This is a genomic window from Kitasatospora sp. NPDC057542, assembly GCF_042801945.1.
GTDB lineage: Bacteria > Actinomycetota > Actinomycetes > Streptomycetales > Streptomycetaceae > Kitasatospora.
The window spans coordinates 1-54277 of record NZ_JBHVFE010000007.1 but is presented as its reverse complement, the minus strand read 5'-3'; the positions used below and the strand labels follow the sequence as shown (position 1 = coordinate 54277).

The window sequence follows — 54277 nt, the reverse complement described above, 5'->3', positions numbered from 1 at the left end:
CCTCCAGCCGGCGCCCGATCCGCACCTGGTCGCGCAGGGTCAGCTCGGGCAGGCGGGCGGCCAGCTCACCGATTCCGGGCCCCTCGGTGGGTGCGGTGGCGGACTGGACTGCGGGAGAACTCACTGCGGGCATCCCTCTAGGTTCGCAAGGAGGCACGGCGGAGCGCACCTCGGTTTTCGAGCCCCTCCAGTGTCACAGCCGTCGGCGGCGAATCGCGAACGACGGGCAACGGTTCGCGGCCGTCCCGGGCTCCGGGAGGTTGAGGAGGTGCTCATGGGAGCCCACAAGACCGCCCGGGACGAGGAGTTCCGGACGTTCGTCGGCAGCGCGTGGTCACGGCTGCTCAGGACGGCGTACCTGCTCGCGGGTGACCGGCACGGCGCCGAGGACCTGGTCCAGCAGGCGCTGGAGCGGGCGTACGCGGCCTGGAGCAGGGTGCGTACGGCGGACGATCCGTACGCCTACGTGCGCCGGATCGTGATCAACGAGCACGCCAGACGGTTCCGGCGGCGGGTGGTCGAGTACCCGGTCACCGCGTTCCCGGACCGGCCCGCGCCGCACGGCGCCGACCCGGACGACCGGGCCGTGCTGCTCGCCGCGCTCGCCACCCTGCCGCCGCGCCAGCGCCAGGCCGTGGTGCTGCGGTACTGGGAGGACCTCAGCGAGACCCAGACCGCGGCGGCGATGGGCTGCTCGGTCGGCACGGTGAAGAGCCAGGCGGCCAGAGGGCTGGCCAAACTCCGCGGGGTCTCCTCACTCATCGGACTGACGAGCATCGAAGGGGCGAGATGAACAACGAGTTCCTGCTTGGGGGCACGGCGACCGGCGACGAGTCGGCGGCCGTGCGGGCCCTGGGAGAACTGGCCGGGAGCGTCGACACCGGAGCGGTCCCGTACGACCGGCTGGTCGCCGGAGGCCGGCGGCGGCTGCGTCGCCGGAGGCTGCTGACCGCCGGGGTGGCGGCGGTGCTGGTCGCCGGAGTCGCCGGCGGTACGGCGGTGCTCGGCGAGCGCGGCCGGGCGGCTGTCTCGACCGTGGTGGTGGCGGCCTCGACCCCGGCCTCCGCGCCGGCCGCCACCCCGAGCGCACCCGTCGCCCGGGACCCGTTCACTCCCACCCGGGTCAAGGTCGCCGAAGGTACGGCGAACGGCCACACCTGGCAGGCCTGGGCCGCGCTGTGGCCGGTCGCCCCCACCAAGGAGGACGCCCTCAAGCAGGCCCGACTGATCCGGGCGGAGCGGTACGCCGCCAACCCGGAGGTGAAGCCGGTCGTCCCGAAGGACGCCGAGAGCAACTGGGACCCGCGCATCGACGAGGTGAACTACTACTTCACCGTGGACGGCAAGCGGCAGGTCGACGACTCCCTGCACGCGGTCTCCGCCCCGGGCGGGTTCCCGGGCGCCGTCGGCGGCGCCTCGCTCGGCCTCCACCACGACTCGGGCGTCCCCGCGGTGGTGATCGAGGGGGTCCAGGCCGAGGTCGCGAAGGTCGTGGTCACCTGGAAGACCGGCGGCACCACCGAGGCGGTGCCGGTCGCGGTCGGGGACTCCCCGTTCCGCTACTACGCCCTCGTGGCGAAGCCGGGCACCGACGCCGCGACCGTCACCTACTACAAGGCGGACGGTTCGGTGGAGCGCACCACCGACTCCTGGCTCCGGACCTCCTGAGCCGGCGGCGGCCGGCGCGGCCGCTTCGGCCGTCGTGGGCGGTCGTCACGGGTGGAGCGCGGCCTGGTCGGCGTCCGGGAGCCAGTCGCGGGCCGGGTCGTACTCCAGCCACCGGTTGCGGGCCGCCTCGGTGGTGAACGCCCGCAGCAGATCGTCGAGTCGGGGGTGATGGTCGGTGGCCGGGCCGGTGCGCCAGAGGAGCGACCAGGCGTAGAGCGGGGTCGGGTCCGCCAGCGGGACGGTGCGGACGCCCGGGCGCCCGGGGAGCGGGCCGTCGGCGGGGACGAGGGAGAAGCAGGCCGGGTCGGTGCGGACCTGCTCCACGAAGTGCTCCAGGCCCAGGTTGGTCGAGCCGACCCGGTGGGAGATCCCGAACCGGGCGGCGAAGCGGGTGAGGAAGTCCAGCCGGTCCACCGCGGCCGGGTAGCGCAGCACACTGCCCCGCAGTTCGTCCGGGCGCAGGGCGTCCCGGCCGGCCAGCGGATGGTCGGTGCTCAGCAGCGCGTCCACGGGCTCCAGCCGGACCAGCCGGTGCGTCAACTCGCCCTCGTTGCCGGGGAGCCGGTGCACCCGGCCGAATCCGGCGTCCGCCTCCCCGCGCAGCACGGCCGCCGCGACGGACGGCAGGTCCCGGCCCGGCACCGGCTCCACCTGGAGTCCCGGCGCCGCGTCCACCGCCTGCGCGAGCGTACGCATCGGGGCGTACAGGTGCCCCCACACGTCGATCCGCAGCGGACGGGCGGCGCACCCCACGGCGGCGACCGCCCGCTCCCCCTGCGCCAGCACCCGCCGGGCCGGCTCCAGGAACCGCCGCCCGGCCTCGGTCAGCCCCACCCCGCGCGCGTCCCGGTCCAGCAGCCGGACCCCCAGCGCCGCCTCCAGCCGCGCCACCCGCTTCGACAGCCCCTGCTGGCTGATCCCCAACCGCCCGGCCGCCCGCCCGAAGTGCAACTCCTCGGCCGCGACGACGAAGGCCCGCACCTGCGCCAGATCCAGATCCACCCCGGCACCCTAGGGGCCTGGCTTCGGCCTCCCGTCGGCGGGGCGCTTCGGGCACGCAGGCCGCCGCGTCGCCCGCAGCCGCCTCCGGCGCATCGCTTCTCGCCGCACAACCGGTGGTTGTCGTCGCGCTCCTCCGGTTGTTGGACCGGGTGGTGCGGCGCGGGGTGAGGTGAGCGGGTGTCCGACGGAGGAGTGGGGATGAAGGCGCTGGTGGCGACGGGGCGGGCAGCGGAGCCGGTGCGATTCGCAGAGGTGGAGCAGCCGCGGCCGGGGCCGGGGGAGGCGCTGGTGAAGGTGGAGGCGTTCTCGGTGAACCGGGGCGAGACCTTCCAGCTGGAGGCGCCCCGGGCCGGGTGGCGGCCGGGGAAGGACGTGGCCGGGCTGGTGGTGCAGGCCGCCGCCGACGGGTCGGGGCCCGCCGTGTGCCGCCGGGTGGTGGGGCATCCGCCGGCCGGAGGGTGGGCCGAGTACGTGTGCGTCCCGACGTCCTCCCTCGCCGAGCTGCCCGACGGCCTGGACGCCGTGCGGGCGGCCGCGCTGCCGCTGGCCGGCCTCACCGCGCTGCGGCTGCTGCGGGCGGCGGGGCCGCTGGCCGGACGGCGGGTGCTGCTGACCGGGGCCTCCGGGGGCGTCGGGCACTACGTGACCGAGCTGGCCGCCGCGGCCGGGGCCGAGCTGACCGCCGTCACCGCCTCCCCGGAGCGCGGGCGGCGGCTGGTCGAGCTGGGAGCGGCCGAGGTGGTCCACGAGCCGGGCGCGGCACGCGGGCCGTACGACCTGGTGCTGGAGTCCACCGGCGGCGCCGCGCTGCCGCTCGCGCTGGCCCGGCTGGCCCGGCGCGGCACCCTGATCTGGTTCGGCCAGGCCTCCCGGACGCCCGTCACGCTCGACTTCTTCGACTTCTTCAAGGGCCCGGAGTCGGCGGTCGTCCGGCACTTCCACTACGCGGACTCGGACGTCTCCGACGGCGCCGACCTGGCCACCCTGGTGCGGCTGACCGGGGAGGGGCGGCTGAGCCCGGAGCTCGGCCGGGTCGCGCCCTGGGCGGAGACCGCCGCCGTGCTCACCGACCTGCGCGAGCGCCGGATCCGCGGCAAGGCCGTCCTGACCCTCGCCTGACCCCGCTCCGACCGATTCGAAGGGAACTCCCGCCATGCCCGACCTCTCCTTCCTCGACACCCCCGGCCTGCTGCCCGCCTTCGTCGAGGAGAACCGCCCGCGCGCCCACGGCGCCGGCCTGGACCCGTACGAGTACGCCCGGGTGACCGCCCCGCTGACCTCGCTGCGCGACTGGCCGGCCGCCTGCCGGGCCGCCGGCCGCCGGTACGCCGAGGCGGCGGAGCGGGCCGCCGCCGGGGGCCTCACCGTCACCGCCGGTGAGGGGTACCGGAGCGCCGCCCGCTGGTACCACTTCGCCGGGCTGCTCCCGCACCCCGACCGGGCCGCCGCGGCCGAGGCCGCCGCCGAGGCCGACGAGGCGATGCGGCGGGCGCTGGCGCTGCTCGACCCGGGGGCGCAGCGGGTCGAGGGCGAGGGCTTCGCGGGCTGGCTGCGCCGCCCGGCGGCCGGCGGGGGAGCGGCCCCGGTGGTCGTGGTGGTGCCGGGGATGGACTCGGCCAAGGAGGAGTTCCACGCGGTGGCCGAGGCCCTGCTCGCCCGGGGCGTCGCGGTGCTCGCCGTCGACGGGCCCGGGCAGGGGGTGCTGGCCGCCGGCAGCGTGCCGGAGCCGGAGTACCACCGGGTGGTCGGCCGCGCCCTCGACGCGCTGGCCGGCCGCGCGGGGCTGGACCTCGCCCGGACCGCCGTGATCGGCCTCAGCCTGGGCGGCTACTACGCGGCCGAGGCCGCCGCCCGCGAGCCGCGGCTGTGCGCGGCCGCCGTGGTCAGCGGCCCCTACCGGCTGGACTGGGACGGCCTGGTCCCGTTCGTCACCGCGACCCTGGCCCAGCGCTGCGGCGGGGACGAGGCGGCCCGCGCCTTCGCCGACCGGGTGGACCTGACCGCCCTCGCGCCGGCGATCACCGTCCCGCTGCTCGTGGTCGAGGGCGGCGAGGACCGCATCCCGGGCGTCACCACCGCCGCCGCCCTGGCCGGGCACGCCCCGGACGCCCGACTGCTGCTCGTCCCGCACGGCAACCACCTGCTCGGCACCGCCCTGCCGGACTGGCTCCCCGCCACCGCCGACTGGCTCACCGCGCGGCTGACCGGTGCACCGCGCGGCGGCCGAGCGAGGTGACCGCGAACAGCAGGCCGCCGACGAGGAAGAACGGCTCGTAGCCGAAGGTCGCGAACCGCGCCATCGCATCCAGCTCGGCACCCGACCGGCTGCCGGTGGCCAGCGCGATCCAGTCCGGCACGGACGGCGCGGCGTGCAGCACCAGCAGCGCGGTGGTGCCCCACAGCGCGAAGCCCAGCAGCCGGGGCGGCACCCGCGCGCCCCACCGCCGCAGCGGCGCCAGCGCCACCGCCGCGGCCACCGCGCACAGCGGGATCGCGATCACGTCGATCACCAGCAGCGGGGTGCTGCTCCACACCGACCGGCCGTCCGGCAGGCCCAGCCGCCCGTCCGCCAGCCAGTACACGTGCACCAGCGCGAAGGCCACCGCCCACCCTGCCGCCGCCCGTCCCGCCGCCGGCGCCACCCGGTTCCAGCCCGTGTCCCGTGTCGTCTCCATGCCGCCCACGGTCCCGTGTCACCCCACCCCGCCGGATCGTCCGGCGGGCGGTACCCCCTCCCCCTCCAGGGGGAACCCGGGCTGCCGGAGGGTCAGTACGGCAGCAGCCCGGCCGGCGTGTGGGCGTCGAACCGGCGACGCACCACCAGCAGGTTGCGTTGGTGGATCCCGGAGGGGCTCACCGTCATCGTGATGGTGTCTCCGGAGATCTCGACCTTGAAGCCGTCGGGCAGGCTCCTGCGGGCTGACGGGCCAAGGTTTCAGATGACCGACACGGCGGCCCCTTCGACGAGCCGGTCGACAAGGATCATCGTTACATCGTCCGCCAAGTGGCCTTCGGTGTGGCGGATCAATGCCTGGTGCAGTTGTTCAAGGAACTCCTGAGGGGTGGTGTCGAAGCTGATCGACTCCATGGTCTCCGGCAGAGGGAAGAAGCTGTTGCCAGGGTCGCGGGCTTCGATCACGCCGTCGGTGTAGAGAAGGAGACGGTCGCCCGGTGCGAACGGATAGCCCTCTGGCGTCTCGGGAGGGCCGGTGACCAGGTCCTCCAGGCCCAGGGGTGGACGAGGCGAGGTGGGCATCAAAGCCCGAGTTCGGCCCTCGTGGAGTACCAGCGGGGGCGGATGGCCGTGGTTGACCAGTTGCACTACGGGTTCGTCGTTCGGCACCTGGGCGATGAGTGCGGTGGTGAATCCCTCCATCAGGGTTTCCTCGGGGAAGGCGCCCGGCACGGCGGCCTCCCGGCGCAGCGCGGCCGCGCAGTGGTTCATGACCCCCACGAGGTCGTCCTCATAGTGCACGACCACCCGGAACGCACCCAGCGCCACCGCGACCGCGCGCATGGCATTGAGCCCCTTGCCGCGGACGTCCCCCACGATCATCCGGACGCCGTACCGCGTCTGCACGGCCTCGTACAGATCACCGCCGACCTGCGCCCCGGTCCCGGCCGCGAGGCACAGGCTGGCCGCCCGCACCGGGCCCAGGCGCTCGGGGACCGGTCGCAGAATGACCTCCTGCGCGCACACGGCGATCCGGCGGATTCGGTCGAACTCGCTTTTCCTGTAGGCACGCACGACGCTACTTGTGATGAAACCGGCTACGGAGACCAGAGCCAGAGCGAGGAAGTTGGTATAGACCTGCAGGGTTCCCCACGCGTGGTTACAGGTGGCCGTGGTCACGCTGACCGCCACTGTGAGAGCCACCGCCAGGGCGGTGCGCTTGGGGTCCATCGTCACCGCCGCCAGCGCCGGCACCGCAGTGAGAAAGGGGCCGGTATAGATGAAGTGGACGGGGGTGAGCTCGATGATCAGCACGGCCAGCGCGATGACGAACGGCACGCACTGCGCCAGTGCGAGCAGGCTCCTGCTTTGACCGCCCGCTCCTGGTCGAGAGGGTGAGCGGAAGAACGACGCCATACATTCAGCCTGCCTCGCGGACGCCCTGGTGGCCTCCTAGGCGAGTGGATCCGAAGCTCTGCCCCGCCGAAGGGGCAAGGATGTCCAAGATCAGTTCGTGAAGAACCGCGACCTCTGCCGCGGCCGTGTCCACGTGACCACGACCTCCGGGGCCGTGAAGCGCATCTCCGTGTGCGGGAAGACCCGGGACGAGGTGCGCGACAGGATGGGGGAACCCCAGGCCCGGAACAGCCAGGGGATTCCGTCGCCCGACACCAACGCCAAGCTCGGCTGAGCCGTTGTACCGGTTGGCGTACGGGACATGAAAAAGGCCCCGGAGAGCGAACTCTCCGGGGCCTTTTCGCCTTTCAGGCGATTGTGGCCAGGGCCGGGGTCGAACCGGCGACCTTCCGCTTTTCAGGCCAAACCAGGGTCGCGGTATGCCCCGGTCCAGGTGATTTCGCCGTCCGTGGAAGGCTGCCTTCGGCCTTCGTCGTCCGTGCCGGTTGGCGTCAGCGTTGGCGTCATCCGGTACGGACCAGCCGGTTGGTCTTCACCAGTCGAGAGCGCGGAGCCGCTGGTTCGTCCGGTGCAGGTCGAAGCGGGTCGGGTCGAAGTCGGCCGCCGTTTCGAGGCCGAGCCAGCGCAGCAGATCCTCGCGCTCGGGATGGGAGGGGCCGCTGAGGGCCTGCTTGAGGTCGTCGTATCCGGGCGCGCCGCCGCAGTCCTCGGGCGGGCAGGCTCCTGCCCCGTCGACGCACAACGGGTAGCGGCGGCCCGCCTCGGCAGCCACTTGGCGCTCGACGAGGATGCGGTGCTCCCACGAATCACCGAAGTCGTAGGTGTAGTCGAAAAACTCTCCCTCCTTGACCACGGCGTCCAGGGCGGCGGCGGTCTCGTCGACGAAGTCGAGTTCGGAGGAGGGATGGCCATAGTTGACGCCTTTCACGTCGAACGCGTGCAAGTGGCAGTTCTGCCAGCCCATGGCGGCCTGGATGACCAGGTGCAGCCGGTCGAGGCGGAATCCGGCGGGGACCTGAACGCGGCGCCGGACGGCGGGCTGTTCCACATCGGCGAGTTCGATGCGGAGCTGGTAGACGGGATCGCCGGGGCGTGCTTCCCCGCGCAGCCAGGCCATGGCTTGACGGCCCCGCGAGGTGAGGACGAAGGCGTCGCCGACGCGCTGGACCGAGCCAAGGCCGACGAGCGTCGCGAGCACGCGGTCCACATCGCGGTCGTTGCTCCGGCGCAGCTGCCGGAGGCGGTCCTCGGGAAGATCGTCGAGGACGTAGAACCCGGAGACCTTGTCCCACACCGCGGCCTGGAGCTCCTGCTCGGGAACCAGGTCGTCGGCGGCATACAGGCTCATCAGCAGCACCCGAAGCCCGGCCGGATACCCCTCGGCGAAGATCGAGCCGAGCCACCCGGAGGGGAGCACCGCTTCGCTGATGCGCGGCAGGGCCTCGAACAGTGCGTCGAGGATGCGCTCGGGGTCCTCCAGTACGCGCGCGTTCTTCTTGACCGGCACCAGACGGCCGCTGACGACCCGCAGCAGCCGGGCCGCCTTGGCCCATTCCACCAGCAGGTTCAGGTGGCGGAGCTCCTGGCTCGACTTGGTCCTGAAGGTCCTGTCACCGATGGCCGGGTCGATGGTGTCGCCGGTCTCCAGGAGCGCGACCAGGGCCCGCGCGTCCGCGAGGGTGACCTTGCCCGTCTGGGTGAGCTTGCGCCCCGCGCCGATCCAGCCGACGAGATCTCGGATCTGCTCGGTGGTGCGTGGCTGCTCGGGTTCCATCATCGGTTCCTGTCTGCCTCGGGCTTGGCGGATTTCATCATCGAGGATCGGCAGACCCGCTAGGGTCGCGGCGATGAGTGAGTACCAGTACTACGAGTTCCTGGCGATCGACCGCCCGCTGAGCCGCGAGGAACAGGAAGATCTGCGATCGCTGTCGACCCGGGCCCGGATCACCGCGACCGGCTTCACCAACGAATACCAGTGGGGCGACTTTCGGGGCGACCCCAGGCGGATGGTGGAGCGGTACTACGACGCTCACCTCTACCTGACCAACTGGGGCACCCATCAGGTGGTCCTGCGCGTACCCAAGGGACAGCTCACACCGCGAGCGGTGGAGCCGTACTGCTTCGACGAGTGTTTCGAGGCATGGACGACCGAGACCCACCTCATCCTCGACCTGCGCAGTGAGGACGAGAGCGGAGACTGGGACGAGGGTGCCGAGGACTCGCTCGGCGCCATCGCCGGGGTGCGGGCCGAGCTGGCTTCCGGGGATCACCGCGCCCTGTACCTCGCATGGCTGTCCGGCATCGGCGCTTGGGCGCTGCAGGACGACGATGAGGAGGCTTACCAGGACGAGGTCGAGCCCCCGGTCCCGGCCGGGCTCGACCGGCTCACCGCACCGCAGCGAGCGCTCGCGGACTTCCTGCGCGTCGACGCCGACCTGCTGGCGGTCGCAGCCCAGGCCAGCCCGCCCGCCCCCGCACCTCGGAAGAGGCCCGGGAAGAAGGAGCTGGCGCCGCTAATCGCGGCGCTTCCCGAGACGGAGAAGAACGACCTCCTGCTGCGCCTGGCGCTGGGCGATGAGCCTCAACTGGGAGCCGAACTCCTGCGCCGCCTGCGCGGCGAGCCGCCCGTCGCGACGGTGCCGGGGCAGCGCTCGGCCGCAGAACTGCTGGACGCAGCGCACGCGCGAGCCACCGGGCGTCGGCAGCGCGGTGAGCGGGTTCGAGCCGAGGCGCGGGCGAAGAAGCTGACCGCCCTGGCCGCCGAGGAGGAAGCGATCTGGCACGAGGTCGAGAACCACGTCGCCCGTAAGCAGGCCGCCCGCTACGACACCGCCGTGGCCCTCCTGGTCGAGCTCCGTGACGCCTGTGACCACGTCGGACGCGGCCTTGAGTTCCGGCAGCGGTTGGCCGAGCTCCGCGACCGGTACCAGCACCTGCCCGGCCTGCTGCGCCGACTCGACGACCGGGCCCTGCGCGGTTGATGCCAGTCACTCCGCGAGGGACATTGTCCACAGGAGCGCGTCTTCGGATGCCCTCGTCCACTTCGGGTCGCGTCAGCGTTGGCGCAATACGACGGTGGAAGGGTTCCTGGCTTCAAACCTCTGGTCCCGTTCCCGCTGGCGACTCGTTACGCTCGGTGCGGTGACAGCAGCACGAAGCCTCGCGATTTGGCTGGCCGACCGTACTCCTTCGCAGCTGACCGAACTGCTGGAGCAGCGCGAACTTCCCTACGCGGCCAGGGTGGCGAGCCTGACCGGTCTGGCCGACCACCTGCTGACGGACGCCTCGACGGCCCTGGGGCTGAGCGAGATCAGCCTCGGGGACCTTCAACTGCTGGTCGCTGTGGCGACCTTGGCCGAACGGTTGCACGGTCCGCTACCGGCCGTCCCGCCGACTCATCACCTGTTCATGGGTTACGGCGGTCGTTCACCGCGACTCGACGCGCTTGCGGTCGACCCCGCTGACCGGTCCGTGACCTGGGATCAGCTCTTCGGATTCCTGCAACTCGACGGTGCGGGTCGGTCCGCGGCCGAGGCCGCGCTGTCCCGGCTGACCGAGCGGGCCCTGGTGCTGCCCTCGTCCGGAAGCAGGGTCACCGTTCCGATCCTGGTCCACCGCCAGGCGGGCGAAGGCGGCGGTTACGGCCGGCCCGCCGAACAACTGCTCACCGAGGCCTTCAACGCTCCGGAGATCCACCGCATCGCGCAGGGACTGGGGCTCGCGAAGGCGCGGACTCGAGACGAGGCGCAGCGGCAGATCGTGGACGTGCTCAGGGACGCGAAGCGCGTGCACGCCATGGCCGCCGAAGCGCCGCCCGCGGCCCTGGATCTGCTGGACAAAATGGTTCCGGGCCCGCCACTGCTGCGCACGCACTGCTTCGTCTCCCGGTACGGCGGCGGCTTCTACCCGGGCTCCGGAGGCAAGTTCACCTTCCGGGAAGGCGGCTCGGGAGATCCCGGCACGGACTGGCTGGCCGCCCGCGGCCTGGTCCTTCCGGTGGATGAGGACCTGGCGGAACTGCCGCGCGAGGTGGCCGACGCGTTGCGCGACCACGACCGCGCGCCGAGCTACCAGCCCGCCCCGCCCCCGGTCGAGGAAACGGTGGAGATCCCGGGTGGTGCAGTCGAGAGCCAGGCGCAGGCGGCGTTGGCCGAGGCGGCCTCCCGGGTCGAGCTGATGCTCCGCCAGATGGTCGTGCAGCCGCTCGCTGTGCGCAAGGCGGGCGGGATCGCAGTCCGGGACACCCGCCGGCTGGCGAAGACGGCCGGCATGCCGGAGGAACAAGCCCGGTTGTGGCTCGACCTGGCGAACAACGCGGACCTGATCACCCCTTGCGCCGAGGAACCGGAGGCCCCGGCGAGAGGGCGGGGCCGCGCGCGGGGGCCGGAATATCAGCCACCTGCCCGGATGCTGCCCACTGAGCGGTACGACGAGTGGCTGGCGGCTCCACCCGCTCAGCGGCTGCTGCCGCTCGTCGCCACCTGGGCGGTGGTGCCCGAGGTGTTCAGCTATTGGCCGGACGAGAACGACACCCCGGTCGCGCTGGTCACGCCGGAGGACAGAGAGGCTGTCGATCTGCGCTACGCCGTGCTGGAGGCTCTGGCCACCCTTCCGACCGGGCGCGGAGTCGCCACCGGCAAGTCCGCTCGCGCGCGGGCGACCGCTCTCGCCGGTCTCATCGCCACGGCGGCCTGGTTCCGCCCGACTGCCCTCGCCCAGGGTTCGTGGGAGGCTGAGCGGGTCGAGGCGACCCTGGCGGAGGCGGAGCTGCTCGGGGTCGTCGCCCACGGAGCGCTGACTCCGCTCGGGCACGCCGTGCTCGGGCTCCTGAGGGCAGGTGCACACCGCCACTTCCCAGCCGTTCCGGGCGCCGGGCCGGCGCTGCGCGACCATCCTGCTCTGGACGACGCGGTTCGGCAGTTGTCCGCGGCCCTGGACGCGCTGCTGCCCGCGCCGCAGACCACCGCCCGGTTCCAGGCGGACCTTACGGCCGTGGTCGCCGGAGCTGCCGCATCGGAGCTGACGGATCTGATGGCCGCCTGTGCGGACCGGGAGTCGCAGGGCCATGCCGTGGTGTGGCGGATCACCCCTGTGGCGGTCCGCCGGGCGCTGGACTCCGGATTGGACGCCGCCGACCTGCTGGCTCGGCTGGCCGATGTCTCCGAGGGCGGGCGGCCGCTTCCGCAGCCCCTGGAGTACCTGATCAGGGACACCGCGCGGACGCACGGCCGGATGCGAGTGGTGCGCTCCGCCTGCTGCATCCGCTCCGACGACGAGGCACTGGTGTCGGAGCTCGCCGCGGCCCGTGCGCTGTCCAGGCTCGGTTTGCGACGGATCGCGCCGACCGTGCTGATCAGCACGGCCGAGCCCGAGGCAACCCTTGCCGCGCTTCGGGCTGCCGGCTACGCCCCGGTGCTGGAGGCGGAGACCGGGACGACGGTCATCGAGAAGGCCCGCCAGGAACGCGGTCCCAAGCGCATGCCGTCACTGTCCGGAGCGCGATCGCGCCACGGTAAGGGACCGGGCACTGCCCGGTCGCTGGCGGGCGCGTTGCTGGTCGGCCGGTGACCAGGAGGATCGCCCCAACCGCTCGGGCAGGGCGATGTGCGCCGCATCGTGGCGGTGAAGTCGCCTCGGAGCTCCCGGCCCCGGGGTGGGAGCTCGGCACACTGGGCGTGTTGAATCGGCAGCGAGAGCAGCGTGTCAGTGGCCCTCGGTCCAGAATTGTTGGAGCCGGGCGATCGCTCCTGCCCTGTCCATTTTCGCGATCTCGTCCTCCGCGAGACCCACGCGGTTGATCAGCATGTGGACCAGGTCCGCAGGAAATGCCTCACGGGGCGGCTCCGGTGCGCCACGGTCGGGCAAAGTGCCGTCCAGGACGCAGGGCCAGAACTCGTCCTCTGTCACGTCCAACTGGTCGCGGAGGATGTGTGCCCACATGCTCGCGCCGTACACCGTCCGGTCCACTGGGTGGGACACCCGGGTTCGGAGGATTCGCCCGTCGTAGACGCCGAGCTCGTACGTCACATGGTGGGTACCCGTTCGGCCGCGCGCGTCACGTACGCGGTCCCAGCCTTCAACCTTGCAGAACTGCTCGTGCCGTTCGCGGGTCGGCTGAGGCCAGGTCACTTCGCGACTCCGAGCAGCCAGTCGCGGAGCTGCGCGTCGTCGCTGAGGCCGATCAGCTGAACCAGGCCCCAGTTGTCGCGGTGGTTCGGAGCGCTCAGGAGTCGGTCCTGCCAGTCCTCCGCGTACTCGCGGAGCGCGTCGACCATCTCGTCGATGGCCTCGTCAAACGTCCCGCCATCTGCGGCGACCGGGAGGCCGGGGAAGAACACCGACCAGCCGCCACCCTCGGCGACCACCTCGGCCTTGGACGGGCACAGCAGCGTGAGGGCGTGGCGCAGCCGCCCCGCGTCGACCACAGCCGCACGGCCGGTGTCTCGGCGAACGGTCGCGACCCTGCCCTGCCCGGCTGCGTCCAGTAGGTCCTTCAGGTGTGCTCGGGCTTCGGTGTAGCTCTCGTAGTGGACTGCTGTCATTGGGAGCCTCCTCGTCCGAGAATCAGGGTCGCGCCCGCTGCGAAGTACGTCAAGTACGTCACGTACCTGCCCTCGACCAGGAAGATGGTGACCGTCCGCTGTCCCGTTGGCGTCAAACGACACGAAAATGCCCCCGAAGCGAGCTGCTTCGGGGGCATCGTGCCTGGTCAGGCTATGTGGCCAGGGCCGGGGTCGAACCGGCGACCTTCCGCTTTTCAGGCGGACGCTCGTACCAACTGAGCTACCTGGCCGTACTGCACCGTCTCTTGCGAGACGAGCGATCCCGACGGGACTTGAACCCGCGACCTCCACCTTGACAGGGTGGCGAGCTAACCAACTGCTCCACGGGACCTAGAAGTGGCGAACCACTCAGGTCTTGCGCACTGCACTTTACTACGGTACTGCGTGCCCCCAACGGGATTCGAACCCGTGCTACCGCCTTGAAAGGGCGGCGTCCTGGGCCACTAGACGATGAGGGCTTGTGGCCTGTCCCGCTGTTCCCAGCGCTCGGGGACGTCGAGAAGCATATGGGATGCAGGGCGGATCGCCAAAACGGGATTCGGCCGGGTGGGGGTACGGGTGGTGGGGCCGGTTGCGGGGGGTCAGGACCAGCCGAGCTCGTCCAGCTCGTGGTCGTCGAAGCCGAAGTGGTGGGCGACCTCGTGGATGACCGTGGTGCGGACCTCCTCGACCACCTGTTCGTGGGTCTCGCAGTGGCGCAGGGTGGGGCCGCGGTAGATCAGGATGCGGTCGGGCAGGACGCCGGCGTACCACTCGCCGCGCTCCGTGAGCGGGGTGCCCTCGTACAGGCCGAGGAGTTCCGGGTCGCTCGGGTCGGGCTCGTCCTCGACGAAGATCGCGACGTTGTCCATCATGGCCGCGAGCTGCGGGGGGATCTGGTCGAGGGCGTCGCTGACCAGCGTCTCGAACTCTTCCCGGGTCATCTCCACCGGATCATTGTCCGGTGTCGGATGACGGTGTGCCAGGTGGCGGAGGCCGGTGTTTGATGGGGCTATGACCACCTCGGAGGACACCGTGGACGACGCTGCGGGCGGCACCGCGGCGGACGGCCCGGCCCGGAACCGGCCGCCGGTGCTGCGCGGGCAGGGGCGGGCGGTGGCGGTGGTCGCGGCGGGCGGGGCGATCGGGGCCACTGCGCGGTACGCGGCCGGGCTCGGCTGGCAGACCGGGCCGACGGCCTTCCCGTGGACGACGCTGCTGGTCAACGTGGTCGGCTGCGCGGTGATCGGGGTGTTCCTGGTGGTGATCACCGAGGGGCGCCAGGCGCATCCGCTGGTGCGGCCGTTCTTCGGTACCGGCGTGCTGGGCGGGTTCACCACCTTCTCGACGTACGCGGTGGACATCCGACGCCTGCTGGAGGGCGGCCGGCCCGGGCCCGCGCTGGCGTACCTCGGGCTGACGCTGGTGGGCGCGCTGTTCGCGGTGTGGGCGGCGGCCGGGCTGACCCGGCGTCTGATCCACCGGGCCGTCCGCCGCGGGGCCGGACGGGGCGCCGGCGGGGGTACGCGGTGAACCGGCTGAGCGGGCCGGCGCTGCGGCTGACCGTGCTGATCGGGGAGAGCGACCGGTGGCACCACCGCCCGCTGTACAGCGAGATCGTGCACCGCGCCCGGGAGGCCGGGCTGGCCGGGGCGAGCGTGTTCCGGGGGATCGAGGGGTTCGGTGCCTCGTCGTTGGTGCACACCACGCGGCTGCTGTCGCTGAGCGAGGACCTGCCGGTGGCGGTGGTGATCGTGGACGAGGAGGAGCGGGTGCGGGCGTTCCTGCCGCAGCTGGACGGGATGGTGGCGGAGGGGCTGGTGCTGCTGGACCGCTGCGAGGTCGTGACCTACGCGGGCCGGGGGCCGGGCCGGGATTCGGGCCGTCCGGGCCGGGGGGAGACGGCGGAGTGAACTGGCTGCTGGTGGTGGCCGGTGCGGTGGTCGGCGCGCCGCTGCGGTACCTGACCGACCGGGCGGTGCAGTCCCGGCACGACTCGGTGTTCCCGTGGGGGACGTTCGCCGTCAACGTGGTCGGCTGCCTGATCCTCGGGCTGGTGACCGGCGCGGTGGCGGCGGGTGCGGCCTCCTCGAAGGTCCAGCTGCTGCTGGGCACGGGGCTGTGCGGGGCGCTGACCACCTACTCGACCTTCTCGTACGAGACCCTGCGGCTGGCCGAGACCGGCGCCGGCCGGTACGCGCTGGCCAACGTGGCCGGCAGCGTGGTGGCGGGCCTGGCCGCGGTGTACGCGGGCGCGGAGCTGGCCTCGGCGCTCTGGGGCTGAGCGGGCGCCGGAGTGCCGGGCCCGCCGGGCGAGCTTGCGCGCTGCCCGTGTCCCGCCGGGCCGGGCGCGCGTTGGGCACCGAAAGCGGTCGCGCGCGAGTGGGCGGCCCGGGTGGGGCGGTAGAGAGGGACCTTCAGTGGCTTCGGTACGGGCGGCACGGGCGGTGCGGGCGGTGCGGGTGCGGATGGCCGCGGTGCGTACGGCTCCGGGGCGGGAGGCGGCGGTCCCGCGCTCGCGCGCGGTACGGGCGGCGGCGCTGCTGACGGTGGCCGGGCTCGGACTGACCGGGTGCATGTCGGTCGGTCCGGCGGCGGAGGAGAAGCACGGTGTGGCGCCGGTCGGGCAGGCCGGTCCGGCGGCCCGGCCGGGAGCGACCGGCGGGCCCTCGGCCTCGCCGGGCGCCGGGCACCCGGGCGGGGCCTCGGGGCACCCCGAGCGGTCGGGGGGCCTCCAGGGCGAGGGCGGGGCGAACGGGGCCACCGCCACGGTGCCCGGCGATGCGGCCGCGGGGGCGAACGGCGCGGTGGCCGGGGTGGTCCCGGTGCCGGGGGCGGGCGCTCCCGACGGCGGGCCGGGCGGCGGTTCGGCGGACGGTGCGAACACCAGCCCCGTGCCGCACCCGGGTGGCGGGCCGGGCGGGTCCGGCGGCGCGGCGGGCTCCGGCGGCGCCGGTGGGGCGGGCGGCACCGGGGAGGGCCGCTCCGGCGGCGGTTCGGCCGGGACGCCCTCGGTCACCCCGAGCAGCCGCCCGTCGAGCACCCCCGCGCCCGAGCGCAGCTCGCCCGCCGCGACCGTCCCACCGGCCCCGGACCCATCCTCCGGCAGCTCCGGTTCCTCGGCCCCGAGCCCCCGCGCGGCCGGGCATTAGCGGATTGAGCAGGGGGTTTGCCTCCGATCCCGAGGCTCGTCTATGGTGGTAGATCGTTCGTTTGATCCATTTGACTGGCGCCCTAATCCCATCTGGCGCCCTTGGCGCGTTCCGGCGATCCGTGGCTGACCGCATAGAGGCGGTTGTGAAACAGAACCCCGGACTTTGGCGCGTGCCACTTCCGGAAGGTTCTGCATGTCTCTCGTTGACGACGCCCGCTTCGCCATGCCCGCGAACGAGGCCGCCGCCGATGTCACCGACACCACCGACACCATCGACACCGCCGCGGACGAGGTGATCGCCGAGGCCGTGGAGGCCACCGAGGAGGCGGCCGCCGGGTCCACCATCACCTTCGGTGACCTGGGCCTGCACGACGACGTGGTGCGCGCCCTCGCCAAGCGCGGCGTCACCACCCCGTTCCCGATCCAGGCCGCGACCATCCCGGACGCGCTGGCCGGCAAGGACGTGCTGGGCCGTGGCCGCACCGGCTCCGGCAAGACCCTCAGCTTCGGCCTGCCGCTGCTCACCCGCCTCGCCGACGGCGAGCGCACCAAGCCCAAGCACCCGCGCGGTCTGATCCTCGTCCCGACCCGCGAGCTGGCCATGCAGGTCGCCGACGCCCTGGAGCCGTTCGGCTCGGTGCTCGGCCTGCGCCTCAAGGTCGTCTGCGGTGGCACCTCGATGTCGAACCAGATCTACGCGCTGGAGCGTGGCGTCGACATCCTGGTCGCCACTCCCGGCCGTCTGCGCGACCTGCTCAACCGCGGCTCCGCCAAGCTGGACGACGTCAAGACCGTCGTGCTCGACGAGGCCGACCAGATGGCCGACATGGGCTTCCTGCCCGAGGTCACCGAGATCCTCGACCAGGTGCCGGCCGGCGGCCAGCGCCTGCTGTTCTCCGCCACCCTGGAGAACGAGATCGACACCCTGGTCAAGCGCTACCTGAAGAACCCGGTCACCCACGAGGTCGACCCGTCGGCCGGCGCGGTCACCACCATGACCCACCACATCCTCGTGGTGAAGCCCAAGGACAAGGCGCCGATCACCAACGCGATCGCCGCCCGCAAGGGCCGCACGATCATCTTCGTCCGCACCCAGATGGGCGCCGACCGCGTCGCCGAGCAGCTGATCGAGGCCGGCGTGAAGGCCGACGCGCTGCACGGCGGCATGACCCAGGGCGCCCGCACCCGTGTCCTCGGCGACTTCAAGGACGGCTACACCAACGTCGTCGTCGCCACCGACGTCGCCGCCCGCGGCATCCACGTCGACGGCATCGACCTGGTCCTCAACGTGGACCCGGCCGGCGACCACAAGGACTACCTGCACCGCTCCGGCCGCACCGCGCGGGCCGGCCGCTCCGGCGCCGTTGTCACCCTGGTGCTGCCGCACCAGCGCCGCGGCGTCTTCCGCCTGATGGAGGACGCGGGCGTGGACGCCTCGCGCCACATCCTCGACCACGCCTTCGACGCGGAGGTCGCCAAGATCACCGGCGCCCGTTCGCTGACCGAGGTCCAGGCCGAGAGCGCCGCCAACATCGCCGGTGCCGCCGAGCGCGAGATCGCCGACATGACCCGCCAGCTGGAGCGCGCGCAGCGCCGCGCCACCGAGCTGCGCGAGGAGGCCGACCGCCTGGCCGCCCGGGCGGCGCGCGAGCGGGCCGAGCTGGGCATCGAGGACGAGGCGCCGGCCGCCGAGGCCGAGTCCGGCGAGTCGGCCGCGACCGAGGCCGCTCCGGCCGCCGAGGCCGTCGCCGCGCCGCAGACCGAGGAGCGCGCCCCGTCGTACCGCGAGGCGCGCAGCGAGCGTCCGGCCTTCGGCCGCGACCGCGACCGCGACCGGGACCGTGACCGTGACGACCGTCGTTCGGGCGGCTTCGGCCGTGACCGCGACCGTGACCGGGACCGTGACCGCGACGACCGCCGTTCGGGTGGCTTCGGCGGCGGCCGTGACCGGGACCGTGACGACCGTCGCTCCGGTGGCTTCGACCGTGACCGCGGTGGTTTCAACCGTGACCGTGGCGGCTTCGGCGGCGGCCGTGACCGTGACGAGCGTCGCTCCGGTGGCTTCGACCGTGACCGCGGTGGTTTCAACCGTGACCGCGACGACCGTGGCGGCCGCTCCTTCGGTGACCGTCCGGCCCGCTCCTTCGGTGACCGCCCGTCCTTCGGCCGGGACCGTGACGAGCGCGGCGGCAGCAGCCGTCCGTTCTCGCGCCGCGACGACCACCGCTCCGGCGGCCGTCCGCAGTCCGACCGCGGCGGCTTCAACCGTGACCGTGGCGGCTTCGGCGGCGGCCGCGACCGTGACGACCGCCGCTCCGGTGGCTTCGACCGCGACGACCGCAAGCCGCGCTGGAAGAACTGACGCCGTACGGGCGGTAGTCGACCGCCGACCCGGCTGAACGTACGAAGGGCCCGCTCCGTCCCCGGAGCGGGCCCTTCGCGTTCCCCCGACACCCCCCGACACCTGACGGTGCCCCCCTGAGGTGTTGTTCTGGAAGTGAGAATAACCTGTGGCGCGCGGGCGCGGTAGTCCCGTAGCGTCGCGGCCATGAGCAGCAGACTGCACGACGTGGCACGGGTGAACGAGGAGATCGCCGAGCGGGGGAGCTACCGGACGACCGGGGGCGAACTCGTGCGGGTGGGGGAGGAGTTGACGGCGGCGAAGGCCGGCACGGTGTCGTATGCGCCGGAGCGGCTGGACGCGCTGCTGGCCGCGGGGGACCGCGGGCCGGGGCCGGCGGCCGGGCGGATCGAGGTGACGGCCGAGGGGAGCATCCAGGCCGCCCGCCGGCTGGTCGAGGCCGGGGCGGGGCCGGTCGGGGTGCTGAACTTCGCCTCCGCGCGCAACCCCGGCGGCGGCTACCTGCGCGGCGCCCGCGCCCAGGAGGAGGACCTGTGCCGCAGCGCGCTGCTGTACAGCTGCCTGCTGGAGGCGCCGGACTACTACGAGGCGCACCGGGCCTCCACCGACCTCCGGTACAGCCACCGGGTGATCGTCTCCCCGGCGGTGCCGGTGATCCGGGACGGGCGCGGCGAGCTGCTGGCGCAGCCGTACCCGGTCACCTTCCTGACCTCGCCCGCGCCCAACGCCGGTCAGCTGGAACGGCGTTCGCCCGGTACGGACGTCCGGGGCGTGCTCGCCGAGCGGGCCGTGCGGGTGCTCGCGGCGGCCGCCCGGCACGAGGTGCGCACGCTGGTGCTCGGCGCCTGGGGCTGCGGGGTGTTCCGCAACGACCCGGCGCAGGTCGCCGAGGCCTTCGAGGGGGCACTGGCCCGGTACGGGGCGGCCTTCGAGCGGGTGGTGTTCGCGGTCTGGGACCGTTCGCCCGTCTCGGCGAACCGGGCCGCCTTCGAGGCCCGGTTCGGTGCGGCGGTCCGCTAGTCGGCCGGCTTCTCCCGGTCCGCCGGCCGGCTGCCTCCCCGGGCCGGTAGCCGGCTACTCCTCCCGCCCGGCAGCCGGCTACTTCCTGCGGGCGGAGAGCGCCGTCGCGGCCGTGGAGGCCGCCGCGACCACGCCGGTCACGGCGAAGACGGACGGCCAGGCGCCGATCCGCTTCGCCAGCGGGTGCGAGCCGCCGAACGCGGCGACGTACAGGCCGGTCAGTGCCGCCGCGGTGCCCGTGCCCGAGCTCCGGCGCCACTGCACGGCCGCCCCGGCGCCGGCCACCGCCAGCACCGCGCCGCCCAGTTCGCGCCGGCCGCTCCATCGGGCGACGCCGTAACCGCCGACCAGACCGCTCGCCGCGGTCAGCGCGGCGGGCGCGGCGGCCGCGAGCACGTTCGGGACCTTCGCCATCGTCGACTCCACTCCTCGGGGCTGTGTCCGTTTCCGACCATAACCCGGCGAACGGACGGGGCCGCCGGGGCCTCTACCGGAACGCCTCGGCGGGCGTCTGCCCCGGCACCGTCGCGGCCAGCCGGCGGGCGGCCTCCGCCGGGTCGAGCACCCGCTCCAGCCGCAGGTCGCCCGGGACCTCCTGGATGAACCGCCCGGCCGACCAGCTCCGCTCGTACGGCAGCGGCTCCAGCACCAGGGTGCGCACGCCGTCCACCACCGGGACGTCGCTCGGCGTCCCCTCGTTCCAGATCCAGGAGCCGTCCGGAGCGACCAGGTTGAAGGCGCCGGTGGCGATCACCCGGCGGCCGTCCAGGAACGCCGTCCGGGCCAGTGCCACCACCTCCCGGTCCTGCGGGGTGCCGGGCAGGTGGCCGCCGCCGATCAGCACGTCGGCGAGCAGGGTGTGCAGCTGGAAGGTGTCGCTCAGGCCGCTCATCCGCAGCAGGTAGCCGGTGCCGGTGGGGCGGTCGAGCACCAGCAGCGGCTCGTCGTCCAGCATCAGCGCCAGGTGGACCAGGCCCTTGAAGTCGTGCTGCTCGCCCTGGTAGCGGTCGAACAGCTCCAGGATCACCTCGGTCACGCCCGACGCGCGGGCCTCGGCCCGGACCTCCGCGTGCGCGTACACCGCCCAGGCCGCCTGCTGCCACAGGTGCAGCGTCCACCAGGCGACCACGGCGAGGTGGGCGTGCCACTCGTCCAGGTGCGCCGGGTCGGCGATCCGCTCGTGCGCCTCGGCGGGATCGTCCTCCTCCGCGTCGGGCAGCGGGCCGCCGCCGGTGGAGACCCAGCGCCGCACCAGCAGCTGCGCGCCGGTCAGCGCCCCGCGCAGCCCGGCCAGCACCGGGCCGGAGCAGGCGACCGGGTCGGCGCCGTGCTCCACGCAGGCGCCCACCACCATGGCCAGGTGCGCGCGGGGGAACGGCGGGGCGTCCGCCAGCAGCGCGGCCAGCCGGGGACCGGCCGCCACCCGCTCCGCCGGATCGGCCGCGCCGAACAGCCCGCCGACCAGCCCGAGGGCGGGCCCGAACTGCTCGTCGTCCCCGGACGCGACCACGGCCTCCAGGGCGGCCACGGCTTCGGAGAACGTGGGCTGTTGACGGTGCGACGGTATCTGCTCGGTGGACATTCGCCGCAGCATAGGGGGCGGAGCCGGTCCGGTGGAAACGCCTCCGTTTCCCGGCCGGGGGCGGCCCGGTGGAGGCGGCGTCGGCGGCGGTGCCCGGGGACGGGCCCTGTCGGTGCCCGGTGGCAGACTTCGACCGTGACCAACTCCGCGATCACCGACGGCAGCTACCTCGTCCGCAACGTCGGCAGCGGCCTGCTGCTGCAGGTCGCCGACGCCTCCCGGCGCAGCGGCGCCCGGATCGTCCTCGGCACGGACGACGGCAGCGATGCCCAGCTCTGGCGCTTCACCGCCGTCCACCCGGGCGGCGCGCTGTTCCACATCGAGAACGCCGGCAGCGGCAAGCGCCTGGACGTCACCGGCGCCTCGACGGACGACGGCGTGCGGATCCAGCAGTGGTCGGCCAACGCCTTCGGCGCCCAGGAGTGGCTGCTGGAGGCCCACGTCGACGCCCCGGGCACCTACACGGTCACCAGCTTCATCAGCGGCAAGCCCCTGACGGCGGGCGACACCCCGGAGGCCGACGTCCACCAGCGCGAGGACGTCGACGCCCCGACCCAGTGGTGGCGCTTCGAGCGCCGGGAGGGCTGAAGGGCCGTCAGCCCGCGAGGTTGGCGCGGACGGCGTCGACTTCGGCCTCCGTCGCGCCGTGGTGGTGGAGGTAGCCGGGGATCGTGCCGTGACGGTCGTGGATCCAGGCCAGGGAGGAGACGAGGAGTTCGGCGTCGACCGGACGGGAGAGGCGCTCGGTGCCGGTCTCGTCGACGTACGGGGTGGGGCCCTTGTCGAGGCCGAGGCCGATGTTGGAGAGCAGGAAGTCGGCGGTGATCTCGGCTTCGGAGGCGCCCAGCAGGGACTGGAGGACGGCGATGGTGAGCCCGGTGCGGTCCTTGCCGACGGCGCAGTGGACGACGGCGGCCAGCGACTGCGGTGCGGCGAGGCGGCGGACGACGGCGGCGAGCGAGGGGCCGGCCGTCGAGGCCATGAAGGGGTAGAGGGCGGCCTGGTCCTCGGGCCACGGCCGGTCGCCGTCCTCGGGGTGCGGGGGCAGGGTCGGCAGACCGAGGGTCTCGTGGTCGAGGTCGTACCGCTGGTCCGGCCAGACGTCCAGCTCGAACTCGCTGCGCAGGTCGATCACCGTCCGCAGGCCGAGGGACTTGAGCCGCCGGGCGCCCTCCTCGGTGAGGGTGTGGAAGGACCCGGAGCGGTACAGCACGCCCCGGCGGAGGGCGCCGATCCCGCCCGCGTCACGGAAGTTGCGCACACCGGGGATGTCGATGAAGGCATCGGTCATGGCCACCACCGTACGGGCGGGGGCGGGCGGGCGGAAGGAAAAATGCGACGCCGGCCGCCCGGCGGGACGACACCGTCCGGAACCCGCCCCCGCCGGGGCGACACCGTCCGGAACCCGCCCCCGCCGGGGCGGAACCGGCTGCTCAGCGCCCGCCCGAGACCTCCAGGAACGCCCCCGTGGTGTACGAGGCCGCCGGGGAGAGCAGGAAGAGGATCGCCTCGGCGACCTCCTCCGGCTGCCCGCCGCGGCCCATCGGCAGACCGGGCGCGACCCGGTCGACCCGGCCGGGCTCCCCGCCGAGCGCGTGGATGCCGGTGTGGATCAGCCCCGGCCGCACCGCGTTGACCCGGATGCCCTCGGCGGCGACCTCCAGGGCGAGGCCGCGGGTCATCGAGTCGACGGCGCCCTTGGCGGCCGCGTAGTCGACGTACTCGTTCGGCGAGCCGATCCGGGAGGCGGCCGAGCCGACGTTGACGATGGCGCCGCCGCGCCCGCCGTGCTGGGTGGACATCCGGCGGACGGCCTGGGCCGCGCACAGGAACGGGCCGGTGATGTTGGCGGCCCAGATCCGGTTCAGCCGGTCCTCGTCGATCTCCTCCAGCCGGCACTGCTTCTCCAGCGTGCCGGCGTTGTTCACCAGCCCGGTGAGCGGGCCGAGTTCGTCGTCCACGGTGCTGAACAGCCGTTCCACCTCGGCGGTGCGGGTGACGTCGGCGCGGACCGCGAGTGCGGTGCCGCCCTCGGCCCGGATCGCGTCCACGACGGAGGACGCCGCAGCTTCGTCCGTACGGTAGTTGACGCAGACCCGGTAGCCGCGGCGGGCGGCCAGCAGGGCGGTGGCGGCACCGATGCCGCGCCCGGCGCCGGTGACGATCAGGACCTCGTCGGTGGGAGTGGTCGACATGCCCGGTACGCTACCCGGCGCTCCGGCCGGGGACACCCGTGGCGGCCGCCCGCAGGGGGCCGTGCCTCATGGCCCGGTATCGGTGGCCGGGCCGGCCCCGGACCGGAATTCGCTCGCCCGGCGCGGCCCGCTCCGGCGAGGATGCCCGGACGAGGATGCGGTGCCCGCCCGTCCGTACGAGAGGAGTCCGCCGATGTCCACGGTTCCCGCCGTTCCCGCCGTAGCGTCCGTTTCTTCCGTTCCCGGCACGGTTCTGCTCTCGGGCATCGTCGGCTCCACCGCGTACGGCTTCGCCCACGCCGGCTCCGACCTCGACCGGCTGGGCCTGTTCGCCACCCCCACGGAGGAGTTGCACGGCCTGCACCGACCGGCCGAGTCCCACGTCGGCACCGCGCCCGACCTCACCCTGCACGAGGCCGCCAAGTGGTGCCGGCTGGCGCTGAGCTGCAACCCGACCGCCTCCGAACTGGTCTGGCTGCCGGAGGAGCTGTACGAGGTCCGCACCCCGCTCGGCGACGAACTGGTCGGCCTGCGGGTGGCCTTCCTCAGCGCGCCGGCCGTCCGGAAGGCGTACCTCGGCTATGCCGACCAGCAGTTCCGCAAGCTGCTGACCCGCGACACCACCGACCCGGCCACCCGTCGCCGGGCCGCCAAGCACGCCCGGCACCTGGTCCGGCTGGTCGAGCAGGCCGTCCGCCTGCACGAGACCGGCCGCAACCTGATCCGGCTGCCCGACCCCGAACGCATCCGCGAACTCGGCGAACGCATCGCCGACCGCCCCGCCCTCGCGGAGGGCCTGCTCGCCGACGCGGCCGACCGCCTCACCGGCCCCGGCATCCTGCCCGCCGCCCCCGACCCACGCCCCGTCGAGGCCTGGCTCCGCCGCGTCCGCGCCGCCCACTACACCCCGCCTCAAGGCCCGCTCCACACGCCCGGTGCGCCCGTGCAATCCACTGGCGGAGCCCTGGGCCCCACCGGGTAGGATCGCGGTGGTCCTTTCACCCGGCACGCCGGGCGTGCGAGGGCCGCGGGCCACTAGCTCAATTGGCAGAGCTGCGGACTTTTAATCCGTAGGTTCAGGGTTCGAGCCCCTGGTGGCCCACTCCTCCCGGAGGCGGTCTTACCCCCGCTGACCTGCGATTCAGCGCCCTGACCCGGTTCTGCCGGTCGGGGCGCTTTCGCTTTCCCTGGTGCGGGTGAGCCCGAAGTGATCCCGACGGTTTCGCCGACCGCCGCCTCACGGGCCCGGAGAACCAGCCGTGCCGCGGCCTCGGACGTCTCCCGGTCGATCTCCGGGAGGAGGCTGGTGCACGTGTCGGACGTGGGCGTGATCGTGGAGTGCCGCGGCGTCCCCAGGGGCGAGACCCTTCGGGTGAAGAAGCGGAGCAAGGCCGCCTGATCGGCGGTTTGCCGACTGCCGGGGAGTTTTCCAGACCATACGTTCAACTCCGGCGCTCACAGCGGCGGCGCTCGTGCACGGAGTTAGTCCACACCTGCCACGGACCTCGAAGCCAGGAGGAACAGTCATGCGCCTGACCCGCTGCGCTCTTGTCGCCGCAATGGTGGCGGCTTCCGCCTCGGCCTTCGGCCTGCCCCTCTTCTTCATGGACCGGATGTCCCACGGTTCCGATGCCACGCGGGTCCGCATGGTCAGCTCCTCCGGTACCTCGCAGAGCAGGGCCGAATCGTCCTGGCCACTGTCCACGAATCCGGGCCCGCAGGAATCAGTGCGCCCCTGTCACAGCTACGGCGGCCCCTACTGCGGCTGGGTGGAAATCTACTGGGGCGGCTGTGACAGGGAGTGGGGCCTGAGCTTCGGGATCAAGAACCCTGGCCGGATCTGCCCCCACGACCTCCGCGCGAGCTCCTCGGCCACGTCGGACTCCACCGAAAGCAGCGGTTCCTCCTGACCGGTTCCGCCGGGAGGACAACGTTCTCGCCCCCGGGAGGCCTGCCGTCCGCTATCGGCGCGGCTGGGTGGGCGGCGCGCCAGGCTCCTGATGTGACGTGACGTCAGATGCTGAAGATGTCGCCGGTTCCTGTTCCGACCGAGCAGCACGCTGCCGACGACGTCGGCGAAGCCAGGCGGTGGCCGGCACTCCCAGAACCATCAGCAAGCCACCGGCCGCGATCCCGATGCGCTTCGTGCTCAGACGGCCAGTGCTCCTGCCGACAGCCGCACCATCAGGCGGAAGAGGGAGGTCGGTGCCCCCGGAGGCGAGAGCCTCCGGCGCAGGCTGGCCGTTTTGATGGTGCTCCCCTTCCTGGGGCGACGGGGCGCCGGACTCCTGGGGCGACGGGGTGCCGGACGAGCCACCCTCGTCGGCAGCTTCACCATCGTGCGGACGAGCGTGGTCACCGCGGTCACCGTCGTTGTCGTAGTCGTCGATGCAGTGGGCGGCTGCGAAGCGGAAGGCTCGCTCGTGGCGGCCGAAGGCCTTCACCACGAAGACCGGGTGCTCCCTGAAAAAGCCACGAATCTGAAACTGATACAGGCCGCTGGTGTTGGTGGGATAGTTCACGTCCAAATACGTTGAGACGGTAAGGCCGGGCCATGGCGCTTCCGGTGGCGCGGACTGGTCTGGCGGGTCCCTCTGGAGAACGAGGGCCTCCGGCCCGCGCCGGCCGTTGGTCAGAATCGCCCTGAGGTTTTCGTCGATGAGCACGACACGGCGGGGACTGTGGCAGCGGCGCCAGGGATTGCGGCGATCGCGGTCCCGGTCCCGGTCCCCGTCCCCGTCCTCGTCCCCGTCCCGGAGCCACGGGGAGCCGGACGCGTGCCGCGTGGACGCCTGCGCGGCGACGCCCGCAGGCGGAGGCGCAAGGGCGATGGCCGCGCCTGCCAGCGACGCTGCAACCCAGGGTCGAAGATTCATCCAGTGACCTCCATGGGCGGTGGACGCAGGCAACCGCCTGCTGTGCGACACAGCCGAGTGCCAGAAGAAGTTAAGAGGAGTCGGCTCATCGCATCGTGAACATCTCCGGGGCGCCGCACCCTTGTCACTCAGCCGCAGGAGTTTCGTGCCCTGTCCGGCCAGGACGGCGTGGTTCGGACACCCGGCCGGAGCCGAGCTGTGTGAGCGGTGCGTGAGCGGGCCGGCGGGTCGGCGCACCGGCACCGGTGTTTCCACAGCTCGGCGTACTGCACGCTGACGTTCCGTCGAGCGCCGGACCGTTGTTGCCGCACGCCCGCGCGGATCCGCGCACCCGACGACCGCCGGCCTGAAGGACCGGCCGCCGCGGCCGCTCCGACTCCGCGACACCCTCCACGGGCCGCCCCGGCGGCCGGAATCCGGCGCCGGTGCAGGAACCGTGAAGTGGCATGGCTCACGTCGGAATCGGGCGTTTTCGACTGTTCTGTCGTGGTGTCGTCCGCCGATCGACAGCGTTGTCCGCGGCCCGGAGGTCCGTGATCGTGTCGGGCCTAAATATGATCGGAAGCCACGATCGTCGGTTAGTGGTGACGGTCGTATGTGCAACCTGGGAACGGTCCGGACCGTCTCTCTGTGTGCGGTGCGCCGGATCGTCAGGGGCGTCGCTTCCGTCGGTGAAAGGTACGCGCATGTCAGGTCGGAGGGGCGAGAGCCCGGCTCGGGGCGAAGGCGTGCCCGCGACGGAAGACGCCGCGGGCTCCGTGCCCTCCCCGCGTGCCGGCGGCCGGGCGGAGGCCCGTCGCGCCGCCCAGGGCAAGGGCGGACGCGGCGGTGGCGGCGGGAAAGCGGAGGCCGCGTCGGCGGGTGGTGGCCGGGCCGCCGCCCGCAAGAGCGCCAAGCCCAAGAAGAACGTGAAGAAGATCGTCGCCTGGTCGACGGCGGGCGTGCTGGTGGTCATCGCCGGCGTCGGCGGCGCGATCTACCTCAAGCTGAACGCCAACATCAAGTCCTTCGACGCCGACGCGATAGCCCGCAACCGCCCCCCGGAGGCGAAGGCCGACGCGGACGGCAACAAGCCGGTCAACATCCTGCTGATCGGTTCGGACAGCCGCGGCAAGAACAACGCCGACCTCGGCGGCGGCGAGGACGGCGGCGCCCGTTCGGACACCACGATCCTGTTGCACGTCTACGCCGATCACAAGCACGCCGTGGGGATCTCGATACCGCGCAACGCCAAGGTCGAGCTGCCGTCCTGCAAGTTGCCCAACGGCAAGTGGACCAAGGGCGGCAACACCGATCTGTTCAACGCCGCGTTCTCGATGGGCGGCAGCGACGACGGCAACCCGGCCTGCACCCAGAACACGGTGGAGAAGCTCACCGGCATCCGCGTCGACCACACCCTCGTGGTCGACTTCAACGGCTTCGCCTCGATGACCTCGGCCGTCAACGGCGTGGACATCTGCCTGCCGAAGCCGATCTACGAGGGTGACATCAACCCCAAGCTGAAGAAGAAGGGCGACCTCGTCCTTCCGCAGGGCAAGCAGACCGTGGAGGGCCAGAAGGCGCTCGACTACGTCCGGCTGCGGCACGGCATCGGCGACGGCTCGGACATCGGCCGGATGAAGCGCCAGCAGGCGTTCCTCGGTTCGCTCGCCAGCAAGATCAAGAAGGATGGGATGAACCCCACCACCCTTCTGCCGCTGGCCGACGCGGCGACCAAGTCCCTGGTCGTCGACCCCGGCCTGGACTCCGCCGACAAGCTGCTCTCCTTCGGCCTGTCGCTGAAGAACATCGACATGCACGACCTCAAGTTCGTGACGGTCCCGTGGCGTTACCGCACCCAGGACCAGGACCTCGACCTGGTCCAGGCGGACGCCGGCAAGCTCTGGGAGACCCTCAAGGCCGACCAGACCATCGACGGCCAGAACGCCACCGGCCAGCAGCCGGACGCCCCGGCCGACGGCACCAGCCCGGCTTCGCAGCAGCCCGCGCCGGCCACCACCCCGGCCGCCCCGGCCGGGGACACCGCCAACTCGGCGATCAGGGTGGCGGTCTACAACGGAACGACCGTCAACGGCCTGGCCGGCAAGGCGACCGAACAGCTGAAGGGCGCCAAGTTCACCGCCAGCACGGCGGGCCAGGCGGCCAGCACCAAGTACAAGGCCACCACGATCGAGTACGGCTCCGGGCAGAAGGCGAACGCCGAGAAGGTCGCCGCGCTGTTCCCGGGCGCCGGTCTGGAGACCAGCAGTGCCCGGGGCATCTCGGTGATCGTCGGCCAGGAGTACGCGGCCGCGATGGGGATGGCGCCCGGTGCCCCCGCAGGCGGCGGCGCGCCGTCCGCCGCCCCGGGCGTCCCGGCGCCCCCGCAGCCGCTGCCGACCACCATCACCAACGACGCCCGCTCCGCGGACGACGACATCTGCGCGAACACCAGCTACGGCAGCGGCGGCTGACCGCACCCGCCGGAACACGGGAGCACGGGGACGACCCCCGGGCCGGCGCCCTCCGGGGCGCGCGGGTCCGGGGGTCGTGCCATGGTGGGCCTGGGGCCCGGACGCCCCGGGGCCCGAACGCCTCCGGGCAGGGACCCAGCGGTCACCGCGAAAGGCGGACCCCCATGCCCGAGATCGCCCTCCAGCTCGACATCGCCGCACCCCGGGCCGTGGTGCTCGCCGCGCTCACCACGCACGACGGGCTGACCGCCTGGTGGACCACCGGCGTGGACCGCGACGGCGACGTCCTGCTGTTCGACTTCCCCGACGTCCCCGAGCCGTTCCGGCTGCGGGTGGAGCGGGCGGACCGGGACCGGGTGGTGTGGACCAACGCCGGCTCCTTCCCGCCGCACTGGGCCGGCACCTGGATCAGCTGGGAGCTGTCCGACCAGCCGGGCGCGTCCGACCAGCCCGCCACAGCCGACCGGTCCGGCGCGTCCGACCAGCCCGAGCGCACCCGGCTGCTGTTCCGCCACGGCGGCTGGCAGCCGGGCAGCGAGGAGGGCGTCCCGGCGGTGGCCGGCACCTGGGCCGAACTGCTGGTCCGGCTCAAGGACTACGCGCAGAGTGGCAAGGTGCAGCCGTACTTCGTCACCGCGCACCGCCACGACGCCCCGTGAAAACCCCGTGAACGCCCCGTGACGGTCCGGCCGCCGGTCGCCCGCAGGGCGCCGTCCGGTGGCGGGATCGCGGCGGCGGGCCGATGGTGGCGGTGTACCGCCGTCGTCCCGGCCGGGCCGGACCCCCACGCGGCCCGACCCGCCCGACGGCCCGACCGCTCCGACCACCACAGCCGGCCACCACCGCCTCCGGGAGGCCCAGCAATGCCCGTAGTCACCGATCCGTACATGCCCGGCACCCCGTGCTGGGTCGACCTGATGGCGAGCGACCAGCAGGCCGCGCTCGACTTCTACCGCGACCTGTTCGGCTGGCAGGGCAAGGTCGGCCCGGCCGAGTTCGGCGGCTACGCCGTGTGCCTGCTCAACGGCCGGCCGGTCGCCGGGATCATGGCGCAGATGGCGCCCGAGGGGCAGCCGACGCCGCCCGTCGCCTGGACCACCTACCTCGCCTCGGACGACGTCGACGCGGCCCGGGCATCCATCGCCGCGGCCGGCGGCACCCTCCTGTACGACCCGATGGACATCGGCACGATCGGCCGGATGCTGGTCGCCGCCGATCCGACCGGCGCGGTGTTCGGGGTCTGGCAGGCGATGGACTTCATCGGCGCGGGCGTGGTCAACGAGCCCGGCGCGCTGGTCTGGAACGAGCTCAACACTGCCGACACCGGCGCGGCCGGCCGCTTCTACCAGCCGGCCCTCGGGCTGCGCCCGGCCACCATCCAGGGCATGGACGGCTACTTCTCGCTCAATGTCGGCGACCGTACGGTGGGCGGCATGCAGGCGATCCCCGGCTACCTGGCGCCCGGCACGCCCTCGCACTGGATGACCTACTTCTCGGTGGACAGCACCGACTCCACGGTGGACGCCTTGGTCAAGGCCGGCGGCTCGGTGATCCAGCCGGCGTTCGACATGCAGTCCGGCCGGATGGCGGTGGTCCAGGACCCGCAGGGCGCGGCCTTCGCGGTCATCGAGGCGCCCGAGGCACAGATGCCCGACTCGCCGTAACGCCGTCCCGGCCCGGCAGTGCCGGGCAACCGGAAGCCGCCCTTCCCGCGACGCGCCGCCGGGAAATGGGCGGCTTCCCGCCCGTTCCCGGGTAAGACTGCACCCATGCTGGGGCTACCGGACGACATCCGTGCTTTCCTCTTCGACCTCGACGGGGTGCTCACCCAGACCGCGAAGGTGCACGCTGCGGCCTGGAAGGACACCTTCGACACCTTCCTGCGCGCCGAAGCCGTCCGAACCGGCGGGCAGTTCGTCCCCTTCGACGCCGTCACCGACTACGACACCTACGTGGACGGCCGCCCGCGCCTGGACGGCACCCGCGCGTTCCTGCTCAGCCGGGGCATCGAACTGCCCGAGGGCACCCCGGAGGATCCGCCCAACTCCCGTACCGTGCAGGGGATCAGCCGGGCCAAGAACGACACCGTGCTGCGGCTGATCCGGGAGCAGGGCGTCCAGCCGTACCAGGGCTCGGTCGACTACGTGCACCGGCTGCGCGCGGCCGGGCTGCCCAGCGCCGTGGTCTCCTCCAGCGCCAACTGCCGCGACGTGCTGCGGGCGGCCGGCATCGAGGAGCTGTTCGAGGTGATCGTGGACGGCAACGTGGCCAAGGCCGAGGGCCTGCCCGGCAAGCCCGCCCCCGACACCTATCTGTACGCCGCCCGCGCCCTCGGCGTCGAACCCGCCCACGCCGCGGTCTTCGAGGACGCGCTCGCCGGGGTCGCCTCCGGCCGGGCCGGCGGCTTCGGCGCGGTGGTCGGGGTGGACCGCGTCGGCCAGGCCGCCGAACTGCGCCGGGACGGCGCCACCGTGGTCGTCCGGGACCTCTCCGAGCTCCTGGGGGAGAAGGCATGAGTCCCGCGGACAACTTCGCGATCGACCCCTGGCAGATCACCGAACAGGGCCTGGACCTGACCTCGCTGGCCCGCGCCGAATCCGTCTTCGCGCTCTCCAACGGGCACATCGGCCTGCGCGCCAACCTGGACGAGGGGGAGCCGCACGGCCTGCCCGGCACCTACCTCAACGGCGTCTTCGAGCTGCGCCCGCTGCCGTACGGCGAGGGCGGCTACGGCTACCCGGAGTCGAGCCAGAGCGTCATCAACGTGACCAACGGCAAGATCATCCGGCTGCTGGTGGACGACGAGCCCTTCGACCTGCGCTACGGCGAACTCCTCAGCCACAAGCGTTGGTTGGACTTCCGCGAGGGCGTGCTGCACCGGGAGGCCGAGTGGACCTCTCCGGCCGGGCGGACGATCAGGGTGCGCTCCTCCCGGCTGGTCTCGCTCACCCAGCGCGCCGTCGCCGCCGTCGAGTACAGCATCGAGGCGGTGGACGGCCCGGTGCGGATCGTGGTCCAGTCCGAGCTGGTCGCCAACGAGCAGCTGCCCGGCGGCCCCGAGGGCGACCCGCGGGCCGCCGCCGTGCTGGAGGCGCCGCTGCACCCCGAGGCGCACCACGCCAGCGGCACCAAGGCCGTCCTGGTGCACCGCACCCGCTACAGCGGCATCCGGGTCGCGGCCGGGATGGACCACGTCATCGAGGGTCCGGAGAAGTCCGACACCGTCGCCGAGTCCGAGACCGACCAGTGCCGGATCAGCGTCACCACCGTGCTCAAGGCCGGACAGCGGCTGCGGCTGACCAAGTTCATGGCCTACGGGTGGTCCGGCACCCGCTCGCTGCCCGCCGTCCGGGACCAGGTGGAGGCCGCGCTGACCGCCGCCCGGTACACCGGCTGGGACGGGCTGGTCACCGAACAGGCCGACTTCCTCCGGGAGTTCTGGGAGACCAGCGACATCGAGATCGAGGGCGACGTCGAACTCCAGCAGGCCGTCCGGTTCGCGGTCTTCCACGTCCTGCAGGCCGGCGTCCGCAGCGAGGAGCGGGCCATCCCCGCCAAGGGGCTGACCGGGCCCGGCTACGACGGGCACAGCTTCTGGGACACCGAGACCTTCGTCCTGCCGGTGCTCACGTACTGCCTGCCCTCCGCCGTCAACCAGGCCCTGCGCTGGCGGCACACCACCCTGCCGCTGGCCCGCGAGCGGGCGGTCCAACTCGGCCTGTCCGGCGCCGTGTTCCCGTGGCGGACGATCCGCGGCGAGGAGTGCTCCGGGTACTGGCCGGCCGGCACCGCGGCCTTCCACATCAGCGCCGACATCGCCGCCGCCGTCGCCCGCTACGTCCGGGCCACCGGGGACGGGGAGTTCGAGCGCGACTACGGGCTCGAACTGCTCGTCGAGACCGCCCGGATGTGGCGCTCGCTCGGCCACCACGACGTGGCCGGGAAGTTCCGCATCGAGGGTGTCACCGGCCCCGACGAGTACAGCGCCGTCGCGGACAACAACGTCTTCACCAACCTGATGGCGCAGAGCAACCTGCTCGCCGCCGCCGAGGCCGCCGTCCGCCACCCGCACGAGGCCGCGCGGCTCGGCGTGGACACCGAGGAGACCGCCGCCTGGCGCGACGCGGCCGCCGCGATGTACATCCCGTACGACGAGGACCGCGGCATCCACCCGCAGGCCGACGGCTTCACCCACCACCAGGTCTGGGACTTCGAGCACACCCCGCCGGAGAAGTACCCGCTGCTGCTGCACTACCCGTACTTCGACCTGTACCGCAAGCAGGTGGTCAAGCAGGCCGACCTGGTGCTCGCCATGCAGGTCCGCGGCGACGCCTTCACCGACGAGCAGAAGGCCCGCAACTTCGCCTACTACGAGCGGCTGACCGTCCGGGACTCCTCGCTCTCCGCCTGCACCCAGGCGGTCATCGCCGCCGAGGTCGGCCAGCTCGACCTCGCCTACGACTACACGGCGGAGGCGGCGCTGATGGACCTGCACGACCTCGGCGGCAACACCCGCGACGGCCTGCACATGGCCTCGCTCGCCGGGGCCTGCATCGCCCTGGTGGCCGGCTTCGGCGGGCTGCGCGACCACACCGGGACGCTCTCGTTCCAGCCCCGGCTGCCGTCCGGGCTGATGCGGCTGAGCTTCTCGCTGCTGGTGCGCGGGCACCTGCTCGGCGTCGAGATCACCCACGAGCGGACGACGTACACGCTGCGCCGCGGCGAGGTTCTCGTCGTGCGGCACGACGGCGAGGCGGTCCGGGTCAAGTCCGGCTCCCCGGTCACCGTGCCGACCACCGCCCCGCCCGCCCAGGAGCGGGTCGCCCAGCCCCCGGGCCGCGAACCCGCCCGCCGCCAGCCCCAGGCCGGCCTCGCGGCGGGCAAGCTCGGCCAGCAGGACCACCTGGCGGCGGAGTAGGACCACGGCGGCGGGCGTGCGCACCGAACCCGGGGCGCACGCCACCCCGCCAGCCGTCCGGCCGCCCCGGCCCGGTCCCGCCCCGCGCCCCACCCTCACCCGTGCGGCCCACCCCGGCTGCGCCCGCCACCCCGCCGACGGAGGGTGCAGGTGTCCCGTGGCAACCGAAGGAGTGCAGCCGTGGCGAGCGTGGCCGAACAGATGGTGGAGGTGCTCCGGCAGGCCGGGGTGGAGCGGGTCTACGGCGTCGTCGGCGACAGCCTCAACCCCGTCGTCGACGCGATCCGCCGGGCCGACGGCATCAGCTGGGTGCACGTGCGCAACGAGGAGGCCGGCGCCTTCGCGGCCGCCGCCGAGGCCGAGATCTCCGGACGGCTCGCGGTCTGCGCGGGCTCCTGCGGCCCCGGCAACACCCACCTCATCCAGGGCCTCTACGACGCCCAGCGCAGCGGCCTTCCGGTGCTCGCGCTCGCCTCGCACATCCCGTCCGGGCAGATCGGCACCGGCTTCTTCCAGGAGACCCACCCCGAGCGGGTGTTCACCGACTGCAGCAACTGGTGCGAGATGCTCTCCACCCCTGCCCAGCTGCCCCGCCTGCTGCGGGTCGCGATCCAGCACGCGCTCGGCTCGCACGGCGTCTCGGTGCTCGCCTTCCCCGGGGACGTCGCCGCGCTCCCCGCCGCCGCACCCACCGGCACCAGCCACTTCCTCACCGAGCAGGCCGTCGCCGCGCCGCCCTGGTCCCAGGTGCAGGAGCTGGCCCGGCTGCTCAACGAGGCCCGCAAGGTCGTGCTGTTCTGCGGCGCCGGGGTGCGCGGGGCGCACACCGAGGTGCTGGCGGCCGCGCAGGCCCTGAACGCGCCGATCGGCCACTCCCTGCGCGGCAAGGAGTGGATCCAGTTCGACAACCCGTACGACGTGGGCATGAGCGGACTGCTCGGCTACGGCGCGTGCCACGAGGCGCTGCACTCCGCCGACCTGGTGCTGCTGCTCGGCACCGACTTCCCGTACGACTCCTTCCTGCCGCAGGCGCACACCGTCCAGGTCGACCACGACGCCACCCGGCTCGGCCGCCGCACCGCCCTCGACCTGGCCGTCCACGGCGACGTGGCCGCCACCCTGCGGGCCGTGCTGCCGCTGCTGGAGGCCAAGTCCGACCGGGCCTTCCTGGACGGGATGCTGCGCAAGCACTGCCGGGCGCTGGAGGACGTGATCGGTGCGTACACCCGGGACATCGAGAAGCACCTGCCGATCCACCCCGAGTACGTCGCCTCGGTGCTGGACGACGTGGCCGCCGAGGACGCGGTGTTCACCGTGGACACCGGCATGAACAACGTCTGGGCCGCCCGCTACCTCCAGCCCAACGGCCGTCGCCGGGTGATCGGCTCCTTCCTGCACGGCTCGATGGCCAACGCCCTCCCGCACGCGATCGGCGCCCAGGCCGCCTGCCCGGGGCGGCAGGTGGTCGCGATGGCGGGCGACGGCGGGATCGGCATGCTGCTCGGCGAGCTGCTCACGGTGGCCAAGCACCGGCTGCCGGTGAAGACGGTGGTCTTCAACAACGGCGCGCTCGGCATGATCAAGCTGGAGATGCTGGTCTCCGGCTACCCGGAGTCCGAGATCGACAACGGGGACGTGGACTACGCCGGGATCGCCCGGGCGATGGGCATCCAGGCCAAGCGGGTGACCGAGCCGTCCCGGGTCCGGGAGGTGCTGGCGGAGGCGCTGGAACGGCCGGGTCCGGCCCTGGTGGACGTGGTCACCGACCCCAACGCGCTGTCCATCCCGCCGCACATCACCGCCGCCCAGCTGAAGGGCTTCGCGCTGGCGGCGAGCAGGACGGTGCTCTCGGGCGGAGTCGGGCGCATGATCGACCTGGCGCGGAGCAACCTGCGGAACATTCCGCGGCCGTGAGCGCGGGTTCTCGGGCTGCTTGCCTCTGAGGCAAAATTCTTGCCTGTGCGGCACGCCGGGTGTCCACTGGACACATGACCAGCAGCTCCACCGGTGCCGCCGCCACGGGCGAACAGCTCGACGACCAGGAGGTCGCCGGCCTCGCCGCCCGCCTCCGTGAGCACCGGCTCAGCAGCCGTCTCACGCTGGAGGTGGCCGCCGGACGGGTCGGGCTCTCCCCAGCTTATCTGTCCCGGCTGGAGACCGGCCGCCGGCAGCCCTCGCTGCCCGTCCTGCTCGGCCTCGCCCGCGCGTACGGGACCTCGGTCTCCGGCCTGCTCGGCGAGACCCTGGCCGAACCGGACCCGGTCGTCCGCGGCGGCGCCATCGAGCCCGGTCGGGCCGGTGGCTGGGGCTACCGCCGGGCCGGCGCCCCCGGCCGCGCCATGCAGGCCCTGCGGGTCCACGTCCCGCCGGGCGTGCAGGACGCGGTGGTCCGGGTCCACCCGGGCGAGGAGTGGCTGTACGTCCTGAAGGGCGCGCTCCGGGTCACCCTCGGGGACCGCGTCCACCACCTCGCGGTGGGCGACTCCGCCCACTACGACTCGCTCACCCCGCACTGCATCGCCGCGGAGTCCGACGGCGACGTCGAACTGCTCTTCGTCCACACCCTGCTGCAGAGCCCCGGCGGCGAACTCTGCCTCGGCGGCGGCCCCGCCGCCGTTCACTGACCTGCCGTCAGAACACCCCGGAGGAGATCACCATGGCCGATCCCGCCACCACCGCCACCCCGGCCGCCGCGGCCGACACCGCCGCCGGTCCGAAGACCATCGACGCCGGCAAGTGGGCCAACAAGCGCGTCTACCACCGCCTGGTGCTCTACACCGTCGGCTGCCACGCCTTCGCCGGATTCATCATCCTCCTGTTCGAGCTCGGCAGCCGCAACAAGTAGTCCACACCCCCGACCGGCCGCCCGCCCCCGCCCCCGAGGGGGGCGGGCGGACCGCCCCCCGGACCGGCACCCCCTCCGCCGCAGTGCCGCCTCCGGCGACTGCGGCGCCCCGGAGGCCGCCCGTTCCCTGCCTGCCCGTCATGCCCCGCACGTCGGTTCGGGGGATGCCGGCGCGGCCGAAGCCCCGCCCACCCTCCCCCTCACGCCCTGCGCAGCAGTTCGCAGAGGGCCTGCACCGCCGCCGGGAAGGCGTGATCCGGCGGGGCGGCGTAGCCGATGACCAGGGCGGGTGGGGCGGTGTCGGCGGGGGACGGTGCGGCGCGGTGCCAGGTGAGGCCGTTGAGGGAGAGGCCGGCCCGCTGGGCACGGGCGAGGAGTTCGGTTTCGGGGGTGGAACCGGGCGGCAGCTGGAGGACGGCGTGCAGGCCGGCCGCGATGCCGGTGACCCGGATGTGCGGGGCGCGTTCGGCGAGCGCCGCGACCAGGTGGTCGCGGCGGCGCCGGTAGTGCAGCCGGCAGCGCCGCACGTGGCGGTCGTACGTGCCGGAGGTGATCAGCTCCGCCAGCGTCAGCTGGTCCAGCACCGGGGACATCGTGTCGGCCAGCGCCTTCAGCCGGGCGACCGGTTCGACCAGCGCGTCCGGCAGGGCCAGCCAGGCCAGTCGCAGGCCCGGTGCGAGGCTCTTGGCGGCCGTTCCGGCGTACACCACCCGTTCCGGGTCCAGCGCCTGCATCGCGCCGAGCGGCTGCCGGTCGTAGCGGAACTCGCCGTCGTAGTCGTCCTCGATGACGTACCGGTCGTGCTCCCGCGCCCACCGCACCGCTTCCGCCCGCCGGCCGGCGGACAGCGCGGCGCCGGTGGGGAACTGGTGGGCCGGGGTGAGCAGGACGGCGTCGGCCCGGTTGCCGAGCCGGTCGACCACAGCGCCGTCCGCGTCCAGCGGCACCGGGGCGGTGGCGAGCCCGGCGGCCCGGGCGACCGCGTGCTGCGGCGGCAGCCCGTACTCCTCGACGCCCAGCGTGCGGGCGCCGCGTTCCCGCAGGGCGGCGCAGAGCAGGCCGAGGCCCTGGGTGACGCCGGTGCAGACGAGCAGGTGGTCCGGGTCGGTGCGGACGCCGCGGACCCGGGCCAGGTAGTGGGTGAGCGCCTGCCGCAGTTCGATCCGGACGAGCGGGCTGCCGTAGTCGAGGGCCTCGTGCGGTGCGGTGGCGAGGGCGCGGCGGGCGGCGGTGAGCCAGGCGGTGCGGGGGAAGAGCGAGACGTCGGGCCGTCCGGACATCAGGTCGTACCGGGCCGTCTGCCGCCGCGGCGCCGTCCGGGCCGCCGGCCGCCGGCCCTGGACCGGCTCCGGCACTGCTCGCCGGGCGACGGTGGTGCCGGAGCCCTGCCGGGAGCTGAGCCAGCCCTCCGCGGTGAGCTGGCCGTACGCCTCGACCACGGTGTTGCGGGCGATCCCGAGGTCCTCGCCGAGTGCCCGGGAGGACGGCAGGCGGGTGCCGGGGGCGAGCCGCCCGTCCTGGACGGCTTCGCGCAGCGCGTCCTCCAGGGCGGCCCGCAGCCCGGCACCGGCGGCCCGCCGTTCGGTGAGGTCGAGGTGCAGGTCGCCGCCGAAGGAGGTCCAGGAGGTGCTCACGGCCCCATTCTCGCGTGGCCGGGTGTGGTGCCCCGTGAACCGCCCGTGACGACCGCCGCCTTCCCCGCCGGCCGGAGGCCGGCCCGCCCGGTGCAGCCACCACGTTTCCTCCACGTCCTGTTTCCCGCCGCTGCCCGGGCCGCCCGGGTGCCCGACGCGCTACGGTGCTGCGCATGGCGAACTTTGTACTGGTGGCGGGGGCCTGGCTCGGTGCCTGGGCGTGGGACGAGGTCGCGGCGGAGCTGCGCGCGGCCGGGCACGGGGCGTACCCGTTGACGCTCTCCGGGCTCGCGGAGAAGCGCGGCACGCCTGCCGGGCAGCAGGCGCACGTGGCCGACGTCGTCGCCGGCGTGGAGCGGCTGGACCTGCGCGACGTGGTGCTGGTCGGGCACAGCTACTCGGGCATCCCGGTGGGCCAGGCCGCCGAACGGATCGGCGACCGGCTGGCCGGGCTGGTCCTGGTGGACGCCAACGTGCCGGTGGCGGGGGAGTCCTTCGCCGACCAGATGCCGGAGCCGGCCGCGCTGCGGGCGGACCTCGCCGCGCACGGGGGCTGGTGGCCGCCGCTGCCGCCGGCCGAGTTCGCCGAGCAGGGGCTGACGGTCGATCAGATCACCCGGATCGCCGCGGGGGCGACTGCGCACCCGGGCCCCTCGCTGACCGAACCCGCTGTCCTGGAAGGCCCGTTGAGCGCGCTCCCGGCGGTGTACGTGAAGTGTCTGCTGGACTGGCCGGAGCCGCCGCCGGTGGCCGCCGAACTGGTCGCGGAGGGCCACTGGCGGCTGGTGGAGCTGGACACCGGGCACTGGCCGATGTTCTCCCGGCCGGCCGAGCTCGCGCGGGTCCTGGCCGAGGCGGCTCGGACGGGTCAGAGCGAGAGGTAGACCGCGCTGCCGGCGCCGGCCAGGAAGCAGTAGAGCGCGAACGGCGTCAGGCTGCGGGTCTCGAAGTACCTGGTGAGGAACCGCACCGAGACGTAGCCGGCCACGAAGGCGGCGAGGCTGCCGGCGAGGACCGGGCCGAGCACGCCGGAGTTCTCCGGCCTGAACAGCTCGGGCACCTTCAGGACCGAGGCGGCCAGGATGACCGGGGTGGCGAGCAGGAAGGAGAACCGGGCGGCGTCCTCGTGGTGCAGCCCGCGCAGGATGCCGGCGCTCATGGTGACGCCGGAGCGGCTGATGCCCGGGAACAGGGCGAGGATCTGCGCGGCGCCGATCCAGGCGCCCTGCCCGTAGCCCAGCCTGGTGAGCCGGTGGTCGGAGGCGACCGCCGGGTCCACGCCCGGTTCGTCGGCGGGGGCGGCGTGTCCGGCCCGGCGGCGGCCGGTGCCGCCGCGCTTGAGCCGCTCGGCGCCGAGCAGGACGAGTCCGTTGAGGGCGAGGAACACCGCGGCCGGGACGGGCTTGCCGAGCGCGTTGCGCAGGGCCTTCTCCAGCGCGAGGCCGGCCACGCCGACCGGGATGGTGGAGAGGACGAGCAGCCAGGCGAGCTTCTCGTTGCGGGTCTCCACCCGGCGGTGCCGGATCGAGCCGAGCAGCCCGTCGATGACCCGGACCCAGTCCCTGCGGAAGTAGACCACCAGCGCGAGCGCGGTGGCCAGGTGCAGGGCGACCAGGGCGGCGAGGTACGAGGAGCCCTCGGCGGTCATGTCGAGGTCGTGCTGGATCCTTCCGCCGACCAGGGCGGGCAGCAGGATGCTGTGGCCGAGGCTGGAGACCGGGAAGAGTTCCGTCACGCCCTGGAGCAGGCCGACGCCTATCGCTTCCGGGTAGGTCAGGGTCGACATCGCGCACCTTCGCTCGGGGGTCGGTGGCCGGCCGGGGCCGGGGCCCTCGCGAAGCTACTACGGGCATGTAGACGTTCGCCAACCCCGCCGTCAGAAGTTCACCGACCGTACGGCTGCGGGACACCGGGGCCGAGGTGCCCGATCAGCGCCGCTGCCACGGCGGCCAGGACGGTGGCGGACGGGACGGCCCGGTGCGCCGCGTCGCAGAGCAGCACGACGGCGGTCACCGCGGCCGGCATGCCCACCAGCGGCAGGGCGACGGTCAGCACGGCGAGCAGACGGCGGGGGCGGTGCGGGGGGTCCGGGCGTGTCACAGCGGCTCTCCTTCGGGCTCGACCCGCGCCACGATGCCGCCTCCCGCGGCGTCAGGTTCAAGTCCTTTTCCGCCGCCGGGGCGGTGCCGGTCAGTCCGATGCCTCCGGGGTGGTGCCGGTCAGTGCGCCGCCACCCGCCGCCAACCGGGACCGTCCGCGGCCACCGGCGCGGTCGCGAAGTCGTAGCGCAGCAGGTCCGGCCCGAGCGCGAGCAGCGAGACCGACGAGGAGCCCCAGATCCGCCCGTCGCCGAAGTCCCGCCGCTGGATCAGCGCGGCGTCCGCGTCCGGCGCCAGCCCGTCCCCGGCGACGATCGGCAGCCATCCGCCCCAGGCCGCCGTGGCCGTCCCCTCGGCGGTCGGCTCGGGCCGGGGCTCGTCGGTGAAGCGGGCCCGGAAGTGGGCGGCCCGCGCGGCCATCAGTGCGCGGATCCGCGCGGAGGTGGTGCGGCCGGCCGCCAGGCCCTCCAGCCCGTCGTTGAGCACCACGCTCAGGCCGGACGGCAGTTCGCGCTCCTCCAGCCGTCCGGCGCCCCAGCTGAACACCCGGGCGCCGTCGGCCCGGACCAGGACGAGGTGGAACGGGTCGTACGGGGTGAGGTCGAGGTGGCCGATCCCGCCCTCCCGGACGGCGGTGAGCGGCAGCCGGCCGCGGGTGCGGCGGGCGTCGGTGGGGGCGAGCGGGCCGAAGCCGTTCAGCAGGCAGGCGGCGGTGCGCCGGCCGGGGTCGACGGCCAGCCAGGTGCCGCCGGCCGCGAGGTCCAGTCCGCCGAGCAGTTCGGGTCGGTCCGGCCAGTGGTGGTCCGGCGGAAGCCAGGCGCGGCCCAGGTACTCGTCCCGGACGGACAGCAGCAGCACCGGGACGGCCGCTCCCGGCTCGATGCTGACGAACGCCGTGCACACGGCGTACCCCCTGACCTCGTCCTGTCATCGGTCTCCTGCCTGCGATCCTGGCACGGCCGTCCGCACCCCGGAAGTGGCCCAAGGAACGGATGGCCGAACGCACCAGGCCCGTGGGCCGCCGCGCTCCTAGGCTGGCAGCCATGACGACGAACGAGACGGCCGGGGGCCCGGTGCCCGCCCCCGAGCAGCGCCTGCAGATGTTCAAGCTGGCCCCCGACTACTACCAGGCGATGATCGCCGTGGACCGGGCCTCCCGGCAGGGCCTCGACCCTCGGCTCGCCCATCTGGTCAAGGTGCACGCCTCGATGATCAACGGCTGCGCCTTCTGCATCGACATGCACTCCGCCGACGCCAACAAGCTCGGTGAGCAGGACCACCGTCTGCTCTCCCTCCCGGCCTGGCGCGAGACCCCGTGGTTCACCGCCCGCGAGCGCGCCGCCCTGGCCCTCACCGAGTCGATCACCCTGGTGACCCAGGGCCATGTGCCGGACGCCGTCTACGCGGAGGCCGCCGCACAGTTCGACGAGACCGAGCTGGCCCAGCTGATCGCGCTGATCGCCACGATCAACGTCTGGAACCGGCTCAGCATCTCCACCCGGATGAGCCCGGCGGCCAAGTGAGCGCCGTCGAGCAGAAGGCCCAGCGGGAGAAGGCCCGGCTGCTGCGGGAGCTGCACCGCCCGGGCGAGCCGCTGGTGCTGGCGAACGCCTGGGACGTGCCGAGCGCCCGGCTGGTGGCCGGCGCGGGGGCGCGGGCGGTGGCGACGGCCAGCGCGAGCGTCTCCTGGTCGCTCGGCAGCGCGGACGGCGGCGGCGCCGACCGCGAGCAGGTGCTGGCCCGGACCGCCCAGGTGGTCCGAGCGGTCGACCTGCCGGTCACCGCGGACCTGGAGGGCGGCTACGCGGACACCGCCGCCGGGGTCGGCGAGACGGTCGCCGCGCTGCTCGCCACCGGCGCCGTCGGGGTGAACCTGGAGGACGAGGGCCGGGCGGCGGAGGAGGCCGCCGAGCGGATCGCGGCCGCCAGGGCCGCGGCGGACACGGCCGGTGTGCCGCTCTTCGTCAACGCGCGCACCGACGTCTTCCTGCGCGGGATCGGCGCTCCGGAGGGCCGGCTCGACGACGCGGTCCGCCGGCTGCGGGCGTACGTCGCGGCGGGCGCGGACGGGGTGTTCGTCCCCGGGGTGTCCGACCCGGAGACCATCGCCGCCCTGGTCGAGGCCGTCCCGGCGCCGCTGAACGTGCTGGTCGGCCCCGGCTCCCCGGCGGTCGCCGAGCTGGCGAAGCTCGGCGTGGCCCGGATCAGCCTGGGCCCCGGCCTGGCCGAGGTGGCGTACGCGGCGGTCCGCCGGGCCGCCGAGGAGGTGTACGGGCGCGGCACGTTCACCGCGCTCGCCGAGGGGCTGAGCTACCCGGAGCTCAACCGGCTGTCCGCTGGCTGAGTGCCGCGGACCGGGCGCGTGGGACGGCCGGCCGTTCGGGGGTCGGCCGGCCGCCCACGGGCCGTTCGCCGGCCCGGCGATATCAGTTCAGGACCTGCCCGCTGAGCCCCGGGTGGCTCATCTGGCTGGTCCCGATCGCCTCGACCTGGTCGGCGGTCCTGCCGACGACGGGGAGCTTGCCCACGGTCCTCAGGGCGACGTCGGCGGGGGAGAGTTCGAGCCCGTCGGTGAGCCCGCCGGTGACGTCCGGCGAGGAGGCGGTCTGGGTGGTGGCGGAGGCCGCCGGGACGGCGAGGGCGAGGCCCGCCATGGTGAGGGCGGCCAGGGTGGCGAGTTTCTTCATGCCCTGCCGAACGACCCGGACCGCCCTCAGGTAACCGGCCGGCTCAGACCGTCACCCACAGGGTGCGCACGCTGTTGCTGACGAACGAGGCGATCGGCTCGTCGGTCCGGCCCTCCGCACGGGCCAGCCCGGGGAAGCGGGTGAACAGGTGCCGCAGCGCCGTCTCGGCCTCCAGCCGGGCGAGCCCGGAGCCGAGGCAGAAGTGCGGGCCGTGGCCGAGCGACAGGTGCTTGGCGGGCTGCCGGGTGAGGTCGAAGCGGTCCGCGTCCGGGTGGTGCCCGGAGTCCCGCCCGGCCGCCGCGTACGAGGCCAGCAGCGCCTCGCCGCGCCGGATCACCACGTCGCCGACCGCGATGTCCTCGCGCGCGTAGCGCAGCGGGAACTGCCCGACAGGCGAGTCGTAGCGCAGCGTCTCCTCGACCACCGCGGACCACGGCTGCTCCCCGTCCAGGACGAGCCGCAGCTGGTCCGGGTGCGCGAGCAGGGCGCGGACGGCGTTGGTGATCAGGTTGAGCGTGGTCTCGTGCCCGGCGACCAGCATCAGCAGCAGGGTGCCGACCAGCTCGGCCTCGCTGAGTCGGTCGCCGGCCTCGCGGACGGCGATCAGGTCGGTGGTCAGGTCGTCACCGGGCTCGGCCCGCTTGGCCGCCACCACCGAGGCCAGCAGCGCGTTCAGGCCCCGCTGCGCGGCCAGGGCCGCCGCCGGGGTGGCCGAGCTGGAGACCATGGTGTCGGACAGCTCGTGCAGCTCGTCCTGCTGCTCCAGCGCGAGGCCGAGCAGTTCGCCGATCACCTGCATCGGCAGCGGGTAGGCGAAGTGCCGCCGCAGGTCGAACTCGCCCTCCAGCTTCGCGACCTCGTCCAGCAGCGCGATCGTCCGGGCCTCGACGGCGGGGGCCAGGTCGGCTATCCGGCGCGGGGTGAAGGCCTGCGAGACCAGCCCGCGCAGCCGCCGGTGGTCCTCGCCGTCGGCGGTGACCATGCCGGGGACGGCGATGAAGTTGAGCAGCGGCCAGCCCTCCGGCAGCCGTCCCTCCCGGAAGGTGCTCCAGAGCCGGGCGTCCTTGCCGACGCGGGGGTCGGCCAGCAGCGACTGGAGGGTGTCGTGGTGGGTTACCGCCCAGACCACCACCCCGCCAGGGAGTTCCACCAGGACCGCGGGGCCGGCCGCGCGGAGTCGGGCGTTCTCGCCGTGCTGGTCGCGGCCGAAGGGGTCGAGTCTGAAGGGCTCGGCGCGGGTTCCGGAGTCGGTGGTGTCCATGCGGGCCTCTCGGGGGCTGGCGGGCGGGGCGGGGTGAAGGCGCTGTAGAGCACCGGGAGGGCGGTCAGGGCCCGGGACCAGGGGGACGGGCGCCACGTCAACTCACCAGGTGGTACGGCAAGTTGGAGGTCGGGCAGGCGGTGCAGCAGGGTCTCGACGGCGGTCTCGACGATGATCCGGGCCGGGTGCTGGGCCGGGCAGACGTGCCGGCCCGCGCCCCACGCGAGGTGCGCCCGGTTGCCGCCGAGCGAGCCGTGCGTGGCGGCCGAGACGCCCTGCGCGGCCGGGTCGGCGTTGGCCGCGGCCAGACCGAGGACGAGCAGGTCGCCCCGGCTGATGTACTGGCCGCCGAGGACGGTGTCGCTCGTGGCCCAGCGACCGGGGAAGTTCTGCGTCGGCGGGTCGCGCCAGAGCACCTCCTCCAGCGCGTCGGAGACGGTCAGCCGCCCGCCGGTGAGGGTGGCCCGGAAGCGCCGGTCGGTGAGCAGCAGCCGCAGCGTGTTGCCGGTCCAGCAGATGGTGGTCTCGTTCCCGGCGACCATCATCACCACCAGGTGGTGCACCGCCTCCTCGTCGGTCAGCGCGGCCGGGTGGGCCAGCAGCCAGGAGGTGAGGTCGGCGCTGGGCGTGGCCCGGCGGCGCTGCACCAGGTCGACCAGGATCGCGTGGAACTCCTGGTTGGCGCGCACCGAATCGGCGCCGCTGTCGGAGATGTCGTTGATCAGCCGGATGAGGTGCGGACCGGCGTCGGTGGGCAGGCCGAGCAGCTGGGTGAAGACCAGCAGCGGCAGCCGGCGCGCGTACTGGGCGACCAGGTCGGCGGTGCCGTCCGGGCCCCAGCTGTCGATCAGCCCGTTGGCGGCGGCCTCGGTGGTCCCGCGCAGCTGCCGGTGGTCGATCTGGGCGAGCGTGTCGGCGACGGCGGCGCGCAGCCGCTGGTGCTCGGCGCCGTCCAGGTTGAGCAGGGTGGGCCGCCAGGAGGTCATCGGCTGGAGTCGCGAGTCGGCGGCCAGCCGGCCCTCGGCGGGCACCCGCCAGCGCCGCGAGTCCTTGGAGAACAGCGCCTCGTTGCGGGTGAGTTCGAGCAGCTCGGCGTAGCCGAGGACGAGCCAGGCCTCGACCCCGGGCTCCAGCTCGATCGGTGCGACCGGGCCGTAGCGTTCGCGCAGCCGGGCGTACAGGCCGTGCGGGTCCTCGGCGACGGCCGGGCCGTACAGCGGGGTCAGCGGCACGCCCACGGGCAACCCGCCGGGCAGGCTGCCGCCGTGGGCGACGGGGCACCCCGGGGGTTCGGGCGTGGTCATCCCTGGAGCTCCAGGATCGAGTTGCGGTGCAGGTGGTCGACGAAGTCGATCAGCAGGTCGTAGGACTGCCGGCGGTCGCGCGCGTCGCAGTGCAGGATCGGCACCTCCGGCAGCAGGTCCAGCGCCGACCGCAGCTCCTCCTCCGGGTAACTCGGCGTGTCCGGGAAGGTGTTGACCGCGATCGCGAACGGGATGCGCTGCTCCTCCAGCCGGCCGAGCACGTCGAAGCTCTCGTCCGGGCGGCGCAGGTCGACCATGGCGATGGCGCCGAGCGCACCGCGCGACAGGTCGTCCCAGAGCGGCCAGAACCGCTGCTGCCCGGGTGTGCCGAACAGGTACAGGGCGAGCCGCGAGTTGAGCGTGATCCGGCCGAAGTCCAGCGCCACCGTGGTGGTGGTCTTGCCGGGGCGCCCGGTGAGGTCGTCCACGCCGGCGCTGGCGGCGGTCATGGTCTCCTCGGTGCGCAGCGGGGTGATCTCGCTCAGCGAGCCGACCAGGGTGGTCTTGCCGACCCCGAACGGACCGGTGACCAGGATCTTGACCGCTCCCTGCACCGAGGAGGGCAGGTACTGCGGTCCGTCGGCGGACCCGGCGGCCCCGGGGGCGGCTTCAGCGGAGTTGGCGGAGGCCAACGAGCACCTCTTCCAGGAGGGTTGCGGGCAGGCGTTCGGCCTGCGGGACGGGCGGGAGCACCTGCACGGCGCCGAGGTCCCACAGGTCCCCGACCAGCACCTTGACGACGCCTAGCGGCAGCCCCAGGTGGGCCGCCACCTCGGCGATGGACAGCAGGCTGTGACAGAGGTCGAGGATGCGCCGGTGCTCGCGGTTCAGCAGCGCGTCCTCGGGTAGCTCCGGCGGCCCGGGTAACGCGCTGACCAGGCTCTCCACGGCCAGCTCGGCCCGGGTGGGGCGGCTGCGCCCGCCGGTGATGACGTACGGCCGGACCGGGCCGCTCACCGGTGGCCCCCCGCCGCGTGGTCGAAGCGCGGCGGGCTGGTGAGGTGGGTGCCGATCCGCTCGACCAGGACCTGCATCTGGTAGGCGACCAGGCCGGCGTCCACCGCGTCGCCGGTCACCACGGCCAGGTGCGCGCCGGCCCCGGCGGCGACGATGAAGAGGTAGCCGCCGCCGTACTCGATGACGATCTGGCGGGTGGCGCTGCCCGGTCCGCCGAAGCCCGTCGCGACGCCGCGGGCCAGCGACTGCAGCCCGGAGCAGGCGGCGGCGAGCCGTTCGGCGTCGTCGCGCTCGATGCCCTCGCTGCGGCCGATCTCCAGGCCGTCGTTGGAGACGACGACGGCGTGCTGGACCTGCGGGACGGCGATGATGTCGGCGAGCAGCCAGCCGAGGTCAGGGGTGGTGGTCATGGAACTCTCCGGAGCGCTGGGGAAGTCGGGGGGAAGCGGGCAGGGAAGGGCCGGACTGGGCCTGGGCCCGGGCGGCGGAACGGCCGCTGGCGGTTCCGGCCTGGAACATCGCCATGAACGACTGCGCGTCCCGGGCCGAGCGGTAGGGCGGCGCGGGCGGCGGAGGGGGAGCGGCGTGCTGGGCGGGGCGGCCCGTGCGGCCGCGCCGGTGGCTCCGGCGGGGCAGCGGGGGAAGGGTGTCACCGGTGGCGGTGTGCCGGCCGGGCGGCGGGGTCTCCACCAGGGGGTGACCGGCGGGAGCGGCCGGTCGGGGGCCGGGGTTGAACGCCTGGTCGTCCGGCCCGAGGCCGGGGACGGTGGGCGGCAGCGGCTCGGTGAGCAGCGCGTTGGGCAGCAGCAGGACCACGCGCACGCCGCCGTACGGGGAGGGCGCCGAGCTGAGCGTGACCCGGAAGCCGTACTGCTCGGCGAGCCGGCCGACCGCGGCCAGGCCCAGCTGCGGCACCTCGCCCAGCCGGGAGACCTCCAGGGTGCTGCCGCCGGCCAGCGCGGCGGAGGCCTTGGCGACGGCCTGTTCCGGCATGCCGACGCCGCCGTCGTCGATCTCGATGACGGCGCCGTTGTGCACCGGCATCAGGGTGACGAACACCTGGGTGCTGGGCGGGGAGTAGCGGGTGGCGTTGTCCAGCAGCTCGGCGATCGCGTGGATCAGCGCCTCGGCGGCGGCGCCGACCACCGCGGTCTCGATCCGGCTGCGCACCACCACGCGCTGGAACGGCAGGATGCGCGACTGGGCGCCGCGGACGACGTCCTCCAGGGCGACCGGTTCCGGCCAGTGCCGGCCGGCCCGCGCGCCGCACAGCACGGCCAGGGTCTGGGCCAGCCTGGCCTGTTGGGCGGCCGCGTGGTCGGCCTTGAGCAGGCCCTCCAGCAGCGCCGGGTCGTCGTGGGTGCGTTCCATCTCGTCCAGCAGCGCCTGCTGGTCGTGGGCCATCACCAGGATCCGGCGGGCGACGCTGAGGAAGGCCCGCTGGGTGGAGGCGGTGTGCTCCTGCTCCTGCTGGACGGCGGCGAGTTCGGCGCCGCGGCGGGAGAGCTCGGCGGCGAGCTGTTCCTGGACGGCGACGAGTTCACGGTGCAGCCGCTCGGCGCGGCCGCGCTGGGTGACGGACACGGCGCGGTACCGCGCGGCGGCCACGAGGGCGAGGACGGCGAGCACGCCGGTTGCCGTTACGGACCACTGAGTCATCGTCACGCCGCGAATTCTAGGGTGATGATCCTACGAAGGTGTGAACGGATCTCGCCAAGTGACCGGATCTCGTCAATATCAAGTCAATTCGGCGTCAATCGGGAGTCGTTCGACCCCGATCCCCTCGTATGGCGAGACGTCCGGTCGGCCCGGCCGGTCCCCTCGGGAAGCGTCGGAATCGAGCCTGATGGCCGGATCGCGCCCTGCGATGTGTGGGTCCTGTGTGCGGGGTGTCACGGAAGGGGCGTCGTCCGGTGCAGGAGCAGCAGCGCCACGTCGTCCGGCCGGGACCGCCGCTCGGTCACGTTCAGGGTGAGCAGATCGGCCAGCCGCTCCAGCGCCGGCTCCGGGCCGACCTGCCCCGGACCGGTCTGCCGGGCCCACAGTTCGAGCCCGCCGAGCATCCGCTGCACCGACTCGTCGTAGTCCTCCTCACGGTCCTCGACCAGCCCGTCGGTGTACGCCAGCAGCGTCTCGCCGACCGCCAGCCGCTCCACCGCCAGCGGGTACGGCTGCTCCGGGTCCACGCCCAGCGGCGGCCCGCCCGGCAGCTCCAGCTCGACGGCCGCGGCGTCGCCGGTGATCCGCACCGGCGCCGGGTGCCCGGCCCGGGCCGCGGTCAGCACGCCGTCGGCCGGGTCCAGGGTCAGGTAGAGGCAGGTCGCGAACAGCTCGGTGTCCAGCTCGGCCAGCAGCCGGCTGGTGCGGGTCAGGGTGGCGGCCGGGTCGTGCCCGTCCGTCGCGTACGCCCGCAGCCCGCTGCGCAGCTGGCCCATCACCGCGGTGGCCTCGGCGTTGTGGCCCTGGACGTCGCCGATCACCAGCCCGATCAGGCCGTCCGGCAGCCGCAGCAGGTCGTACCAGTCGCCGCCGATCTGCATGCCCTCGGTGCTCGGCAGGTAGCGGGCGGCGCTGGTGATCCCGGACAGCCGGGGCAGGGTCCGCGGGAGCATCGCCCGCTGCAGCTCGGAGGCCCGGTGGTGGTGGGTGTCGTACAGCCGGGCCCGCTCCAGGGACTGCGCCAGGATGCCGGCGAAGGCCGAGTACAGGGTGCGGTCCTCGCGGCTGAACACCCGCTCGCCGGCGAAGGTGATCAGGCAGGAGCCGACCTGCTGCCCGGAGGCGACCAGCGGCAGCACCGCCCAGGCGGCCGGGGTGAGCGGGTCGCGCCGGGTGCGGTCCGCCGAGGGCTCGCTGAACAGTGGGGCGGAGCGGGCCAACGAACGCTGCATCACGTCCTCGGACAGGTCCGCCAGGCGGGTGAGCTCGGTGCGGCGCGGGCCCCCGTGCACGGTGTGCGAGACGGGCAGTAGCCGGCCCTCGTCCACCAGGTCCAGGACGATGCCGGCGGCGCCGAGGGCCGGGCGGGCGACGTCGGTGACGGCGGTGGTGACGTCCCGGACGGTCACCGCCCGGGACAGTGCCCGGGTGAGCGTCAGCAGCAGCGCCGTCCGGGCGGCGGACGGGGAGTTCCGTTCCTCGGCCGGCGGCTGCTCCCGGTGCCCGACGTCGGCCAGCAGCCCGGCGATCCGCACCGGCCGCCCGTGCACGTCCAGCATCACCTCGCCGGACTCCTCGACCCGGGCGGCCCGGCCGCCGGGCCGCAGCACCCGGTAGCCGATCCGGTAGCGGCCGCCGGTGGCCAGCGCCTCGGCGAGCGCGGCCTGCACGTCCGGCAGGTCCTCCGGGTGGACCAGCCGGTCCAGCTCGGGGGCGGCACCGTCCGGGGCGGCCGGGCGGCCCGTCAGCCGGAACGCCTCGGCGTCCCAGTAGCTCTCCCCGGTGACCAGGTCGCGCTCGAAGGCGCCGCACCCGGCGGCCCGCACGGCCAGCGACAGCAGTGGGTGGGCCAGCCCGGCGGGGCGGCCGTCCGCCGCCTGCGGGCCCTCGGGTAACCGCACGCCGTACGGCACCCGGGTGCCGTACGGGAGGTGGGCGTCGGCGTGGTCCAGCAGGTGGGAGAGCCGGTGGGCGCAGGCCTCGGCGACGGTCTCCAGGACGTCCAGGTCGCGGCGCGGGACGGTGCCCCGGTGGGCCAGCGCGAGGGCGAGCGCACCGATCGGCCGCTCGTCCACGACCATCGGCAGGGTGATCACGGCGACCATCCCGGTGCCCATGCCGGCGTTCCTGTTCGGGTAGTCGATGCCGGTGTGCTCGGGGCTGAGCAGGTACGGGCGGCGCAGCCGCAGGGCCATCGCCGCGGGCAGCTCACCGGCCGGATCGACCACGCCGTAGCGCTCGTGCGCCCAGTCCGGCAGCCCGTGCGAGGCGGTCAGCCGGAGCATCCCGGCGGAGTCCAGCAGGTACAGCGCGGACCCCTCGCCGGTGATCCAGCTCGGGCCCTCGGCCAGGACGGTGCCGAGCAGCTCGGCGGCGCTGGTGCAGCCGAGCAGCAGGCGCACGCAGCGCATCGCACTGCGCGTGGGCGCACTGCCGGCGGGCTCCAGGGGCATTGATCCTTGATACCCCATTTCCCCGAACGGTGGACGGAGACCGAGCCGCCGCACCGGTGCCGGCACCCCCGTCCGCGGCATCCCGCACCACCGCGTCCACCGGCCGCCCCGCCGACCCGTGCGGACCAGCAGCCGCCCCACCCCCTCGTCCGGGTGCCGCCCGGGCACCTCCACCCGCGCGCCACCGGCCGCCGTGGCCCACGCCGGAAGCCGGCCGGCCCGACTCCTCACGCGCCGCCGGCGGCCATCGGGCCCCGCGCTTGCGCGGCCTTCTCGTGGTGGCTTGCGCGGCAGGTCGGCCAGGTCGGCTTCCCGCGGGCTGCCGGTGGGTCCGTCCGCACGTGGGGCTCTCGCCCCGGCGCGGGCCGACCGCCTACGCGGGCCAGGTGCGGAGGCCGGTGGTGAGGGTGGTGATGAGGCGGTCGTGGGTGGTGGTGAGGTCTTCGGCGAGTCGGAAGGCGCCGGCGGTGGTGAGGGAGGCGAAGCCGTGGGCGAGGGAGCGGACGGTGCGGGCGGCGTGGATCGCCTCGGAGCCGTCGAGGCCGTACTCCCGCAGGACGGCGATGATCACCCCGACGAGCCGGGCGGCCGCGCGGGCCAGGTCGTCGTCCGGCTGCGGGGCCTGGGGGAGGGCGTTGTAGCGGTGCGGATGCTCGGTGGCGTACGCGTGGTAGGCACGCAGGACGGCGGCGACGGCGTCGTCCCCGCTGCGCCCGACGGCCGCCTCGGCCAGCCGGTCGGCCAGGTCCCCGGTGACCCGGACGGCGATCAGCCGCCGCAGTTCGGCGAGACCGCCGCTGACGTGCTTGTACAGCGAGGGAGTGGCGACCCCGGCCCGGGCGGCGACGGAGGCCAGGGTGAGGGCCTCGGCGCCCTGCTCGTCGATGAGGGCGAGGGCGTGGTCGACGACCTGGTCGGGGGTCAGTCCTGCGCGGGGCATGGGTTCGGGCTCTCCGTACGGGTCGGGACGGGCGGGTCGGGACGGGGCGGGGCGGGGCGGGCGGGGCTCAGCCGAGCTCGGCGAGGAACGGCAGCAGGGCGTCCGCGGTGGCCGCCGGGTTGTCGGCCATGGGGTAGTGCCCGGACCCCTCGATCATCGCCTTTCGCGCGCCGAGTGCGGCGGCCTGCCGGTCGGCGACGAGCTCCGGCTTCGGGAAGTCGGGGTCCTTGCTGCCCATGACCACCAGCGCCGGGCACCGCACCGCGGCCGTCCAGCCGACCGGTGCCGAGTCGCCGTGGACGTACCCGCGGGTGGCGGTCTTCCGTCCCGGGGTGCGCAGCGCGGCGACCAGTCCGTCCACGTACGCGTCGAAGTCGGCGGGCTTGGCGCCGGGGAAGGCGATCCGGCGCAGGCAGAAGCCCCAGGAGGCCGGCCAGTGGACGAGGGCGGCGCCCATCAGGCCCATGACGCCGCGCATCAGGGCGCCCTGCGGCGGGTTCTCGACGAAGGCGTCGAGGAGGACGATCCCGGCGACCCGCTCGGGCGCGTCCCCTGCGGCCTTGACGACGGTCGCGCCGGTGTACGAGTTCCCGGCGAGGACGGCGCGCTCGATGCCGAGGTGGTCGAGCAGGGCGAGCACGTCGCCGGCGATGGCGGCCGGGCTGTAGTCGTCCCAGGTGATGGAGGATTCGCCGAAGCCCCGCAGGTCCATGGTGACGACCCGGTGGCCGGCGGCGACGAGCAGCGGGCGCAGGTGCCGGTACGCGGCCCGGCTGTCGAGCATGCCCGGGAGCAGGACGACGGGGGTGCCGTCGCCCTGCCGGGTGTCGTCGAAGGCGATCCGGCCGCCGGGAACGGTCAGGTACTGGGTGCTCGGGGTGATGGTGCCGTTCATGGGGGGTCCCCTTCGGGCCGTCGGTGCGGGGCATCGGCCGTGCTGCCGATAGCCATAAAGCTAAGGCTAATAGCCTTAGCCGTCAAGCGGTCGGCGGGCGCCGGGCCGGGGTGACGGGCCGGGAGAAAGGGAAGGGGGCCGGTCAGGCCCCCTCGACCTTGAACGGGTCGTGCTCGCTGAGCAGCTTCTCCAGCCGGGCCTGGTCGACCCGGGTGATCATCTCGCTGGACTCCTGCCGGTCCCGGATCACCTTCGCCAGCGTGAACGCGGAGGTGACGGTGTAGAGGAGGCCGATCCCGAGGAAGGCCCGGGTCCACCCGCCGACCGGCAGGTAGGCGATTCCGGCGGCGAGGGCGATGCCCGACAGGGAGAAGGAGAGGACGGCCTGGACGAAGTACGCGGCCGTGGTGCGGGCCTGCATCGGTGCGCTCATGGCGTCAGGATGCGGCGGCCCCGCCGGGCCGCACATGAGTAGGAGTACTCAGATGGGGCCGTGTATGAGGGGCCGTTCGTTGACGTCTGATCACCTTCCCCCGAGCTGCTCCGAACGGATGGCTTGGAATCGGAGCGTCCTAGGATTAACGTTTGATAACGCAGCGCGGTTGTCAACGCCGTACCCAGACGGCACCGTGCGCCGTCGCCTAATCCCACCGACCGGCCTCCGGGCAGGTCAGGGAGCCGGGGAACCACGTTCCTTGGGGTGAATCGGCAGGGCTCCGGCCCGGCCGTAGGAGACCTTCCTGCTCCGAACCCGTCAGCTAACCCGGTAGGCGCGAAGGAAGGAAAGGAGCGCGCCTCCCGTGGCGTCGACGCACACCCCGGCACACCCGGCCGGCTTCGCAGCCGGTACCCAGCTCCTCGACCACCCCGGCACGGACGGTCCCGAGGACTTCGGTCCCGAGGCCTTCGGCCCGGAGGCCGAGACCAACCGCCACCGGATGCCGCGTCAGACCCGCGGAGCCTCCCCACTGCTCGGCGTCACCGCCGTCGCCGCCACCCTGGGTGCCACCGGCTTCGCCTCGGCGACCCCGGCCGCCGCCCCCGCCGTCGAGGCCCCGGACGAGACCGCGGTCGCCCTCTCCGCCGACCCCGGCCTCGCGCTCGCCGCCCGCATCCAGCACCAGGCCGACAGCCAGCGCACCGCCGCCGAGGAGACCGCCCGGCTCCAGGCCGCGCAGGAGGCGGAGGCCAAGGCCGCCGCCAAGGAGGCCGAGGCCAAGCGCGCCGCCGAGGAGGCCGAGCGGGCCAAGGCCGCCGCCCTCACCCTCCCGGTGAACGACTACCGGCTCTCCGCCCACTACGGCCAGAGCGCCCGCTACTGGGCCAACCTGCACACCGGCCTGGACTTCGCCGCCGACACCGGCACCCCGGTCTACGCGCTCGGCCAGGGCACCATCACCTCGGCCGGCTGGGCCGGCTCGTACGGCTACCGGATCGTCGAGACCCTGCCCGACGGCACCGAGATCTGGTACTGCCACCTCTCCTCGATCACCAAGGGCTCCGGCAAGGTCGCCTCCGGCCAGCAGATCGGCAAGGTCGGCGCGACCGGCAACGTCACCGGCCCGCACCTGCACATGGAGGTCCGCCCCGGCGGCGGCGCCCCGGTCGACCCGGAGCCCTGGCTCCAGCAGCGCGGCCTCAACCCCTGACGCACCCGCGCGGAGCCCCCGGCCCGGACACC

The 54277-nt window shown here is 73.8% G+C and carries 56 protein-coding genes, 4 tRNA genes and 1 riboswitch (1 of these 61 cut by a window edge); of the genes, 29 read left to right on the top strand and 31 right to left on the bottom strand.

Features of this window, described 5'->3' with window-relative positions; genetic code table 11:
* Positions 1-133, bottom strand: partial view of an ATP-dependent RNA helicase HrpA gene (gene hrpA, locus ACFU7Y_RS02200; RefSeq protein WP_380766106.1) — the start only. Its footprint begins 3848 nt before the window's first position; 133 of the gene's 3981 nt are visible here — the first part of the coding sequence; the start codon lies at positions 131-133; the stop codon falls past the left edge of the window.
* A gap of 141 nt (positions 134-274) precedes the next feature.
* On the opposite strand from hrpA, the gene ACFU7Y_RS02195 reads away from it, so the two are divergent.
* Positions 275-793 carry a SigE family RNA polymerase sigma factor gene (locus ACFU7Y_RS02195; protein ID WP_380766104.1) on the top strand — a complete coding sequence of 173 codons (519 nt, stop codon included), beginning with the start codon at positions 275-277 and terminating at the stop codon, positions 791-793.
* Positions 790-1668 carry a hypothetical protein gene (locus tag ACFU7Y_RS02190; RefSeq protein ID WP_380766101.1) on the top strand — a complete coding sequence of 293 codons (879 nt, stop codon included), beginning with the start codon at positions 790-792 and terminating at the stop codon, positions 1666-1668. Before ACFU7Y_RS02195 ends, ACFU7Y_RS02190 begins: the two co-directional genes overlap by 4 nt.
* A gap of 45 nt (positions 1669-1713) precedes the next feature.
* Here the strand turns inward: ACFU7Y_RS02190 and ACFU7Y_RS02185 are convergent, their stop codons facing one another.
* Positions 1714-2670: a LysR family transcriptional regulator gene (locus ACFU7Y_RS02185; protein ID WP_380766099.1), complete on the bottom strand. Its 957-nt coding sequence runs from the start codon at positions 2668-2670 to the stop codon at positions 1714-1716.
* A 198-nt stretch (positions 2671-2868) separates the two neighbouring features.
* Here ACFU7Y_RS02185 and ACFU7Y_RS02180 point away from each other — a divergent pair, with 198 nt between their 5' ends.
* Complete coding sequence (locus ACFU7Y_RS02180; protein WP_380766098.1) at positions 2869-3789, top strand: zinc-binding dehydrogenase; 921 nt, start codon at positions 2869-2871, stop codon at positions 3787-3789.
* Positions 3790-3823: 34 nt separating this feature from the next.
* Complete coding sequence (locus ACFU7Y_RS02175; protein ID WP_380766096.1) at positions 3824-4906, top strand: alpha/beta hydrolase family protein; 1083 nt, start codon at positions 3824-3826, stop codon at positions 4904-4906.
* Here ACFU7Y_RS02175 and ACFU7Y_RS02170 read toward each other — a convergent pair.
* Together ACFU7Y_RS02170 and ACFU7Y_RS02165 are read right to left on the bottom strand one after the other, a co-directional pair.
* Positions 4860-5345, bottom strand: coding sequence for a DUF3995 domain-containing protein (locus ACFU7Y_RS02170; protein WP_224285205.1), 486 nt, complete (start codon positions 5343-5345; stop codon positions 4860-4862). The genes ACFU7Y_RS02175 and ACFU7Y_RS02170 overlap by 47 nt on opposite strands.
* A gap of 260 nt (positions 5346-5605) precedes the next feature.
* Entirely contained in the window at positions 5606-6760 is a 1155-nt protein-coding gene (locus ACFU7Y_RS02165) for a PP2C family protein-serine/threonine phosphatase (RefSeq protein ID WP_224285206.1), read from the bottom strand.
* Positions 6761-6857: 97 nt separating this feature from the next.
* Here ACFU7Y_RS02165 and ACFU7Y_RS02160 point away from each other — a divergent pair, with 97 nt between their 5' ends.
* On the top strand, positions 6858-7034 hold the full coding sequence (locus ACFU7Y_RS02160; RefSeq protein ID WP_224283300.1) for a hypothetical protein: 177 nt from the start codon (positions 6858-6860) through the stop codon (positions 7032-7034).
* Positions 7035-7292: 258 nt separating this feature from the next.
* Here ACFU7Y_RS02160 and ACFU7Y_RS02155 read toward each other — a convergent pair whose 3' ends face one another.
* Complete coding sequence (locus ACFU7Y_RS02155) at positions 7293-8537, bottom strand: plasmid pRiA4b ORF-3 family protein (RefSeq protein ID WP_224283299.1); 1245 nt, start codon at positions 8535-8537, stop codon at positions 7293-7295.
* A gap of 70 nt (positions 8538-8607) precedes the next feature.
* Between ACFU7Y_RS02155 and ACFU7Y_RS02150 the strand changes: the two genes are divergently transcribed.
* Together ACFU7Y_RS02150 and ACFU7Y_RS02145 are read left to right on the top strand one after the other, a co-directional pair.
* Positions 8608-9741 carry a hypothetical protein gene (locus ACFU7Y_RS02150; protein ID WP_224283298.1) on the top strand — a complete coding sequence of 378 codons (1134 nt, stop codon included), beginning with the start codon at positions 8608-8610 and terminating at the stop codon, positions 9739-9741.
* Between the two features lie 160 nt (positions 9742-9901).
* Positions 9902-12328, top strand: coding sequence for a helicase-associated domain-containing protein (locus ACFU7Y_RS02145; protein ID WP_380766093.1), 2427 nt, complete (start codon positions 9902-9904; stop codon positions 12326-12328).
* Positions 12329-12463: 135 nt separating this feature from the next.
* Here the strand turns inward: ACFU7Y_RS02145 and ACFU7Y_RS02140 are convergent, their stop codons facing one another.
* The 6 genes from ACFU7Y_RS02140 to ACFU7Y_RS02115 form a co-directional block, all read right to left on the bottom strand.
* Positions 12464-12889, bottom strand: coding sequence for a cytotoxic translational repressor of toxin-antitoxin stability system (locus ACFU7Y_RS02140; protein WP_380766091.1), 426 nt, complete (start codon positions 12887-12889; stop codon positions 12464-12466).
* A complete protein-coding gene (locus tag ACFU7Y_RS02135; RefSeq protein WP_224283296.1) occupies positions 12886-13302 on the bottom strand; it encodes a type II toxin-antitoxin system HicB family antitoxin in 417 nt (138 codons plus the stop codon). Before ACFU7Y_RS02135 ends, ACFU7Y_RS02140 begins: the two co-directional genes overlap by 4 nt.
* 177 nt (positions 13303-13479) lie before the next feature.
* A tRNA-Phe gene (locus tag ACFU7Y_RS02130) sits at positions 13480-13553 on the bottom strand.
* A 27-nt stretch (positions 13554-13580) separates the two neighbouring features.
* Positions 13581-13654: transfer RNA gene (locus tag ACFU7Y_RS02125), tRNA-Asp, on the bottom strand.
* Positions 13655-13708: 54 nt separating this feature from the next.
* Positions 13709-13781 (bottom strand) — tRNA-Glu (locus ACFU7Y_RS02120).
* A gap of 123 nt (positions 13782-13904) precedes the next feature.
* A complete protein-coding gene (locus ACFU7Y_RS02115) occupies positions 13905-14246 on the bottom strand; it encodes a metallopeptidase family protein (RefSeq protein WP_224283295.1) in 342 nt (113 codons plus the stop codon).
* Positions 14247-14316: 70 nt separating this feature from the next.
* Between ACFU7Y_RS02115 and crcB (ACFU7Y_RS02110) the strand changes: the two genes are divergently transcribed.
* The 6 genes from crcB (ACFU7Y_RS02110) to ACFU7Y_RS02085 all read left to right on the top strand — a co-directional run bounded on the left by crcB (ACFU7Y_RS02110) (position 14317) and on the right by ACFU7Y_RS02085 (position 19838).
* Entirely contained in the window at positions 14317-14835 is a 519-nt protein-coding gene (gene crcB / locus ACFU7Y_RS02110; protein ID WP_380766087.1) for a fluoride efflux transporter CrcB, read from the top strand.
* Positions 14832-15215: a DUF190 domain-containing protein gene (locus ACFU7Y_RS02105; RefSeq protein WP_380766085.1), complete on the top strand. Its 384-nt coding sequence runs from the start codon at positions 14832-14834 to the stop codon at positions 15213-15215. The genes crcB (ACFU7Y_RS02110) and ACFU7Y_RS02105 overlap by 4 nt, the downstream gene beginning before the upstream one ends.
* Complete coding sequence (gene crcB / locus ACFU7Y_RS02100; RefSeq protein WP_224285555.1) at positions 15212-15586, top strand: fluoride efflux transporter CrcB; 375 nt, start codon at positions 15212-15214, stop codon at positions 15584-15586. The genes ACFU7Y_RS02105 and crcB (ACFU7Y_RS02100) overlap by 4 nt, the downstream gene beginning before the upstream one ends.
* Before the next feature lie 136 nt (positions 15587-15722).
* The gene (locus ACFU7Y_RS02095; protein WP_380766083.1) at positions 15723-16454 is read left to right on the top strand and encodes a hypothetical protein; all 732 of its coding nucleotides are present in this window, start codon (positions 15723-15725) and stop codon (positions 16452-16454) included.
* 195 nt (positions 16455-16649) lie between these two features.
* Positions 16650-18818 carry a DEAD/DEAH box helicase gene (locus tag ACFU7Y_RS02090; RefSeq protein ID WP_380766081.1) on the top strand — a complete coding sequence of 723 codons (2169 nt, stop codon included), beginning with the start codon at positions 16650-16652 and terminating at the stop codon, positions 18816-18818.
* A gap of 186 nt (positions 18819-19004) precedes the next feature.
* Complete coding sequence (locus ACFU7Y_RS02085) at positions 19005-19838, top strand: TIGR02452 family protein (protein WP_380766079.1); 834 nt, start codon at positions 19005-19007, stop codon at positions 19836-19838.
* Between the two features lie 78 nt (positions 19839-19916).
* On the opposite strand, the gene ACFU7Y_RS02080 is transcribed toward ACFU7Y_RS02085, so the two are convergent.
* Both ACFU7Y_RS02080 and ACFU7Y_RS02075 read right to left on the bottom strand, forming a co-directional pair.
* Positions 19917-20252: a hypothetical protein gene (locus tag ACFU7Y_RS02080; protein ID WP_380766078.1), complete on the bottom strand. Its 336-nt coding sequence runs from the start codon at positions 20250-20252 to the stop codon at positions 19917-19919.
* Positions 20253-20325: 73 nt separating this feature from the next.
* Positions 20326-21420, bottom strand: coding sequence for a hypothetical protein (locus ACFU7Y_RS02075; protein WP_380766076.1), 1095 nt, complete (start codon positions 21418-21420; stop codon positions 20326-20328).
* Between ACFU7Y_RS02075 and ACFU7Y_RS02070 the strand changes: the two genes are divergently transcribed.
* Positions 21394-22008 carry an RICIN domain-containing protein gene (locus ACFU7Y_RS02070; RefSeq protein ID WP_380766108.1) on the top strand — a complete coding sequence of 205 codons (615 nt, stop codon included), beginning with the start codon at positions 21394-21396 and terminating at the stop codon, positions 22006-22008. The genes ACFU7Y_RS02075 and ACFU7Y_RS02070 overlap by 27 nt on opposite strands.
* A 7-nt stretch (positions 22009-22015) precedes the next feature.
* Here the strand turns inward: ACFU7Y_RS02070 and ACFU7Y_RS02065 are convergent, their stop codons facing one another.
* A complete protein-coding gene (locus ACFU7Y_RS02065; protein ID WP_224281602.1) occupies positions 22016-22711 on the bottom strand; it encodes a tyrosine-protein phosphatase in 696 nt (231 codons plus the stop codon).
* Positions 22712-22853: 142 nt separating this feature from the next.
* A complete protein-coding gene (locus ACFU7Y_RS02060; RefSeq protein WP_380766073.1) occupies positions 22854-23615 on the bottom strand; it encodes an SDR family oxidoreductase in 762 nt (253 codons plus the stop codon).
* Positions 23616-23808: 193 nt separating this feature from the next.
* On the opposite strand from ACFU7Y_RS02060, the gene ACFU7Y_RS02055 reads away from it, so the two are divergent.
* The 3 genes from ACFU7Y_RS02055 (at position 23809) to ACFU7Y_RS02045 (ending at position 25525) form a co-directional block, all read left to right on the top strand.
* Positions 23809-24597, top strand: coding sequence for a DNA polymerase beta superfamily protein (locus ACFU7Y_RS02055; RefSeq protein WP_224281606.1), 789 nt, complete (start codon positions 23809-23811; stop codon positions 24595-24597).
* A gap of 47 nt (positions 24598-24644) precedes the next feature.
* Positions 24645-24717: transfer RNA gene (locus ACFU7Y_RS02050), tRNA-Lys, on the top strand.
* Between the two features lie 424 nt (positions 24718-25141).
* The gene (locus ACFU7Y_RS02045) at positions 25142-25525 is read left to right on the top strand and encodes a hypothetical protein (protein WP_224281607.1); all 384 of its coding nucleotides are present in this window, start codon (positions 25142-25144) and stop codon (positions 25523-25525) included.
* A gap of 51 nt (positions 25526-25576) precedes the next feature.
* Here the strand turns inward: ACFU7Y_RS02045 and ACFU7Y_RS02040 are convergent, their stop codons facing one another.
* Positions 25577-26281: a hypothetical protein gene (locus ACFU7Y_RS02040; protein WP_380766070.1), complete on the bottom strand. Its 705-nt coding sequence runs from the start codon at positions 26279-26281 to the stop codon at positions 25577-25579.
* Positions 26282-27219: 938 nt separating this feature from the next.
* Between ACFU7Y_RS02040 and ACFU7Y_RS02035 the strand changes: the two genes are divergently transcribed.
* The 8 genes from ACFU7Y_RS02035 to ACFU7Y_RS02000 all read left to right on the top strand — a co-directional run bounded on the left by ACFU7Y_RS02035 (position 27220) and on the right by ACFU7Y_RS02000 (position 36707).
* Complete coding sequence (locus ACFU7Y_RS02035) at positions 27220-28944, top strand: LCP family protein (RefSeq protein ID WP_224281609.1); 1725 nt, start codon at positions 27220-27222, stop codon at positions 28942-28944.
* A 164-nt stretch (positions 28945-29108) separates the two neighbouring features.
* Entirely contained in the window at positions 29109-29603 is a 495-nt protein-coding gene (locus ACFU7Y_RS02030) for an SRPBCC domain-containing protein (protein ID WP_224281610.1), read from the top strand.
* Positions 29604-29807: 204 nt separating this feature from the next.
* Positions 29808-30608, top strand: coding sequence for a VOC family protein (locus ACFU7Y_RS02025; protein WP_224281611.1), 801 nt, complete (start codon positions 29808-29810; stop codon positions 30606-30608).
* A 105-nt stretch (positions 30609-30713) separates the two neighbouring features.
* Positions 30714-31460 carry an HAD family phosphatase gene (locus tag ACFU7Y_RS02020; RefSeq protein WP_224281612.1) on the top strand — a complete coding sequence of 249 codons (747 nt, stop codon included), beginning with the start codon at positions 30714-30716 and terminating at the stop codon, positions 31458-31460.
* Complete coding sequence (locus ACFU7Y_RS02015; RefSeq protein WP_380766065.1) at positions 31457-33862, top strand: glycoside hydrolase family 65 protein; 2406 nt, start codon at positions 31457-31459, stop codon at positions 33860-33862. Before ACFU7Y_RS02020 ends, ACFU7Y_RS02015 begins: the two co-directional genes overlap by 4 nt.
* Before the next feature lie 180 nt (positions 33863-34042).
* Positions 34043-35776, top strand: a complete 1734-nt coding sequence (locus tag ACFU7Y_RS02010) for a pyruvate dehydrogenase (protein ID WP_224284784.1) — start codon at positions 34043-34045, stop codon at positions 35774-35776.
* A gap of 74 nt (positions 35777-35850) precedes the next feature.
* On the top strand, positions 35851-36486 hold the full coding sequence (locus tag ACFU7Y_RS02005) for a helix-turn-helix domain-containing protein (RefSeq protein WP_224284785.1): 636 nt from the start codon (positions 35851-35853) through the stop codon (positions 36484-36486).
* A gap of 32 nt (positions 36487-36518) precedes the next feature.
* Positions 36519-36707 carry a DUF6126 family protein gene (locus tag ACFU7Y_RS02000; RefSeq protein WP_224284786.1) on the top strand — a complete coding sequence of 63 codons (189 nt, stop codon included), beginning with the start codon at positions 36519-36521 and terminating at the stop codon, positions 36705-36707.
* A 200-nt stretch (positions 36708-36907) separates the two neighbouring features.
* Here ACFU7Y_RS02000 and ACFU7Y_RS01995 read toward each other — a convergent pair whose 3' ends face one another.
* Positions 36908-38341 carry a PLP-dependent aminotransferase family protein gene (locus tag ACFU7Y_RS01995; RefSeq protein WP_380766061.1) on the bottom strand — a complete coding sequence of 478 codons (1434 nt, stop codon included), beginning with the start codon at positions 38339-38341 and terminating at the stop codon, positions 36908-36910.
* Positions 38342-38514: 173 nt separating this feature from the next.
* On the opposite strand from ACFU7Y_RS01995, the gene ACFU7Y_RS01990 reads away from it, so the two are divergent.
* Positions 38515-39225 carry an alpha/beta fold hydrolase gene (locus ACFU7Y_RS01990; RefSeq protein ID WP_224284192.1) on the top strand — a complete coding sequence of 237 codons (711 nt, stop codon included), beginning with the start codon at positions 38515-38517 and terminating at the stop codon, positions 39223-39225.
* On the opposite strand, the gene ACFU7Y_RS01985 is transcribed toward ACFU7Y_RS01990, so the two are convergent.
* From ACFU7Y_RS01985 to ACFU7Y_RS01975, 3 genes are all read right to left on the bottom strand, one after another.
* Entirely contained in the window at positions 39210-40127 is a 918-nt protein-coding gene (locus tag ACFU7Y_RS01985; protein WP_224284191.1) for an undecaprenyl-diphosphate phosphatase, read from the bottom strand. The two genes, ACFU7Y_RS01990 and ACFU7Y_RS01985, sit on opposite strands and share 16 nt — an antisense overlap.
* A 98-nt stretch (positions 40128-40225) precedes the next feature.
* Positions 40226-40441 carry a hypothetical protein gene (locus ACFU7Y_RS01980; protein WP_224284190.1) on the bottom strand — a complete coding sequence of 72 codons (216 nt, stop codon included), beginning with the start codon at positions 40439-40441 and terminating at the stop codon, positions 40226-40228.
* Positions 40442-40560: 119 nt separating this feature from the next.
* The gene (locus ACFU7Y_RS01975) at positions 40561-41343 is read right to left on the bottom strand and encodes an NRDE family protein (RefSeq protein ID WP_224284189.1); all 783 of its coding nucleotides are present in this window, start codon (positions 41341-41343) and stop codon (positions 40561-40563) included.
* 140 nt (positions 41344-41483) lie between these two features.
* Between ACFU7Y_RS01975 and ACFU7Y_RS01970 the strand changes: the two genes are divergently transcribed.
* Both ACFU7Y_RS01970 and ACFU7Y_RS01965 read left to right on the top strand, forming a co-directional pair.
* Positions 41484-41963: a carboxymuconolactone decarboxylase family protein gene (locus tag ACFU7Y_RS01970; protein WP_224284188.1), complete on the top strand. Its 480-nt coding sequence runs from the start codon at positions 41484-41486 to the stop codon at positions 41961-41963.
* Positions 41960-42784 carry an isocitrate lyase/phosphoenolpyruvate mutase family protein gene (locus tag ACFU7Y_RS01965; protein WP_380766055.1) on the top strand — a complete coding sequence of 275 codons (825 nt, stop codon included), beginning with the start codon at positions 41960-41962 and terminating at the stop codon, positions 42782-42784. Before ACFU7Y_RS01970 ends, ACFU7Y_RS01965 begins: the two co-directional genes overlap by 4 nt.
* Before the next feature lie 82 nt (positions 42785-42866).
* Here ACFU7Y_RS01965 and ACFU7Y_RS01960 read toward each other — a convergent pair whose 3' ends face one another.
* The 11 genes from ACFU7Y_RS01960 to ACFU7Y_RS01910 all read right to left on the bottom strand — a co-directional run bounded on the left by ACFU7Y_RS01960 (position 42867) and on the right by ACFU7Y_RS01910 (position 53029).
* Positions 42867-43127, bottom strand: a complete 261-nt coding sequence (locus ACFU7Y_RS01960; RefSeq protein WP_224282970.1) for a hypothetical protein — start codon at positions 43125-43127, stop codon at positions 42867-42869.
* Positions 43128-43170: 43 nt separating this feature from the next.
* Complete coding sequence (locus ACFU7Y_RS01955) at positions 43171-44277, bottom strand: cytochrome P450 (protein WP_224282971.1); 1107 nt, start codon at positions 44275-44277, stop codon at positions 43171-43173.
* Positions 44241-45692 carry a cytochrome P450 gene (locus ACFU7Y_RS01950; protein WP_380766051.1) on the bottom strand — a complete coding sequence of 484 codons (1452 nt, stop codon included), beginning with the start codon at positions 45690-45692 and terminating at the stop codon, positions 44241-44243. The genes ACFU7Y_RS01955 and ACFU7Y_RS01950 overlap by 37 nt, the downstream gene beginning before the upstream one ends.
* On the bottom strand, positions 45689-46324 hold the full coding sequence (locus ACFU7Y_RS01945) for an ATP/GTP-binding protein (protein ID WP_224282973.1): 636 nt from the start codon (positions 46322-46324) through the stop codon (positions 45689-45691). The genes ACFU7Y_RS01950 and ACFU7Y_RS01945 overlap by 4 nt, the downstream gene beginning before the upstream one ends.
* Positions 46302-46649 carry a DUF742 domain-containing protein gene (locus tag ACFU7Y_RS01940; RefSeq protein WP_224282974.1) on the bottom strand — a complete coding sequence of 116 codons (348 nt, stop codon included), beginning with the start codon at positions 46647-46649 and terminating at the stop codon, positions 46302-46304. The genes ACFU7Y_RS01945 and ACFU7Y_RS01940 overlap by 23 nt, the downstream gene beginning before the upstream one ends.
* Entirely contained in the window at positions 46646-47059 is a 414-nt protein-coding gene (locus tag ACFU7Y_RS01935; protein WP_224282975.1) for a roadblock/LC7 domain-containing protein, read from the bottom strand. The genes ACFU7Y_RS01940 and ACFU7Y_RS01935 overlap by 4 nt, the downstream gene beginning before the upstream one ends.
* A complete protein-coding gene (locus ACFU7Y_RS01930; protein ID WP_224282977.1) occupies positions 47043-48308 on the bottom strand; it encodes a sensor histidine kinase in 1266 nt (421 codons plus the stop codon). Before ACFU7Y_RS01930 ends, ACFU7Y_RS01935 begins: the two co-directional genes overlap by 17 nt.
* 233 nt (positions 48309-48541) lie before the next feature.
* Positions 48542-50761, bottom strand: a complete 2220-nt coding sequence (locus tag ACFU7Y_RS01925; protein WP_380766048.1) for a SpoIIE family protein phosphatase — start codon at positions 50759-50761, stop codon at positions 48542-48544.
* Positions 50762-51134: 373 nt separating this feature from the next.
* Complete coding sequence (locus tag ACFU7Y_RS01920; RefSeq protein ID WP_380766046.1) at positions 51135-51701, bottom strand: TetR/AcrR family transcriptional regulator; 567 nt, start codon at positions 51699-51701, stop codon at positions 51135-51137.
* Between the two features lie 67 nt (positions 51702-51768).
* On the bottom strand, positions 51769-52596 hold the full coding sequence (locus ACFU7Y_RS01915; protein ID WP_380766044.1) for an alpha/beta fold hydrolase: 828 nt from the start codon (positions 52594-52596) through the stop codon (positions 51769-51771).
* Positions 52597-52738: 142 nt separating this feature from the next.
* The gene (locus ACFU7Y_RS01910; RefSeq protein WP_224282597.1) at positions 52739-53029 is read right to left on the bottom strand and encodes a YiaA/YiaB family inner membrane protein; all 291 of its coding nucleotides are present in this window, start codon (positions 53027-53029) and stop codon (positions 52739-52741) included.
* Positions 53030-53224: 195 nt separating this feature from the next.
* A riboswitch (cyclic di-AMP (ydaO/yuaA leader) is annotated at positions 53225-53383 on the top strand.
* Between the two features lie 13 nt (positions 53384-53396).
* Here ACFU7Y_RS01910 and ACFU7Y_RS01905 point away from each other — a divergent pair.
* Positions 53397-54245 carry a M23 family metallopeptidase gene (locus ACFU7Y_RS01905; protein ID WP_380766042.1) on the top strand — a complete coding sequence of 283 codons (849 nt, stop codon included), beginning with the start codon at positions 53397-53399 and terminating at the stop codon, positions 54243-54245.
* Positions 54246-54277 lie beyond the last annotated feature (32 nt).

Coding starts and splice junctions, on each gene's coding strand:
- ACFU7Y_RS02195 (WP_380766104.1), top strand. CDS start 275: ATGGGAGCCCACAAGACCGCCCGGGACGAGGAGTTCCGGACGTTCGTC.
- ACFU7Y_RS02190 (WP_380766101.1), top strand. CDS start 790: ATGAACAACGAGTTCCTGCTTGGGGGCACGGCGACCGGCGACGAGTCG.
- ACFU7Y_RS02180 (WP_380766098.1), top strand. CDS start 2,869: ATGAAGGCGCTGGTGGCGACGGGGCGGGCAGCGGAGCCGGTGCGATTC.
- ACFU7Y_RS02175 (WP_380766096.1), top strand. CDS start 3,824: ATGCCCGACCTCTCCTTCCTCGACACCCCCGGCCTGCTGCCCGCCTTC.
- ACFU7Y_RS02170 (WP_224285205.1), bottom strand. CDS start 5,345: ATGGAGACGACACGGGACACGGGCTGGAACCGGGTGGCGCCGGCGGCG.
- ACFU7Y_RS02165 (WP_224285206.1), bottom strand. CDS start 6,760: ATGGCGTCGTTCTTCCGCTCACCCTCTCGACCAGGAGCGGGCGGTCAA.
- ACFU7Y_RS02155 (WP_224283299.1), bottom strand. CDS start 8,537: ATGATGGAACCCGAGCAGCCACGCACCACCGAGCAGATCCGAGATCTC.
- ACFU7Y_RS02150 (WP_224283298.1), top strand. CDS start 8,608: ATGAGTGAGTACCAGTACTACGAGTTCCTGGCGATCGACCGCCCGCTG.
- ACFU7Y_RS02135 (WP_224283296.1), bottom strand. CDS start 13,302: ATGACAGCAGTCCACTACGAGAGCTACACCGAAGCCCGAGCACACCTG.
- ACFU7Y_RS02115 (WP_224283295.1), bottom strand. CDS start 14,246: ATGACCCGGGAAGAGTTCGAGACGCTGGTCAGCGACGCCCTCGACCAG.
- crcB (WP_380766087.1), top strand. CDS start 14,317: ATGACCACCTCGGAGGACACCGTGGACGACGCTGCGGGCGGCACCGCG.
- ACFU7Y_RS02090 (WP_380766081.1), top strand. CDS start 16,650: ATGTCTCTCGTTGACGACGCCCGCTTCGCCATGCCCGCGAACGAGGCC.
- ACFU7Y_RS02085 (WP_380766079.1), top strand. CDS start 19,005: ATGAGCAGCAGACTGCACGACGTGGCACGGGTGAACGAGGAGATCGCC.
- ACFU7Y_RS02080 (WP_380766078.1), bottom strand. CDS start 20,252: ATGGCGAAGGTCCCGAACGTGCTCGCGGCCGCCGCGCCCGCCGCGCTG.
- ACFU7Y_RS02075 (WP_380766076.1), bottom strand. CDS start 21,420: ATGTCCACCGAGCAGATACCGTCGCACCGTCAACAGCCCACGTTCTCC.
- ACFU7Y_RS02065 (WP_224281602.1), bottom strand. CDS start 22,711: ATGACCGATGCCTTCATCGACATCCCCGGTGTGCGCAACTTCCGTGAC.
- ACFU7Y_RS02060 (WP_380766073.1), bottom strand. CDS start 23,615: ATGTCGACCACTCCCACCGACGAGGTCCTGATCGTCACCGGCGCCGGG.
- ACFU7Y_RS02055 (WP_224281606.1), top strand. CDS start 23,809: ATGTCCACGGTTCCCGCCGTTCCCGCCGTAGCGTCCGTTTCTTCCGTT.
- ACFU7Y_RS02045 (WP_224281607.1), top strand. CDS start 25,142: ATGCGCCTGACCCGCTGCGCTCTTGTCGCCGCAATGGTGGCGGCTTCC.
- ACFU7Y_RS02030 (WP_224281610.1), top strand. CDS start 29,109: ATGCCCGAGATCGCCCTCCAGCTCGACATCGCCGCACCCCGGGCCGTG.
- ACFU7Y_RS02025 (WP_224281611.1), top strand. CDS start 29,808: ATGCCCGTAGTCACCGATCCGTACATGCCCGGCACCCCGTGCTGGGTC.
- ACFU7Y_RS02020 (WP_224281612.1), top strand. CDS start 30,714: ATGCTGGGGCTACCGGACGACATCCGTGCTTTCCTCTTCGACCTCGAC.
- ACFU7Y_RS02015 (WP_380766065.1), top strand. CDS start 31,457: ATGAGTCCCGCGGACAACTTCGCGATCGACCCCTGGCAGATCACCGAA.
- ACFU7Y_RS02005 (WP_224284785.1), top strand. CDS start 35,851: ATGACCAGCAGCTCCACCGGTGCCGCCGCCACGGGCGAACAGCTCGAC.
- ACFU7Y_RS02000 (WP_224284786.1), top strand. CDS start 36,519: ATGGCCGATCCCGCCACCACCGCCACCCCGGCCGCCGCGGCCGACACC.
- ACFU7Y_RS01990 (WP_224284192.1), top strand. CDS start 38,515: ATGGCGAACTTTGTACTGGTGGCGGGGGCCTGGCTCGGTGCCTGGGCG.
- ACFU7Y_RS01985 (WP_224284191.1), bottom strand. CDS start 40,127: ATGTCGACCCTGACCTACCCGGAAGCGATAGGCGTCGGCCTGCTCCAG.
- ACFU7Y_RS01970 (WP_224284188.1), top strand. CDS start 41,484: ATGACGACGAACGAGACGGCCGGGGGCCCGGTGCCCGCCCCCGAGCAG.
- ACFU7Y_RS01960 (WP_224282970.1), bottom strand. CDS start 43,127: ATGAAGAAACTCGCCACCCTGGCCGCCCTCACCATGGCGGGCCTCGCC.
- ACFU7Y_RS01950 (WP_380766051.1), bottom strand. CDS start 45,692: ATGACCACGCCCGAACCCCCGGGGTGCCCCGTCGCCCACGGCGGCAGC.
- ACFU7Y_RS01935 (WP_224282975.1), bottom strand. CDS start 47,059: ATGACCACCACCCCTGACCTCGGCTGGCTGCTCGCCGACATCATCGCC.
- ACFU7Y_RS01930 (WP_224282977.1), bottom strand. CDS start 48,308: ATGACTCAGTGGTCCGTAACGGCAACCGGCGTGCTCGCCGTCCTCGCC.
- ACFU7Y_RS01925 (WP_380766048.1), bottom strand. CDS start 50,761: ATGCCCCTGGAGCCCGCCGGCAGTGCGCCCACGCGCAGTGCGATGCGC.
- ACFU7Y_RS01920 (WP_380766046.1), bottom strand. CDS start 51,701: ATGCCCCGCGCAGGACTGACCCCCGACCAGGTCGTCGACCACGCCCTC.
- ACFU7Y_RS01915 (WP_380766044.1), bottom strand. CDS start 52,596: ATGAACGGCACCATCACCCCGAGCACCCAGTACCTGACCGTTCCCGGC.
- ACFU7Y_RS01910 (WP_224282597.1), bottom strand. CDS start 53,029: ATGAGCGCACCGATGCAGGCCCGCACCACGGCCGCGTACTTCGTCCAG.